Below are 49673 nucleotides of genomic sequence, written 5' to 3' on the forward strand. Positions count from 1 at the left end.
CCTGACCGTATTTCAAACGATCTTCGGTACCTGACCAGTTACTCGCGACATACCTTCCGGGAGTCGTCGCACAGCGAGGAAAATGGTCCGTAATAAAGACGGAGCGACGGTGAAAGCCGCTCGACGCGATCCACGGCACGACTTCACGCATGACCTGGGCACTGTTGTCCGTGGATGTCTGGTCACGGTGGAGGATGACGGTGGCGTCGAGGATTTCACCAGCGCCTGACCAGGCGTCAACCCGGACTGAAGATCTAAAACAGGCTCTAGAGCACGCCGTCCGCCAGGCCGGCCGTCAACGACAGCGGCTTGTCCAGGCCCGTGCGAAGTCAATCCAACGACGTCGCGTCAGATTCCTGCCTGCCAGCACATGCGGATTATTGGTTGGCCCCAGTAGAAGTGTCAAGAAATTGTCTCTCCGTGACGGTCCTGACACAACCATCCGCCGGATCGGTCATAATACCGTGAGGATGTCGCCGACGATGCGGGACTGCGCGGAGGCAGTCGCTTTTCTCCCGGAGAACCGGTCCGCCAACGGCGTGAATCTCAGGATCGACGGTGGTGAGCCGTTCGCCTGTTGGTCAGCTCGTGGACCAGCCGATCGCTCCGCTCGAGCTCGCTCAGCAGCCGCCACCGCAGCCGATGTCCCACCAGCCGCAGGACGCTCTCCGCATACGTCGCCCACCGGATCGGATGCGACAGCCTCAACGAACTCATCGCGGTCGCCGAAGCCGAACACGGACCGATCACCGACGAGGAGATCCAGGCCAGGCGGGACGCCCTGCTGCAGGCCCGGTAGCAGCAGGGTCCCTCCGAGATCGCGCGCTCTTCGGCTAACTAGAATATCTCGATACTGGAGATCTTCCATGGGCCGTTCTGGCGTTCCAGGATCAGCCCGATGTGCGCGGCGCCGACGTCGGACTGCCCCGTCGACGAGTTTTTTGCGGCCTGGTCAGCCAGTACCAGTACTTCGGCGCGGTCGCCGTTGAGCGCTGTCACACCAACCGAGCGGACAGTCGTGGTGACGGTGACGCTCTGCGCCGGAGCCTGCTGCTGCAGCAGCGGTCGATAGAGGCGTTCGTACTGGTCGGTCGCTCGTCCCGTCAGGGAATCCTTAGCGGCCTGCTCGGTGGCGGCAATGTTGCTCGGGTTGACTGTGAAGACCGTCTCCACAACCTTGCCGATATTCTCGATCATGGTTGTCGTGGCGGTGGAATCGACGAAGGCGTCGTTGGTCGACAAGGCATGATGGCCGGCCCTGTCCGCATGGATACTCAAAGCGATGGCTGCTGTGACCACGACCGCCAGGACGATCGTGAGTGCCACGAGAACCTGGAGACGGGCGAGAGTGGGAACAGCGGGCACGGCGGATTGCGCAGTCTCGTCGTCATCGGGAGATTCCGGCTCCTCGAGCGGGTCGCCGGTGGCGACCGCGGTGTCGTCGTCCGCCGTCGGTTTTCCGGTCGGCGGATCCACGGCGAGTAGATCGGAGCCCTCGCCGTCAGCGGACGCGTCGGGTGTGGCCGAGGTGTCCTTGGTCCCGTCGGCGATATCGGGGTCAGTGACATCGGGGTCGCTGCCGCGTCGTCGGTGAGAAGACCGCCGTTCCGGTGCGAGCGGACGTGTCGCGGTCTTGCCGGTCTTGGAACGGTGAACGGATGTCACAACAGCGTCCTCATGATCATAAATCGGCTCGGCGGTGTCATCTCCCTACCGGGACCGTCTGTATTGAGCTGAGCTTCCAACCCGAGGCCGTCCGTGTCACGTCGCCTGTGAGACGGGTGCGTTCGGTTGTCGCTGGTTGTCCGTCGGGAACCGAGCGGATCTCGATGACCACGATCACCTTGGCCGTGCCGGCGGAGTGATCGAACGTGTTGAGGCCGGACTGGATGAGTCGAGCGGTGTTGACGGTCTTGGCATCGGTGATCGTTTTGGTGATCTGTGCGCGCTCCTGCTGGACCTTGCCCTGGAGCGGGCTCGTCGAGGCGCTGGCCCAACCGTCCAGGTTCTCCTCTGCTCGTCGGTAGTCCACGGTGTTGAACGTGATCATGCCGTCCTGCCCGGCGGTCATCGCGGCATCGCGGTCGGCTGTGAACGCGGCGTTCGCGGCGGCGTCGGATCTCGTCGCGTCCCACCAACGCCAGCCCTGCCAGACGCATATGGCCAGACCGATGACGAGCAGGCCCGCGAGGAGTCGGCCCGCGACCAGGCGTACACGGGGATGACGTAACGGCCCGTCCGCACGGGAGGCGCGACGGGCGCGGCGTTGGCGGTGGGCGCGGTGGGTGCGGCCGGAAACCTGTGCCGGGTTCGCGCCGGTCTCAGGGAGGTCACTGGCTTGGTCCCACTGTTGGTCCCGCTCCTGCTGGACGGCGTTCTCGTCTCCAGCGTCCTGATCGTGACTTCCAGCGTCCTGATCGTGACCTCCAGCATCCTGGCCGTGGCCCTCAGTGTTCTCGTTGCCGGCAGCCTTCCGCGCAGTCAGTCGAAGCGCCATGACCGATGAAACCTCCTCCTTGGCCGGCGATCGTGCTCCCGATCGCATCGACCTGTTCAGCCGGCGTCATTTCGACGTCGCATCTTCGCATGCCGGAGTCACTGTCCGTCCAGGGACGGCGGATCCTGAAAGTAGCCGGTCCGCACGTTCACGGAATCTCCCTTGTGGAGAAGTTCTGCCCTTCGAAGGGGTGACTGCCGACGATGCGCGAGGAGCCGGAGGGCGGAGTCCACTTCGGGCTTGGACACCGGTGGGTGTCGAAGGGCCTTCGTGTGATCGAAAGCCTGGCTGCCTGTCCGGAATACCCCCGTCGGGTAGCCGTTTTCCTCCCGGGGGATGAGGATGGACATGTGTTCTCGCTCTATCGTCGAATATCACGATCTCCAGGGGCGGCATGACCTGACTCCCACCTCGTCATCGCTGTCATTCCACTACTGGCAGCGATGATCAGAGTTTCGGGTCACGATCGGCGCCGCCGCCGGTTCCGTTCTTCCGATCGAGGGATTCCAAAGAGTACTCGGTGTATCTGTGGGCCTTCATCGCGGTGGAACGGAAGGGACGGGGAGCATGCCCACAGCTCCGATAAGCCATCCCCTCAACGCGATGACGCAGACCATTCTCACGATCCCCTGGCATGCGGGCCGCCGTCACCTCCTTCGACATCCCCCAGCCGGTCTGGGTGTACAGCGGCTATGTGACCCGCTACGGTGCCGTCGCGGTATCCGTCGTCCGGCAGATCAACCGCGGGATGTCACGGAGGGCTCTCTACGCGTGGACGGGCAGTGGAGTTCCTGGCCTCGTGCGCCTTCGAAATGATCGACAGCAACGGGGCGCGTACGAACACCGGGGACCATATGTGCTTCGCATCTTCGAGTACCCCCTCATCATCGGGGTTCTCGAGGCTGCGCAGGTGATCTGCTTCAGCGTGGCAGCAGCTCACCTGCGTCGGCGTGCGGTGGGTGCCGCGCCGTTTCTCGGCTTGTGCATCGTGTTTCCGTTTACCGGCCTGATTGCTTTTGGCTCCGTAGTGATCATTGTGTTTGTATTGGCTCTTGTTTGGTGTGCGGTGCGACTTCTCCCAGTGGCGCCACCCGTCTCGGCTGGCGTGAGTCACTCCGACGGGCAGGTGGACCGGTCGTTCGTGCACGCGGAAGCGTGGTGTCGTCCGGTAGAGCCGCCAGCCGTGACAACCTTACGAGTTTACGAGAGCCGTCTTTACGAAAGTCGTCGCCTGCCTCGACGCTGTTCACCTGGTACTTCGGGAAGGCGTGCCGTCGGGACAGCCGTCGGCGCGACGCGTCCGGGCCGCAGGGCCGAGCTTGCCTGCCCGGCAAGGTGGGTCACCACAGTCCCACCCCAACGGGTAGGTCATTTCCTCCCGGGGGATGTCGCGGCTGTGGTCGCCACTGGAATAGGTTCATGGCCCAATAAAGATCCAATCCATGTGGTGAATCTGACATGGTAAGGTTCCTCACTCCTGCGGGTGCTGAAAGCGATGGGAACCCCTTCGACGACGGCGCGGCGGGTCTGCGGACGTGGTATACCGCCAAGCTGATGCAGGGAGACAGATGACGCACCAGGTTGTGACCAGGCCCAGCCGCCACCGTCCACGTTCTCGTCCCACTGTCTCGAGTATTATGATCAAGCTCCCGCCGCTTTTTCAGCGGGTGGTCGTCGACGTCGGCCAGAGCGGGCAACTGCTCGTGCAGCTGGTGTCCACGGCGGTACGGCAACCGCGCGGGTACTGGGGAGAGACCCGCGACGAGATGTATGCGATGTTGCGCTTCTGTTGGTTATCCTGCACGCTCGCCGTCGGTGGATTCTGTTTTCTGATCGGCAACTACGCTTACAACATCCTCACGCTGCTCGGTGCGCAGAACCGTCTGGGGACCTTCTTCGTCTTCGCCAGCGCTCGCGAGATCTCCCCGTTCTGCACGGGTATGGCTGTGGCCGGGGTAATGGGCACCGCCATGACTGCCGACCTGGGGGCGCGGCGTATCCGTGAGGAACTCGACGCGCTGAAGGTCCTCGGTATCGATTCCATGCGTGTTCTGGTGCTTCCGCGGGTCATCGCTATCACCGTGATGACCGCCGCTTTCAATATTGTGGGTGTCGCTGTCGGCGTGGTCATGGCGATGATCTCCGCAACCGTGATCGGCGAGACCTCCGCGGGCTCCTTCTTCTCGGTCTTCCTGTCGAACGTGACGGTGCCTGAACTGATCGGCACGGTCGTAAAAACTATCCTGATCGGATTTTTCATCGGTATTGTGTGCGCGCAGAAGGGTCTCAACGTCCGAGGCGGCCCGGAAGGTGTCGGTCGCGCCGTCAACGAGGCTGTCGTGCTCTGCTTCGCGGCTGTGTGGGTCATCAACTTCGTGGCCAACGCAGTGATGCTCGGTCTCAATCCTGAGATGTTGGTCAACCGGTGAAGGAAGGTCCGGCTGTGACGGTGACCTCAGACAAGACGTCCGCGTCGGCGACGAAAACCGTGTCCGTCGGCGGTGGAGGTTCAGCCACGGACGCGTATGGCGGCGGTCAGTCGCTCCTTCCGGACCTCGGCGAGGCCGTCGTCTTCGCGGTTCGCGCGTTCCGTTATATCCCGAATGCTCGTCGTTACACGTCGGAGGTTTTCCGGCAAACCGGGATCATCATCCTGTCCAGCTCGGGGATCATCTGGTTCATGATGGCGATGCTTGCCGCGGAGATCTCGTTGGAGGGGCACTATCTGCTGCGCCAGCTCGGCGCGGGCGGATACACGGCCGTGTTCACCGCGGTATCGGACTACACCGTGGCGCCGGAAATGTGGGGCTGGATTCTGGCGGCCAAGGTCGGTTGTGGCCTGGTCGCCGAACTCGGCTCGATGCGGATCAGCGAGGAGATCGACGCGCTGGAAGTGATGGGCCTCGACTCGATGGCCTACCTGGTCAGCGCACGCCTGATCGCCGTCCTCATCGTCACCCCTTTCATGTTCATCGCCGGTACCGGAATCATGTACGTCGTCAACTACGTGCTCAATGTTCATGTGTTCCACAGCGTGACCCAGGGTGCCTATCTGTCCGTTTTCTGGACGTTCCTCACCCAGACGGACGTGCTGTTCTCACTCGTTGCCGGCGGCATCATGGGAACGATGATCGTACTGATCGGCTGCTATTACGGATACACGGCGAGCGGCGGCCCGGTCGGGGTGGGCAAGAACACGGCGAAGTCGATGGTGATCAATTTGATCATCGTTAGTGTCGTGGGCGCGATCTTTCAGCAATTGTTCTTCGGCGGCTTCACCCGTGCCCCCATCGGGAACTAGGCGTTCACCATGCAGAGGATGCCCCATACCCGCCCATCGTGGTCTCCCTTACGCACTCCCGGAAAGGAAGCCTCATGGCAGCAAGTAACGAGCTCGTAGACGACGCCGCAGAGAGCCGGTCGTCGACCGTCGGAGGCGCAGCGACCGCCGGCGGGCAGTACGCGGTGGCTGCGCCGGAACCGCGGCAGACCGTGCAGATCCGCGATGTCCACAAGTCGTTTGGCTCGTTCGACGTGCTGACCGGGCTCACACTGAACTTCGTTGACGACGCGATCACTACCGTTCTCGGGCCGTCGGGTACCGGCAAGAGCGTTCTCCTGAAGCATATCGTGGGCCTGCTCGAACCTGATCAGGGTGAGATCATTGTGTTCGGACAGAACATCTGGAATATCACCGAACGTGAACGACAGGAGATCCGCAAGAGATTCGGTGTACTATTCCAGGACGGCGCGCTGTTCGGATCGATGAACATTTTCGACAACGTCGCCTTTCCGCTCCGCAAGCATACGGACAAGCGTGAGTCGGAAATTCGCGAAATCGTGATGTCGAGGCTCGATGAGGTTGGTCTCACGCGGGCTGTCAGCAAGACTCCGGGCGAGGTTTCCGGTGGTATGAAGAAGCGTGCGGGTTTCGCCAGGGCGCTGGTCCTGAATCCCAGTGTGGTGATGTTCGACGAGCCGGACTCCGGGCTGGACCCGGTACGAACCAGTCTGCTCAACGACCTGATCCTCAAGGTGCACGCCGAGCATGGTGGCACCTACGTTCTGGTCACACACGACATCCGCACCGCGCGTAAGGTGAGCGACTACGTCGGAGTGCTCTGGAAGGGCAAGCTGATCCACTACGGCGAGACCGAGGAAGCATTCAACTCCGACATGCCGTTCGTGCGCCAGTTTCTGTCGGGTTCATCCGCGGGACCGCTGGGGATGGACTGATCATGCTTCGACGGAGATTATTAATCGTGGCCCTGGTGGTCGCTGCGCTCGGGGCTTACGTGCTGATGGATTCAGACAGCTACGAGGTCAAGTTAGTGATGCCCTCGGCGGCCCAGCTCGCCGACGGATCGCCGGTCTGGGTCAACGGCGCCAAGGCGGGTTCGGTGCAGTCCCTGGAGGTCAAGGACGGCAAGGCCCTCGTCACCGTCTCCCTCACCGGTGACTACGCGCCTCTGCACGACGGCACGACCTCACGGGTCGAGTGGAACTCCGCGCTCGGCGAACGCATGTTGACGCTGTATCCGGGACCGGGGGAGAACGCGACGATCCCCAAGAACGGCCTCGTCAAGGGCCAGTCCCTCCAGATCGAGGTCGATCAGGTGCTCGCCGCGCTCGACCAGCCGACCCGCGACAAGCTCACCTCGCTCCTGAAGGAACTGAACCAGACGGTGGATGGTCGGGAACCGGATCTCGCCGCGACGCTCAAGAGCGCTGGATCGAGCGTGCAGGCGCTGGGTGAGGTCCTGCAGGCGGTCGGACGCGACGGTCCGGCGATCCGTTCGCTGGTCACCCAGCTCCAGCAGATGGTCTCGGTGGGCGCTGATCATCGCCGGGACATTGCCGCGGTGGTCGGTGACCTGACCAGTCTCACCGGCGCGGTCGCCGGCCAGCAGCAGCAGCTTTCCGACAGCCTCCAGGAACTGCCGTCGACGTTGCAGACCGCGAAGGGCACCCTGGACCGGGTTCCCGCGGCGGGGGAGCCGATCATCGCCTTGCTGCAGGATCTCAAGCCCGCCACCGGCAGGTTGCCGTCGATTGCCAGGAATCTCAGTCCGGTGCTGACGGAGCTGCGTCCCGCTGTCGCCGACCTGCGTCCGACGCTGGGGTCGGCCCAGGCGCTGCTGCGGGAGACGCCCGGGTTGATCGACGTTGCCCACGGCGTCGTCCCGCCCGCTACGCAGTTCGTGCGCAGCATCCAGCCTGCCGTCTCCTTTCTCCGCCCCTACACGCCCGAAGGAATTGGGATGTTGCATAACTGGGGGCAGGCCTTCGCGCCCTACGACGGGGAGGGACACGTCTGGGCGGGCCTGCTCGCGCCGGGTACCAACATGATCGACGAGAGTCTCGTGCAGCCACCCGGGTCGCGGCGTGATCCCGAGCCGTACCCTGGCCAGCCGGTCGGACAGCCGTGGGTTGATGCGACCGGAAGCGGGATGCGATGAGCACCAGTCGTTTTGGCCGTAAGCGGATTCTCGTCATCGCAGCGGTGCTCGTCGTCGCCGCGACGGCAGGCGGTGTCGCGATGGCCTCGGACAACGACGACGTCGTCGTGACCGCGGTGTTCGCCGACGCCAGTCCCCTCGTCGCAGGCAACGTGGTCAAGTCGGCGGGTGTGGAGGTCGGCACGGTCAAGTCCATCGCGCTGGAAGGCGGCCGCGCCAAGGTGCGGATGGCCTTGGACCGCAGCGTGCTGCCCCTGCACAACGACGTCCGCGCGACCATCACCACCCAGGACCTGCTCGGCGAGCGGTTCATCCGGCTGGAACGCGGGTCGCCGTCGGCGCCGGTGCTGCCCGAGCCCGCGGTCATCGCGCAGACCCAGACCAACCGTGTCGTGGACCTGCAGGACGTGCTCAACGCCGTGGACACGCCGACCGCGACAGCCCTCGGCGCGCTGCTGACCACGGGTGGTGAGGGCCTGAAGGGGCAAGGGAAGCAGGCCGCCGGCGCGATCGCCGCGCTGGAACCCGCGATGACGCAGGCCCGCGACCTCGCCGCGATCCTCGACGAGCAGAACGCGTTGCTGACCAAGCTGGTGGACAACGCCCAGCCGGTGGCGAGCGCGCTCGCCACCGACGACGGCCGCAGCCTGGATCGGCTGGTCGGTTCGGCCACCGACACCCTCGCCACCGTGGCGGCCAGCCGCAAGGCCCTGCAGGACTCCCTGGTGCGTCTGCCCGGGACCATGGCCAGCGCCCGCGCCACCCTCGCGGAGCTGTCCGGCGTCGCCGATCCGGCGACCCGTACCCTGGCGTCGTTGCGTCCGGTCACCGACGACCTGACCGACATCACCGGTGAACTGCACCGTTTTGCCGACGCGGCTGATCCTGCTCTGGCGTCTTTGCCGCCGGTCCTCGACCGCGCCAACACGCTGCTGGACGAGGCCGCACCGTTGGTGAAGGCGCTGCGCCCGGCCACCCCGGACCTGGAAGGGGTGTCGGTCGCGGCCCGGACCCTGTCGGAGCAGGCGTTGAGCCTGCGGCTGACCGACCTCATGGAGTTCGTCAAGGGGTGGTCCATGGCCACCAGCGACTACGACGCCATCAGCCACTACTTCAAGGCCATGGTGCCGCTGTCGCCGAAACCACTGGGGCAGGCCGTCGGCGGGATCGTTCCCGGGCTGCCCGACGTACCGATCCCCAGCCTGCCGCTGCCCGCGCCGCCGGAGCTTCCGCTTCCCGGCAAGACGGCCGCGTCGACAACGCCCGCTGGAAGCGGGCAGACCAACGCGTCGCCTTCCACCCGAGGCGGCGCCTCCTCAGCTCCGGCACCCGGCGGCAGCGCTACCGGGCTGACCGAGCGACAGGAGAACTCCATGCTCGAGCAACTGCTTGGGGGGTTGCTGTAGCCATGACAACGCCGGAGATCCGCGCGAGGTCGCGTTCCTTCCGCGCAGGCGTCATCGTGTTCGCCATCCTGGCGGTGGTCCTGTACCTGACGTTCAAGGCGCAGACCGGACTGCCGTTCGCGCCGACGACGGCGGTGCGTGCGTCGATCGGCGACGTCCACTCGCTGCGCGTCAACGACGACGTCCGCCAGATGAGCAAGCGCGTCGGTCGGGTCAGCAATATCGAGTACGCCAACGGCACCGCGCTCGTGACCATGGAGCTCGACGGCAACGTCGACATGTACCGGGACGCGCATGCCGAAATCTGGGACGTGTCGGCGTTGGCCACCAAGTTCGTCGAGCTGGATCCGGGCAGCAGGGGATCGGGCAAACTCGGCGACCGACCCATCGAAGCAACCCGCAACGTGAACTCGGCGGACCTGTACCAGCTGCTCGACGTCCTGGACCAGCCGACCCGGGACGCGGCTACCAGGACGATCCGTGAGCTCGGCGGGGGGACAGCGGGCCACAGCAACGATCTCCAGGACCTGCTCAGGACCGCGCCCGATCTCCTCGACGACATCGGCACCGTGTCGCAGGCGCTCGCGTCCGACCAGACAGATCTGCCCACTCTGCTCCAGGACGTCGACCGGCTGGCGGGCAGGCTCCACGGTAGGCAGCAGGAGATCGCCTCGCTTGTCGGTCAGTCCGACGAGACGTTGCGGGCGGTGTCGGTGGACGCGGGCAAGCCGCTCGCCGGCACCCTCGACCGGCTGCCAGCCACACTGGACACGGCCAAGCACGCGCTGGACTCGCTGAACGGACCGCTGGCCGACACCGCGTCGGCCATGGAGTCACTGGAGCCCGGAGCAACCGCGCTCGCCCAGTCCGAATCCGACGTCCGCGGCCTCCTTGTGGATGGTGTCCCGGTCGCGGGGAAGGTGCCGGGCGTGGCCGAACAGGCCATCCCCGCGGTCGAGGACCTCACCCACACGGTCGCGGACGCCAGGCCGCTGGCGCCGCCGCTGCGACAGGCGATCGGTGACCTCCTCACCCCGTTGCGGATCCTGGCACCGTATGCGCCCGAGATCGGACAGTTCTTTGTCCGCGGCCACAGCTTCGTGTCCGAGGGGCCTGTTCCGGGCGTTCGCTACGCCCGGCTCAGTGTCAACCCCGGCTTGACCACCGTCACCAACGGCCTGCTGCCCTCCGGGAACTATTACCAGAACCAGTATCCCCGGCCCGGTGAGGCGTCGAAGGATCGCGCGCAGGGACTGCCGCCAGGCATCCCACTGGTAGGGGGCACCCGATGACCGTTCTGCGACACCGGCGGCTGGCAGGCATTGCCCGCCGTGGAAAGCTGACATCGAGCAGGACTCTCGGTGTGTTGGTGCTGCTCACGCTGATCCTGGTCGGCGTCGCGGCGTTCAACCGTAACCGCATCACGGTCACGCTCAGCTCCGGCGATACGATCAAGGCTGAGTTCGCGAGGGCTTACAAGCTTGAGCCCTACAGGAGCGTTGTCAAAGTCGCCGGCGTGAAGGTCGGTGAGGTCACCGGTGTGGACATCACCGAGCGCCACACCTCCGTCGTGTCGATGAAGGTAGACGACGGGATCCTGGGGAAGCTCGGGGAGCAGCCTTCGGCAGCCGTGCGGCCGACATTGCTGGTTGGCGGTTTGTACTACGTCGAACTCTCACACGGTGGTGCGGGTAGCGCTTTCGACGCCGACCACCCGATTCCGCTCGAACGTACGACCACCCCGGTCGAACTCGACCACGTCCTCACGGCCTTGACCCCCGACGCGCAGAAGGCGATGCAGAACACCGTCGGGCAACTGGACGCCACACTGCAGCACGGTGGGCGGCAGGAACTTCGGGAACTCCTGAACGACGCGCCGGGGAGCCTGGGTCCCGCCGGTGTGGTGTTGGACGCCGCACGCGGCACCCGACCCGAGACCGACCTGACCGGGCTTGTGACCGGCCTCCAGCAGACGGCGTCGGCACTCACCAGTAAGGAGGGCCAACTGGCGTCGATCATCGACTCGCTGACCACGACCTCGGCGGCGCTTGCCGACGAGCGTCGTCCGCTCGCCCAGGCGGTGGCGACCGGACCGGAGACGCTGCGCACCACCAGGGCGGGCCTTGCCGACCTTGACGGCACCCTGCAGCGACTCACCACCACCGCCCAGGCGTTCCGGCCGGCGGCGCGTCAGCTCGATCCGTTGCTGGCCCAGCTCGACCCGGTGCTGGAGCGCACGCTGCCGGTGGTGAGCGATCTACGGATCCTCCTGCAGGACGCCCGTCCGCTGGTGGACCGGCTCATGCCCACCGCGCAGAACGCCACCGGAGTACTGACCGACGTGCGCGGCCCCGTGCTTGACCGGCTCAACGGCCCGATCAAGGACATGGTGCTGTCGCCGTGGCACGGCACCGGCATGTACCAGGGCGGCGGCAACGACCACCTGTTCTACCAGGAGACCGGCTACCTGCTCTCCCACTTCGACGAGGTCTGGAAGTTCCACGACAGCAACGGCGCGGCGGGGCGGCTCATGGCCGGTGTCGGGATGAACATCCCCGGCGGGTCCGCGACGCTGATGCCGTTGGAGGAGTACCTGGAATCCCTCGGTCTGCAACAGCCCGTAGGTCCGCAGGAGGGAACCCGCCAGGGCGCTCCCGGTCTGATCCCGCCGCCCGCGGCGGGAACCAAGGCAGGCGGGCTCGGCCCGCTGCTGCCTGCGCTGAACCTTCCGCTGGTGTCGGGGAGTTCTCGATGAGCATGTCACTGAGCCGTCGTTGGGAGCGAGTCCGGACGGTACCGGGCCTCGGCCGTGACGTCATTGCGCTGACCGTGCTCGTCGTGTTGGGCATCGTGGCGGCTGTCGTCATCCAGTCCAACCTCACGCCGACGCCCCCGTGGGCCAAAAAGTCGATCGTGAAAGCCGAGTTCGCATCGGTGCCCGGGGTGAACCCGGAGAGTTCGAACCTGGTCACGATCGCGGGCGTGCGGGTCGGGAAGATCGAAGGCTGGGAGGTGACCAAGCGCGGGACGGCCGTTCTCACCATGCAGGTCGAGCCTGATCACACCGTCTACGACAACGCCCGCGCGGTGCTGCGCCCGAAGAACGCGCTCAACGAGATGTCGGTGGAGATCAACCCCGGTGGGCCGCCGGGCAACCCGTTGCCGGCGAAAGGCATCATCCCGCTGAGCCAGACCACCCGGCCGCTCCAGGCCGACGAGGTGCTCAACCATCTCGACGAACGCGCGCAGCTGGCCCTGACCGACATGCTCGTCGAGTCCGACATCGCGTTGGCACGCTCCTCCGAGCAGCTGCCCGGCGGGCTGGCGGCGACGGACGGCACCCTGACCCAGCTGCAGCCGGTGGTCGAGGCGCTGCAGACACGCCGGGAGAAGATCAGCCAGCTCGTCACCGCGCTGTCGCAGATCTCCACGGCGGTCGGCGGAAACGATGAGCGGGTCGCCCAGCTCGCGACGGCGACCCAGCAGACGCTCAGCACGCTGGCGAGCAACGACGGCGCGCTGCGGGACAGTCTCGCGCAGCTTCCCGGGCTGACCGACCAGCTCCGGGACACGCTGACCAGCACCCAGGAGCTGACCAAGCAGCTCAACCCGACGCTGGACAACCTCGACCGCGCCTCCGGCGACCTGCCGCAGACGCTGGAACGGCTGGAAAGCACCGTCAGCAAGCTCGGCGCGACGGTCGACGCGGCGAAGCCTGTGATCAGCAAAGCCCGGCCGGTGGTCGCCGACCTGCGCCCGATGGTGAACGACATCGACGACTCCCTGGTGAACCTCAGGCCGGTCACCCGTAACCTCGACCGCGACACGCAGACGGTGATGTCTTACCTCACCGACATCAAGGCGTTCGTGTACAACACCTCGTCGGTGTTCGGCGCGGGCGACGCGCAGGGCGGCATCATCCGCGGGCACTTGATCGTGCCTCTCCCCGGTGCCGGAGTGTTGCCGAAGCAGCCACCGAACGGCTATTTCCCGGGAGCGGAGAACGGTCTGCCCCCCGCGTCCCAGAGAGGCAACTGATGAGACGCATGCTGACCGGGTCACTGGGCCGGCTGGTGACCGTCCTGGTGTTCCTCGGCGGGAGCTTCGCGATCGTGCTCTACCTGTCCACCGGTGCCGGTGTGCGGATACCGGTGATCAACAGTGGCGAGTACACCGCCGTCGCTGTGCTGGAGGATGTCGACAACCTGGTGACGGCGAGCCGTGTCCAGATCGCGGGCGTGCATGTCGGCCAGGTGCGCACGGTCACCCGGCAGGCCGACGGGATGCGGGTCGAGTTCGCGTTGAACGAGAAGGTTGCCCCGCTCCACCAAGGGGTGACCGTGCGGCTGGGAGAGCGTTCCCTCGTCGGGGAGAGCTACCTGGACATCACCGACGGCCACGGTAACGAGCTGTCCTCCGGCGCCACCATCCCCGGTGACGGGGTGAAACCGAGCGTGCAGTTGCGCGACGTGCTGGCCAGCCTGGACACGGACACCCGCGAGGAACTGGGCAGCCTGCTCCGGTCGTTGGGAGAGGGGACCGAAGGTACCCAGCAGGACGTGTCCGCGGCCCTGGCCGGGTTGGGAAACCTCGGCCGGGAGGGGCACACCGCCCTGGACGCCATCGCGGCCCAGTCCGACGATCTCAAGGCGTTGGCACAGCAGACGTCCACGGTGCTGCAGGCCCTCGACACCGGCCAGGGGCAGATCGCCGCCCTGGTGGGGAACGCGAACCGGCTGACCGAGGCGACCGCAGGCCAGCGGAAGGCGATCGAGGACGTGCTGCGCCAGGCGCCCGGCGTGCTCGACAGCGCCAAGACAGCCTCGGGCACCCTGACGAAGCTCGCCGGGGCGTTGGCTCCGGTCGCCTCCGATCTGAAGGCCGCGTCGCCGTTGCTCACCTCGGCGTTGCAGGAGCTGCCCGCAACATCGGCTGATCTGCGCGGGCTGCTCGCCCCGCTGTCAGGAACGCTCGATCTGGCACCCGACACACTCACCCGCGTGCCCACGCTGGGTGGTGACGTACGCGGCGCCATTCCTCCGGTGCAGACGATGCTCCGGGATGTCAACCCGATGCTGTCCTACATCAAACCCTACGGGCCCGAACTGGCGGCCTTCTTCGCCAACTTCAACGCGATTCTCCAGTACACCGATGAATCCGGAGCCCATTTCGTCAGACTGGCGCCCCTGGTCAACGAAAAATCCGTGCAGACACCCGTGCCGTTTGATGTGCTGACCTACACCAACCCGTATCCGGCACCCGGCACGGGCGCGAAACCCGGACCTTTCACTGGGCCGTACCCGCGGGTGGAGCAAGACCGCGGATGAGGTTTCGCAGACCTGCCTTCCGGCGTCCGGCGTCGCGGTGGATCCGTTCACTGCGGCTGCCGGGCGCTCGGTGGCGCCCGTCCGCGGGGTGGCGCACAGCCGTGCGGTGGCGCCCGTCCGCGCGGCAGTGCGCCGGGTTCGCCGTCCTGGTGGTTGTGGCGCTAGCGGCGGGCATGGGGCTCACCCGGGTCCGCTCGGACACCACGACGACATCCTTCCTGCCCGCCGGGGATCCGGCGCAGCGCGCGTTGCAGGAGTCCGCGCGTTCCTTCGGCGGTGACCCGATCGTCATCCTCGCGGAGTCGGCCAACGCCCGTGAGCTGCTCGGCACCGACGAGATCCCCAAGCTGCTGGGGTTGGAGGGGAATCTCGCGCAGCTGCCCGACGTGGCCGTGGTCTACGGCCCGGGGACCGTGCTGAACCAGATCGCGGGTTCGGCGCAGAACCTGCTCGCGACCGTGTCCGGCAAGCGTGACGCCCTGCGGGCCACGGCCGAAGAGCAGGCGCGTGCCGACGGTCGTTCCGACGCCCAGGTCACCGAAGCGGGCGATGCGGCGGTCGCGGAGTTCGACCTGCGGTACGGCAGCCTGCTCGTGCGTGGTCTGCCCGCCGGTCTGCCCACGATGCGCAATCCGGCTTTCGTCAACGCGGTGGTGTTCGAGCAGGGGGGCGCTCCCCGGCAGCAGTGGCGGTTCGTCGTGCCGGCACCGAACGCCGTCGCCATCCTCGTCCGTCCCCGGGAAGGCCTGGACCAGGCGGGAACCGAGCGGTTGGTCGCCGCCGCGCGCAGGATCGCGGAAACCGCCGGGCTGCGGACGACACGGCTGACCGTCACCGGCATGCCCGCGGTCGCCGCCGATCTCGGTGGGCAGGTACGGCGCGAGATCCCCCTGCTCGGCGCGCTGGCCCTCGGGTTGATCGCCGCGTGCTACGTGCTGCTGCCCTGGGTGCGGCGCAGACGCCACCGGCTGCTGCCCCTGGTCGCGACACTCGGCGCGACAGTGCTCACGCTCGCGGCCCTCGGGTGGCTGGGGCGTCCGCTCTCGCTCGGGGTCGTCGCGTTCCTTCCCATCCTCGTCGGGATCGGCAGCGACTTTCCCGCCTACCTGATCCGGGGAGCCGAACCGCGGCGCGTGCTCGTGGCGGCACTGGCCAGCGCCGCGGGTTTTGCCTCCCTGGGGCTGTCGCCGGTGCCGTTCGTCCGAGACCTCGGATTCGCGCTTGCGGCCGGTGTCCTGGTGGCCGTCGGGCTGGCGGTCCTGTTCCGGTACCGGGTCGTGACCACCGAGGTCGAGCAACCACCGGCGGACGACGAGCCGGTGCCGACGATGTCGAGAGCACGCCGGATCGGCGTGCTGATCGTGCTTGTCGCTGTCGCGGGACTGGGCTGGTCGGCGCTTGCGTCTCTCGATGTCGAAGCCCGGCCGGACCGGCTCGCCCAGGGCGTGCCCGCGCTGGCTGACGCGCAGCACGCCGAGGACGTGCTCGGATCGGCAGGTGAAGTCCAGATCCTGGTCAGCGGGGTGAACGTGGTGACGCCGGAGGCGTTGGCCTGGATGCGACAGGCCGAGGACGCCACCATCCGGCGTTTCGGCGGCGACCTGCATCCCATCGTGAGCCTTCCCGACCTGTTGGCCTTCCTGGGATCCTCGCCGACACCCGACCAGATCACGGCCGGGCTCGAGCAGCTCCCGCACTACCTCGGCGCCGCCGTCGTGCGCGACGACGCCCGGCAGGCGGTGATCAGTTTCGGTGTCGAGCTCCAGGACGTCGCGGAGCAGAAGATCCTGCTGGACGATGTGCGTGCCTCGTTGCCCCCGCCGCCGGCGGGGCTGCGTGCCGACCTGGTGGGGCTGCCGGTGGTGGCCGCCCGCGGATACGAGCTGGTGTCCGGGGACCGGTACCCGGCGAGTCTGATCGGGATCGCGGCGGCGGGGCTGGTGCTCCTGGTGGGCTTGCCGCGCCGTTCCGACGCCGTGCGCGCCGTGCTGGCCGCGGTGCTGGCCACCGGGTGGGGACTGGCCGGGGCGTGGGTGTGCGGCGTCGCACTCACCCCGCTGACCGTCACACTGGGTTCGCTGGCCACCGCCACCGCCTGCGAGTTCAGCGTGCTGCTCGGTCAGGGGTACACACGTCGGTCGCCGCGGCTGCGCCGGTCGGTGGGTGTGGCGGCGGCGGCCGCGTCCACCGGCTATCTGGCGTTGGCGGCGTCGAGTCTGTCGCTCATCCGGCAGTTCGGTATCTTTCTGGCGGCCACGGTCGGCCTGTCGCTGCTGGCGGCGTTTGTCGTCGTCCGGTTGTTCCCTACCCGCCCGGTGCGTGCGCCGCGGGCCGACGGTGCGCTCAGCGTGACGAGGCCGGGTGGCGCGCTGAGCGCAGCGAGGACGGAGGCGAAGGTGTGAAGGTCACGTTACCGGGCCTACCGGGCCTGCCGGGCCGGTTATGGGCCCGCATCGTCCTGGCGGTGCTGATACCGCTGGTCATCGCCGGGCTCGCGTTCCTCATCGTGCCGTTGGTGGTCGGGCTGCCCGGCGACGCCGCTTTCCGCGTCGACGGCACCGTGGTGACCAAGGACCAGCTGCACAACCGGGTCAAGGTCCTCGGTGCTCTCTACGGGATTCGTGAGCCCGTCGGAGGCACGGAACTGGAGCAGTTCCGCCGTGACGTCGCCAAGGCCGTCGCGGTCGGGATGATATTGGACAACGCCGCCGCCGACCATCAGATCGTGATCGCGGACAAGTCGGCCCGCGACACCCTCAACAAGATGATCGACGAGCAGATGGGGTCGGACGGGCAGCGTGCCTTCACCGACCTGCTGGGCAAGCTGGGCGTGTCCGAGAACGACGTCCTCGACGAGATCAAGCGTCAGCAGCGCACGGCACGGCTCTTCCAGGACGTGACCGGCCCGACGGCCGGGACCGTCGCTGACGACCAGCTGCCCGCGTACTACGACAGTCACAAAGCGGACTTCCTGGTTCCCGAGCAGCGACACCTGCGCAACACCGTGGTCGCCACCAAGGAGCAGGCGGACCAGGTGGTGCAGCGTGCCAGCTCCGGGACGGACTTCGCCGCCCTCGTGAACGAGACGTCGCTGGACGAGGCGACCCGGAGCAAACAGGGCGATCTGGGGCTTGTTGCCGCCCCGCAGCTGGAGTCCGAGTACGCCAAGGCCGCGTTCGCGGCTGCTGTGGGCTCGGTGTTCGGTCCGGTGCAGACCCGCTTCGGGTGGAACGTCGGCCAGGTCGTCGAGAGCAAACCAGCTGTCCAGCCGCCCTACGAGCAGGTCAAGGATCAGGTACGTGACGCGCTTCGCTCCGAGCGCGCGCTCGCGGTATGGCGGAAGTGGCTCGCCGAACGGATCAAAGCGGCGGACGTGGAGTACGCCGACGACTACCGGCCCGCGGATCCCGACGCGCCGCCACCCGACGATTCCGCGGCGGTTCCGCAGCCGGGCGCGAACGGCGTGCAACCACCGTCATTGTCCATTTCACCGTCGTCCATTTCACCGTCGTCCGTTCCGCCGTCACGATGACCGCCGCGATACTGCAGTTGGTGTTCGCTGCCGCGTTTTTCGGAATCGGCCGGTGGGGACGTCGACATGCCGCTGAACTCGTGCCGACATCCCTGTCAGCGGAGGGGCAGGCGAAAAAGGAGCGGTCATTGCGTCGGGGCGCGTGGTCCTGTCAGATCATCGCGGTGTTCTTCGTCCTGCTCGGCGTGGTCGGGCCGATCCTTTCCATCTGACCAGGGGGCAAAGGCGGCGTGATCATTTTTTATGTTTTCGCGCCGCCGGCAGCCGGTCAGTTCTCCTGCAGCCCCGCCACAATGGTCCGCCGGGCCTCGTCGGCCATTGTGTAGGGCACATACAGAGTGAAACGGTCGATCAGGCCGTCGAAACGGCGCCGGATATCCTTCGCGACCGCAGCCGGTTCGCCGACCACCGCGAACGTGTGCAGCACGGTGTCGTCCACGAGCTCGGTCATGACGTCCCAGTCGTTCTGCTTGGACAGCCGGTGGAGCTCTGTGTGCAGGTCACCCCAGCCGTGCAGCTCCAGGACGCCGCGGTAGGCCGGCGTGGCCCCGTAGAAGGCGATGCGATTACGTACCGTCCGCACTGCTTCGTCGTAGCTTTTCTCGTCGAGCCCGGTGGCCACCAGTCCCGTGTAGGACAGCGTGAACTGCTCCCGCTTCTTTCCGTTTTCATGGAGGACCGACTCCACGTTGGGGAGCGTGACCTCCTGCAGGTAGCGTTCCGTGGTGAACGCATGCACCAGCATTCCGTCGGCGACTTCCGCGGCAACCGAGGTCATCTTCGCTCCGACCGCGGCGATCAGAACCGGCGGCGGGCCGTAGGGGTTGGGGCCGGGATTGAACGTCGGCGTCATCAACGTGTGCTGGTATATGTCACCGCGGAAGTCAAGAGGTTCCCCGTGGTGCCAGTTACGCCATATTGCCCGCATGGCCAGGACGAACTCCCGCATCCGGTCGGCCGGTGCGGACCACGGCATGCTGAAACGGCGCTGAATATGTGGTTTGATCTGAGAGCCCAGACCTAGTACGAACCGGCCGGAACTGAATGCTTGAAGATCGTTCGCTGTTGACGCCATGGTCATCGGGTTACGGGCGAACGCCACGGCTATGGCCGTCCCGACCTGTAGCCGCGGCGAGCGGTCCGCAGCCAGGAGCAGTGGCAGAAACGGGTCGCGGCCGATCTCGGTCGTCCATACCCCGTCGTAGCCGATCTGCTCAGCCTCCGTGATCTGAGCCGAGATGCCAGCGATGTCCGCACCGCTGGTCCCGTCTATAGATCCACCGATGTGTCCGTCAACCAGCACTGCCAGCTCCTTCTGATCGTCACGGTGGCGGTTCGTGTCTGCTACCGGGGTCGACTCGCCCCGCGCAGGTCGGATGCCGTGCCTTGACGACCCGGTGGCGCATGGGTGGGCCCGCCGGTCGCGAACGCCGGTGAGGATCATCGTTTCTCCTGGCCGGCCGCCCGATACGGGAAGCCGACCAGCGCTGTACCAAGCAGAAGAGCGATGCCGGGATCAAGGCGCGATCGACGTACGACCGATCGTGGAGAATTGACTCCGACGGCGAGAAGTAAATCAGGAGTAACTTAATGGGTCAACAACTCCCATCCCTTCAGCGGCCTGCGACGGTGCCGGTCCACGGGCTCGGACTCCGGCTGAGGACTCCGGTTGAGGGCGTTGCCGTCGGATCGTGCTTTGTCCGCCGGCCTCGGCAGGGGAGCTTGGGTGAGATCCGCATCCGAACGGGACGGCAGGGGGAGCAGACGGTGAGTGAGCGTGGTGGCAGAGGAACGATCACGAGGACTCCGCGCCCACGCGACCGCAGAGCTCAGATCATCACTGCGGCCAGTGACCTGTTCTATCGATTCGGTTATCACAACGTGGGTACCGAGGACATCGCCAGCGCGGTCGGGATCACCGCCGGCGCGCTCTATCGACATTTCCGCAGCAAGGAAGAGCTGCTGGCGTGCACGCTGACCGACAGTTTCGAGCTGGCGGCGGCCGTCGTCGATCGGCATCGCTGCGGTCAGCTCACGGCCATGGTGCAGGACCTGGCTGAAACCGCGGGCAGGCGGCGTGATCTCGGAGTGTTGTGGAGTCGGGAGACCCGCCATCTCAGCGACGAGCAGCGGCAGCGAATGCGGGAGAGGTTCTTCGCCTTCCTGTCGGGCTTTGTCACCGCCATGAACGACACGCGCGACGAGCTGAGCCGAGATGACGCCGAGCTGCTGGCATGGTGTGCACTCGCCGTGCTCACCAGCCCTTCCTACCACCGGGTCTCGGCCCCGCCGGAGGCGATGGTCGCGCTGCTTCGCAGGATGGCCCTGTCGGTGTGTACCGCCGACATCGCCGGCGCCGCGTCCGAGGTCCCGGGTACGGATCCCGGCGCTGCTGAGACGGGCCTGTCACCCCGGGTGCGTCGTGAGGCGCTGCTGGTGGCCGCGGCCCGGTTGTTCAGCAGCCGTGGCTATCAGACGGTGACCATGGAGGAGGTCGGCGCCGAGGTCGGGGTGACCAGCACCGGCGTCTACCGGCATTTCGCCACAAAGGCCGACCTGCTGACGGCGATCGTCGCGCGCGCGGCCGAGCCCCTGCAGCTGGGAATGTCCCGAGCGCTGTCGACTGCCACGACCGCCTTGGACGGACTGGAGAACGCGGTGGTGGCTTACATCGACTTCGCGATGGCACATACTGATCTCGTCAACGTGCTGGTCGCCGAGGTTATGAACCTACCGTATCCGAATCGTCACAGAATTCGTAAGACGCAGCACGATTACGTCGCGGAATGGGTGTCCCTGATGGAGGTCACGCACCCGGAGCTGGACCGGTCCGCGGCGCTTTTTCGTATCCACGCCGTGCTGATGGTGGTCAACGACGTGGCACGCACGGCCCATCTGCGAAAACAGCCAGGGGTAACGGATAAGTTGCAGCTGGTTGCCGCTCGCATCCTGCACGGCTGATATCCGGCCGGCGACATCTGCCGGCCTGCCTACGCCGGCTGGAAGCCCTGACGACGGGAGCCTCGACGAAAGGGCCTTGTCAAAGGACCTTGACGAGGTGACTTGACGACGTGACCTGAATCACCTACGGTTTGTCCCGAAGTAAATTCTGCAACACATGGACCTGGGCTCTGGGGCTGTGGCTGACTTTGCCAGAGGGGGCGACGGACGTCGGGGGGCGCTGTCGTCGCGATCGGTCACACTTCGGATGTGGAGGACAAGGGACAGTGGCGTCACCATATTCCACTACTACATTGGCACAGGCAGACCTCCGGGTTCGGCAGGGGCTGCTGGTCTCGGCATTACATGTGGCGGTGGATGCGGCTCCGGCCGAGCCCGGCAGCCGGTTGGCCTCGGCTCTTGCGGCCAGGCTCGAGCGGATTGACGGCGAATCCATCGGCACGGAACTCCAGGCGGGGCACTCCGCCCGGGCCTGTGACCTCCTTGCCGAGCTCAGTGCCGTGCAGACCGATCTGCGCGAGCGCACGTTGGGAATGCCGTTCCAAGCACTGAGCCGAATCCGCGAGGAGCTCGCTCGGGTGCGCCGGGCAACGACCTCCGCGGAGGTCATCGCGTCCGCTCCGGCCGCCTTGTGCGCGGCCTGTGGATTCGACCGGGCGATGATTTCCAGCCTGCGCGGTTCGACCTGGCTGCCGGCTACGCTGCATGTCGAGGTCGACACTGACAGTGCGGTCAACGCGGCGTTTCGGGACTTCATCCAGGACTTGAGGATTGCGTTGACGTCCTCGATGCCCGAAGCCGAACTCGTCCGCCGGAAGGCGCCGGCGCTGATCCAGAACGCGCAGTCCGAGACCCGAGCCTTCCGTCCACTGATCGAGGTGTCCCAGACGCGAGAGTATGTCGTCGCGCCGATCATCGCGGGTGGTTCGGTCGTCGGCTACCTACACGCGGACACATATTCGTCGGGGCGTCGCCTGACCGGTGACGACCGCGACCGCATCCAGATCTTCGCCGACGGCCTCGGCCTGATCCTCGAGCGCACGGTGCTTCTCGAACGCCTTGCACTGCAGCGCGAGCGGATCGGGAAGGCGTTCTACGCCGCCCGAACGATGACCGAGGGGCTCAGCGCCGCCCCGGTCCAGCTCGTGCGGCAGAACATTCCGGCTACGGAATCCAGGCCGCCGGTGTCGCTGCCGTCCATGCTCGCGGCCTCGGCGCCCCGTCTCCCGGACGGGCTCACCCCACGGGAGCGGGAGGTGCTCGCTCTGCTGGCCAGCGGAGCGACCAACGCACAGATCGCCGATCGCCTGACCGTTTCCGAAACTACGGTGAAATCACACGTGAAGCACATCCTGCGCAAGTTGCACGCGTCGAACCGAGCCGAGGCGATCGCCCGGTACCTGTACCTCGCGCGCAGTCAGGACCGCGCGTTATGACCGCGGCGGCCCCTGACCGCAAACCCAGCATGTTTGCGACGCCTGCCGGCGACCGAGGTTGGCGACGGCGTGGACGTGATCTCGCCGCTCGCATCGAATTCATGCATTGTGAGGTTCGTGCTGCCCTCCACGTGGAGCCGACGGCATCCATTGTTCCCGATGGCCTGTCGACGTCGGCCGAGGTCGTCTCCACCCTGACCGGGCACTGCATCGACCGGTTACGAGTCGTCACCGGTCCAGTCAGCGAGGCCGGCCTACACCTGTACCGTCTCATCCTGGATCTACAGGAACTCGCTTTCGACCTCTACCAGTACGACCTGAACCTGCGCACACGGCGGTTCGCCGACTGCGCCGCCGGACTGCAGCGTCTGCGAGGGCTGCCGAGCTCGACTGACCTGCTGGATCAAGTGTGCGAAGAACTGGTACATCGCTGCGGGTTCGGTCGCGCGGTGCTCTCGCGGGTGGAGAACGGCGTCTGGCGTCCGTGGATGGCCTACTTCAGCAACGGTGACGAGTTCGAGTCATGGTTTGCGCGCTGGGTCGACCAGCCGATTCCACTCGAGGGCCTGACGCCCGAGACCAGGCTGCTGACCGAGTGCCAGCCCACGGTCGTGTACGACACCGCGAGCACGAACGTCCACCGGTCGATCATCGTGGAGTCCGGGCACTCCAAGTCCTATGTCGTGGCCCCGGTGATGCGTGGGACGGACGTCGTCGGTTTCCTGCACGCGGATCACCATCCGTCGTCGCGTCGCGTCGACGATGTTGACCGGGACGTTCTCTGGATGTTCGCCGAGGGCTTCAGCCACGTCTATGAACGAGCCGTGTTGATGGAGCGTCTCCGTACTCAGCGCAACCACGTCCGCGAGATCCTCTCCTCGGCGGTCCAGATGATGAACGAGTTCTGTGACGCGGGCATCGATCTCTCGCGGCATGCGGACACCGGAGCCATGCCTGGCAACGGTGTCCTCCCCGCCCCGATTGCCGCCGCGCACACCGGCGGCGATCTCACCGCGCGGGAATCGGAGGTCCTGGAGCTGATGGTGGCGGGTGCTACGAACAGCGCCATCGCGGAAACGCTCGTCATCGCCGAGGAGACCGTGAAGTCACATGTGAAACACATTCTGCGCAAGCTCGGCGCGGTGAACCGGTCCCAGGCGATCGCGGGATCCCTCGGGATGACCATGCGTGAGGTCAATGCCTGAATCGCGAGTCATGATCGTGGTGAGTGCGGCGCCGATCCTCACCAGATAGCCGATTTTCACCGGATGGTGACGGCGAACCTCTGTGGTGACCGCGGCTGAAACAAGTCGCGGTCACCACAGACAGAGCGCTGTAGTCGGTACAGCGGTCGTCAGTGCAGCGCTCGCCGGTTGAGGTCCACCTCTACGGAGCGCCGAGCAGGCCCAGTTCGGACCGGCCGAGCAGGTCGTAGGCCTGGTCGGTCGTCAGTGGGTGGAACGGTCCGCCACGGGCGTCCCGGTAGAGCCGCTCCAGGACGTGCCCGCGCCGGAAGGCCGAGCCGCCGACCAGACGGAGCGCGGCGTCCGTCACCTTGATCGCCGTCTCGGTCGCGGCGACCTTGGTGACGTCGACGAACGCCGCCCGCGCGATCGGGTCCCACTCGGCGTCACGGCCCTCGATGAGGATCCGGGCGGTCGTCTCCAGCGCCCGGGCCGCCGTCTCCGTCTCCAGCAGAATCTTGCCAAGCCCGTACTGGATGTAGCCGATCCCCTTCAGGGCGACGTCCTTGCCCTCCTGCGTCGCACCGAGGGACTTCTTCTTGAGGATCTCCCGGGTCTCGGTGTAGGCCTTCTCCGCGAGGCCGAGGTAGACACCGGAGAAGCTCAGCGACGCCCACTCGAACTCGCCGAAGAGGCCGTTGCGGAAGTTGCCGCCGTACGACGAGGCCTGCACGTGGACCTTGTCGAAGACGAGCGTGTGGGTGCCGGTCGCGCGCATCCCCAGGGTGTCCCAGGTCTCGATGATGCTGATCCCGGGCGTGTCGATCGGTATGACGAAGACGGACTCGCGGGCCGCGTGCTCCTGGAAGTCCTCGGGCAGCTCTCCGGAGGGGTCGGTGACGGTGGCGTTGAAGGCGACGATGTCGGCCCCCAGGCAGAGGGTGGCCCAGGTCTTCTTGCCGCTGATGTGCCAGCCGCCCTCACCGTCGGGGACCGCCACGGTGTCGGCGAGGCCGGTCAGCCCGGCCCGGTCCTCGCTGAAGGGCCCACAGACGATCTTGCGCTCGTTGACGACCTCGGAGAAGACCCGCTCGCGGGTCTCCTCGTCCAGTAGGCCACGGAAGATACCGATCATGGTCTGGTGCATGTTGAACGCCAGCGCGATGGCCGGGTCGCCCTTGGCGAGCTCCCTGGACACCAAGGTAGTGGTCCAGATGTCGGCGCCGAGGCCGCCGTACTTCTTCGGGACGGCCAGGGCGGGCAGGCCGCTCTCCTTGTAGAGCGGCACGAGCTCGGTCGGAAAGCGGTTCTCGGCATCAGCCCGTGGTCCGGCCTCAGCGAAATGCTTCGCCAGCGAACGGGCTATCTGTATCACCTCGGCCTGCTCGGCCGGGGTTATTTCCACGTCGTGCTTCCCCATACCGCAACTCACTCCCAACCATCGACGACCATGTGCTCGTAAACCTAATCGCGACGCCTCCCGTCGGAATCTCCCCACAGGAGAGATTCTGCCCTTCGATGGGGTGACACAACTCTGGGAACGGCCGCTTGCCAGGGAGATTCCGGCGGCGTGTCACAAGCGTGCTGTCCATGGACGCACTCGGTCCGCGACCGTGGCTTCTCATCGTTACGAGGGCACGGCAAGCCGGTCACCGTCGACCGGCGGGGGATCTTCCGTGGCCGGACTACGCGGCGGCGCGTGCCGCGCTGGCCTGCCGGTTCACCCGAAGGGGCACCGTCTTTACCCCCGGAGGATGAGGCGGCATCTTCAAACTGGTTCTACGGTTGGTTCACCTACCTACCCGCCGACCGGATCGGCAGCGTCTTTCCCAGGTTTCCTGGGGAGGCCGCGGGTGCGTGCGAAAACCATGATCGTGTATCCTTCGGCCCGCTGGTACTCCAGAAGGAGGGGTGACCAGATGTCTTCTCAGCGGTTCGCCGTGTTATCGCTGAAGGCGTTTGGTGAAAGCGCGGTGAAAGCGCACAGCCGGTACGTTGACCAGACAACGGTATCGGGATCCAGTGCTACCGACCGGTGGGAAGCCGTTCAGTACCTCCGGGCAGACCTTCCACGGCTACGACTCCGACGGCCGGATCAGGCGGGAGCTGACGTACTGGGACGCGGCCGCCCCGCTGCACGCCCCGGGCCTGCCGGTGTCGATTCACCGCGGCGTCACCGGCCCGGTGCTCACGGGTGTGATGGTCGCCTGACTCCCAATCAGGCCAACCAGGAGCGAAACGGAGTACATCGATGAGCCGGGCCGCCGAACACGCCGAGCGTTGGACGCAGGCGATCACGAGCGACACCGACGTGGCGATCACTTTGTACACGGACGACGTCGGGTACGAGGACCATCAGGATGCCGACCAGGTTCCTGACACGGCCCCCAGCAAGGCCGACCTCCGGGAGCAGCTTGCTCCGTACGCGAACAAGGATGCCGACAACGGTATGGGAATTCATCGTTTCGAGGTGCTCGAAGCGATCGAAACCACCGGGGGCAACGGGTCGCAAGCCGTCACGATCCTGTGGTGCTGGACCGGTGAGCATCTTGCCGGGTACCAGGGTGTGCCTACCGAGGGCAAAAAGCTCACCACCCGGGGACAAACCTGGCACCACTTCGATGCCGACGGCAGAATCGACCGTGAGCTGACCAACTGGAACGACACACCGGTATTCCAGCAGCTCGGGTTGCCAGTCCGCACCCCGCGCCACTGGGAGAAGGACGTCGATCCCGGTTCGTTGGACTGAACAGGCGGACCGGAGTCGGCGCCGCTGCGCCAATCGTGGGAGGTACCGGTGGCATTACCCCAAGCATGGCATCAACGACTGAGACTTCCGGCGGTGGCGGCGCCGATGACCGACGTGTCGGGCCCCGATCTTGTGATCGCCGCCGCTGTGCACGGCATCATCGGTACTTTTCCTACCCATAACGCGAAAAGTACTGACGAGTTGGACGCATGGCTGTCACACATTGCCGCGGCAACGAAGCGTACTGACTCCGTGTCCTCGCCCGTTGCCCCGGTGGGCGCGAATCTCGTCGTGCACCGATCCAACGCACGGCTGTCCGGCGACCTGGACTGCCTGCTGCGGCATCGCCCCGAGATCGTCATTACCAGCGTGGGGTCTCCCGCGGCAGTGATCGGGCCGTTGCACGATGCCGGCATCCTGGTGCTGGCCGACGTGGCGAGCCTGCGCCACGCCCACAAAGCGATCGAGTCCGGTGTGGACGGCCTGGTGCTGCTGTCCGCCGGTGCCGGCGGACAGACCGGGTGGGCCAATCCGGTCTCCTTCGTACGGGCTCTGCGCAACGACTACGACGGGATCCTGGTTCTGGCCGGCGGCATCAGCGACGGTCATGGTGTCCTGGCCGCTCGGGCCGCCGGTGCCGACCTGGCCTATCTCGGTACTCGATTCATCGCCACAACCGAGAGCCTGGCCTCTGCGGAGTATCGGCAAGCGGTGGTCGAGGCCACGCTCGACGATATCGTATCTTCGGTGCAGGTCAGCGGCCTGTCGGCCAACGTGCTCAGAAGTTGGCTCGAGGCCCACGGCGTGACGCAGGCTCCGCCCACCGGCCTCGACGGCAACACTCATACCGGCTTCGCCCAGGACCGGCTGCTTGCCCAGCCCAACGTTTGGGCGGCTGGCCACTCGGTGTCCGGAATCGACGCGGTTTTCGACATCTCGGTGTTGGCGGAACGGCTTGCGCACGAATACCAACAGGCCCAGGACTTGCTTCTACAAGCCCCGGTGAACGGCATTTCCAGAAGGTGGAGGTAGACCACTCATGTGGGGCACGCTGCCAGAGGTCTTCGATCGGGCCTGTCTGTACTACGCGAATTCGACGGCGATCGTCGATGGCGATCGCCGGCTGACCTACCGGCAGATGCAGACGTGGGCCAACCGGGTTGCTCACGGGCTCGGCACGTTAGGGGTCACCAAGGGGGAGAGGGTCGGCCTGCTCCTGCCCAACGTCTTGGAGTTCATCCCGACCCAGCACGGCATCTGGAAGGCCGCAGCGGTACTGGTACAGCTGCCGACCCGGGCTGCCGCCGCCGGTCATCGGGCCAATCTGAAGCAGACCGCGGCGACCACGCTTATATATCATGCACAGTTCGACGCGATTATCGCCGAGGTGGTCACCGGGTTGCCCGACCTGCGGCGGGTCATTCGACTCGACGACGGACGTGGGCCCGCGGACACGACTGTTCCCGGTATTCTCGACTATGCGACGCACTTCGGCTCTCAACCGGACACACCCCCCTCGGTGGCTATTTCAGAGGATGACGAGGCATATGTGCTCTTCACCTCCGGAAGTACCGGAGAGCCGAAGGGTGTGATCAATTCTCACTTTACGTGGGCGCATTACAGCATCACCGCCGGCCTGGAGATCGGCGACATCCGGCCGGGTGAGGTTTTTGCCCACGGCGCTCCGTTGACCCATTACACCCAGATTTTCGTGATGCCGACCTTTCTGCGCGGCGGCACGAATGTGATGTTGCCGGGGCTGGACGTCAGTACTCTCCTCGAGAAGATCGAGAAGGAGAAGGTGACGGCCACGGCCGTGGTCCCGACGATCGTCTATCTGTTGCTCGATCACCCTGATCGGGCGAAGTTCGACCTCTCGTCGCTCAAGACCATGATCTACGCGGGTGCCCCGATCGCTCCCGAACGTCTCCGTGAGGCACTCGATATATTCGGCCCGATCTTCATTCAGGCCTATGCCGGTACCGAACCGGGGTACGTGTCGTGCCTGCGGAAAGAGGACCACCGGGTGGACACCGAGGAAGGTGTCAAGCGGTTGGCGTCGGCCGGCCGGCCGCTGCCGTATGTGAAGCTGACCATTCAGGACGAGCAGGACCGGCCGCTGCCAGTCGGCGAGCCGGGCGAGATCTGCTCCCAGCAACTCGGACAGATGCTCACCTACGTCGACTCCTCGCGCAACGCGGAGGCGCTGCGCGGCGGCTGGGTCCACACCGGCGACATCGGCTTTGTCGACGACGACGGGTTTCTTTACATCGTGGACCGCAAGAAGGACCTGGTGGTAAGCGGCGGCTTCAACGTCTTCCCGCGGCAGGTGGAGGACGTGCTGCTGACCCATCCGGCGGTGGCTCAGGCGGCTGTTTTCGGTGTACCGCACGAGAAATGGGGCGAAGCCGTATTCGCCGTCGTGGTCACCAAGCCCGACCAGCGTGTCGGCGAGGACGAGCTGATCATCCACGTCAAACATCAGCTGGGCAGCGTACCCGCGCCCAAGTCGATAGTGTTCACCGACCAGCTGCCGGTCAATCCGGCTGGAAAGGTTGACAAGAAGACGATTCGCGCGCCCTACTGGGCCGGCCGCACCCGCCAGATCGGATAGCTCCACCGAACGCCGGTCGCCACCTTCCTGGCAGCGTGTGAACGCCAGCCCGATCGGCCTGCGAGATGAGGAAGAACCCCGAACCATGGGAATGACGATGAGTTCTCATAGTTGTACTGGCCATGCCGGCCCAAGCCTGTCCGAACGGTCTGCGCCGGTGGTTCCCCTCGTGGACTCCACCCACTTCCGTGATGTCCTCTCACGCTTCGCAAGCGGGATTGTCGTCGTGACGGCGATAGCGGGAGACCAGCCGGTCGGCCTGACCTGCCAGTCGTTCACGTCGCTGTCCCTGGAACCGCCGATGGTTCTGTTCTGCCCGGCCAAGTCGTCCACGTCCTGGCCGGCGGTGGCAGCGGCGGGAAACCTGTGCATCAACATCCTCAGCGAAGGGCAGGACGAGGTCAGCAACGGGTTCGCGCGAAGCGGTGCGGACAAGTTCGCCGGAGTCGACTGGACACTGCTGCCCAACGGCTCGCCGGCGCTGGACAGCGCTGCCGCCCACATCGGCGCAAAGGTTGCCGTGATCCACGACGGTGGCGACCACCATATCGTCACCTGTCTTGTGGAGTCCCTGCAGGCACGTGAGGAGCGCAATCCGCTCCTCTATTATCGAAGCAGGTATCGGCACCTCCGAGCGCTGGACTGAGAGCGCCCGTACCGGTCAGCCGTCATTGAAGGTCAGCTGTGTCCAAAGGAGGACAAGATGTCTGTACCGCACTACCAGTTATTCATCGCCGGAGAATGGGTTGATTCCGCGGAGAAGTACGAGATCCGCAGCCCCGCGACGGACGAGCTGGTGGCAACCGTCGCCAAGGGCGGGACGGATGACGTCGATCGTGCGGTTGCCGCGGCCAAGGCCGCGCACGAGGCGGGGCAGTGGCGGCGTACTCCTCCGGAGGAGCGCTCTGCGCTGTTGCACACGGTCGCCGATCGTCTCGAGGAGCGGCTGGAGGAGCTCGCGGCTCTCCAGACCCGCGAGAACGGCGCGACGATCCGCGTCACCGGAGCCCTGCATCTCGGCCTGTCGATCGGCCAGCTCCGGTATATCGCCGACCTCGCGAAGTCCTACGAGTTCGAAAAGCCCGGACCCGAGATCGGACCGATCCCGGCCGCGGGTATTCTGCGCCGCGAACCGCTCGGGGTGGTAGCCGCGATCGTGCCGTGGAACATTCCGCTTCTGGTCATCGTCTGGAAGATCGCTCCGGCGCTCGCCGCGGGCAACACCGTCGTGCTCAAGCCCGACGAGCACTCGCCCTTGGTGGCCCTCGAACTGGCCAAGGAGTTCGAGGCCGCCGGCCTGCCCAAGGGCGTGCTCAACGTCATCACCGGTGACGGCGACCCGGTGGGTGCCTATCTCAGCGGGCACCCGGACGTCCGCAAGGTGGCGTTCACCGGTTCGACCGAAGTCGGCAAGAGCATCCTGAGTAAGTCCGCCGAGACGGTCAAGCGGGTGACGCTGGAGCTGGGCGGTAAGGGGCCGAACATCGTTCTTGATGACGCGGACCTGCCGCTGGCCGTCGATGGAGCGCTGTTCGCGGCCCTGGCCAACAACGGGCAGGCATGTGAGGCGGGAACCAGGCTTCTTGTGCCGAGCACCCTGAAGGACGAGTTCCTCGCCAGGCTGGTGGAGCGGGCGAAGACCCTCAAGCTCGGAAACCCGTTGGATCTTGCGACCGACGTCGGCCCGGTGATCAGCACGGGGCAGCGGGACCGCATCCTGGGCTACATCGAGTCGGCCCGGGCTGAGGGCGCTACCATCGCCCTGGGTGGCGGGGTACCACAAGGACCCGAGTTCGCCGCTGGGAACTGGGTGGAGCCCACCATCGTCACGGACGTCACCAACGACCAGCGCATCGCCCGGGAAGAGGTCTTCGGCCCGGTACTGACCGTCCTGACGTATGACTCTGTGGACGAGGCGGTCAAGATTGCCAACGACACGAACTACGGACTGTCAGCCGGGGTGTGGGGACGGGACGAGTCGCGCGCCGTGGACGTGGCCCGGCAACTGGATGCCGGCATGGTCTATGTGAACGACTGGCATGTCATCAACCCGGCCTATCCGTTCGGCGGAACCAAGCAGAGTGGCCTGGGACGCGAAGGCGGCCCCGACGCACTCGACGCCTACACCGAGCTGAAGTACATCTCGGTCGATCGCTCCGGCGGGCTCGAGAACCGGGCGGCGTTCGCCCTGGTGCTGGGAACGCCGCCCACAAGCTGACGTGGCCTGAGAGTCCGGCGTCGACACGCCGGACTCGAACCCGCCCAGTGCAGACCGTCATGAATGGTCGCCTTTGCCGGCGACATCCCAGGAAGGGTATGTGACCTTGTCAGCCGAGGCGTACATCTACGAGGCAATTCGAACCCCTCGCGGGAAGGGAAAGAAAGGGGCGCTGTACGGGACGAAGCCTCTGGATCTCGTGGTGGGTCTCATCGACGAGGTACGGACGAGACTTCCGCAGCTGGACCCGGCGTATATCGATGACGTGGTCCTGGGAGTCGTCTCCCCGATCGGGGACCAGGGAGGCGACATCGCAAAGGCGGTGGCGATCGCCTCCGGACTGCCGGACACGGTGGGCGGGATACAGGTCAACCGTTTCTGCGCCTCGGGCCTGGAAGCGACCAATATCGCGGCGCAGAAGGTGCGCTCCGGCTGGGACCGGCTGGTCCTCGCCGGTGGCGTCGAGTCGATGTCGCGGGTGTCGATACTCTCCGACGGCGGGCCGTTGTTCAACGACCCGACCACGACCTATGACCACTACTTCGCCCCGCAGGGAATCGGCGCCGACCTCATCGCCACGATCGAGGGTTTCAGCCGCGAGGACGTGGATGCGTACGCCGTACGTTCGCAGGAAAAGGCCGACACGGCCTGGCGGAACGGCTACTTCGCGCGATCGGTGGTGCCGGTCAAGGACATCAACGGAGTCGTGATCCTGGATCACGACGAGCATCGTCGGCCTGGTTCGACAGTGGAGTCCCTCGGCGCGTTGAAGGCGTCTTTCGAAGGCCTCGGCAGGTCGGGCGGATTCGACGCCGTCGCGCTTCAGAAATACCACGAGGTCGAAAAAATCAACCATGTCCACACCGGAGGAAACTCCTCGGGCATCGTCGACGGCGCGGCACTCGTCCTTGTCGGCGGGGAGCAGGCGGGCAAGGATCTCGGCCTCACGCCACGCGGCAGAGTCGTCGCCACGGCGATCAGCGGGGCCGATCCGACCATCATGCTGACCGGGCCGAAACCGGCGACGGAAAAGGTGCTCGCCAGCGCCGGGCTGACGCTGGACGACATCGATCTCTTCGAACTCAACGAGGCGTTCGCGTCGGTGGTGCTCAAGTGGACAAGGGATCTGAAGATCCCCGAGGAAAACGTGAACGTCAACGGAGGAGCGATTGCGATGGGGCATCCGCTCGGCGCCACCGGTGCGATGTTGGTCTCCACGATGCTCGACGAACTCGAGCGCAGGGATCAGCGTCGGGCACTCATCACGCTGTGCATCGGCGGCGGTATGGGCGTGGCCACGATCATCGAGCGCGTGTGAACATCTCGACGGATGCGGGTGGATCGACTATGGCGTACACAGAGACCATCCATTGGGCGCATGACTCCGACGGCGTCGTCGTGCTGACCCTGGATGATCCGCAAGCTTCGGCGAACACCCTCAGCCGGGACTTCGTCGAATCGCTGCAGGGGACCGTCGACAGGCTTGAGCGAGAGAAGGAGACGATCACCGGTGTCGTCCTCACGTCGGCGAAGAAGACCTTTTTCGCCGGCGGCAACCTGAACGAGCTGAAGGCGCTTCGCAAGGAGGACGCTCCGGAGTTCACAGCACATCTGAACCGGATCAAAGGGCTGCTGCGCTCCTTGGAGACCATCGGCAGACCTGTCGTGGCCGCCATCAACGGCGCTGCTCTCGGTGGCGGTCTCGAACTCGCGCTCGCCACCCACCATCGGATCGCCGCCGATGTTGCGGGGAACCAGATCGGTCTGCCGGAGGTCGGGCTCGGGCTACTGCCCGGGTGCGGCGGGGTGGTGCGGACCGTGCGCAGCCTCGGCGTCGTCGACGCCCTCGGGAAGGTGCTGCTGTCCGGAACCCGTTTCAGCCCCGCTGACGCCCTCGAGCTCGGGCTGATCGACGAAATCGTGGCAACCGTGCCCGAGTTGATCACTCGTGCCAAGTCGTGGATTCAACAGAATCCCCAGGCACGTCAGCCGTGGGATGCCAAGGACTACCAGATACCCGGCGGGACACCGGCTTCCCCTTCCCTGGCGTCGGTCCTACCCAGCCTGACGGCCAAGCTGCGTGCTCAGTTGGGCGGCGCACCGCTGGAGGCACCGCGGGCCATAGTCGCCGCCGCCGTGGAGGGCGCGCAGGTCGATCTCGACACGGCGTCGCTGATCGAGACCCGGTATCTGATCCACCTGGCCACCGGTCAGGTGGCCAAGAATCTGATCCAGGCGTTCTTCTTCGACACTCAACAAATCAAGGCCGGTGGTAGCAGGCCGGCTGGGTTCGAACGGTTCCAGGCGACGAAGGTCGGTGTTCTCGGGGCCGGGATGATGGGCGCGGGCATTGCCTATGCGGCGGCGAAGGCCGGAATCCCAGTGGTCCTGAAGGATGTCAGCCTTGCCAACGCCCAGCGGGGCAAGGCCGTCGCCGAGAAAATCGTGGCCAGGGCGCTGTCCAAGGGGAAGACCTCCGAGGCGGAGGCTGCTGCGCTGCTCGGCCGGATCCAGCCGACGGAGGATCCGGCCCGCTTCGACGGAGTCGACTTCGTCGTCGAAGCGGTCTTCGAAAGCGTTGAGCTGAAACACAAGGTCTTCGGCGAGATCGAGGAGATCGTCGATCCGGACGCGGTACTCGGCTCGAATACCTCGACCCTGCCGATCACCCTGCTGGCGCAGGGAGTCCAGCGGCCGGAGGACTTCATCGGCATCCACTTCTTCTCGCCGGTCGACAAGATGTCTCTCGTCGAGATCATCAAGGGTGGACGCACCTCGGATCGAACTCTCGCCAAAGTCTTCGACTTCGTGCAGCAGATCCGTAAGACTCCCATCGTTGTGAACGACAGCCGCGGGTTCTTCACGAGCCGGGTCATCATTGCGTTCCTCAACGAGGCGGTTGCGGCTGTGGGTGACGGTATCGCACCCGCCAGCATCGAGCAGGCCGCGCTACAGGCCGGCTATCCCGCCGGCGCGCTGCAGCTTCTCGACGAGCTGACGCTGACGCTGCCGAGAAAGATTCGCCAGGAGACCAGATCGGCGGTGGAGGCTGCCGGCGGCGTCTGGAAGGCGCACGCAGCGGACGAGGTCATCGACCGGATGATCGACGAGTTCGGGCGCACAGGTCGTTCCGGCGGCTCCGGATTCTATGAGTATGACGAATCGGGCCGTCGGCAGAGGCTGTGGCCGGGTTTGCGCGAGGCGTTCAGGGTGCCGGGCCGCACGATCCCGTTCGACGATCTCAAGGAGAGATTGTTGTTCGCTGAGACGATCGAGGCCGTACGCGCACTGGACGAGGGAGTCATCGAGTCGGTAGCCGATGCCAACATTGGCTCGTTGTTCGGCATCGGCTTCCCCTCGTGGACCGGTGGCGTCTTCCAGTACATCAACCAATACGAGGGGGGACCGGCTGGATTCGTGGCGCGGGCGCATGAGCTGGCCGAGCGTTACGGCGAACGGTTCAGCCCGCCGGACTCCCTGGAGCGTGCGGCGGCCACGGGCACGTTGTACGTGTAATGGACAGACGCCGTGATGCTCTTCACGGCGGATCCATGCCCTTCATGCTTTTTGTGGCGCGGCCGGAGGCCTTGAGGAAACCTGCCTGGTCGAAGGCCGTGCGATCATGCTTTTTGTCGCGCGGCCGGAGGCCTTGAGGAAACCTAGGCTGGGAGGGAGTGAATGTCGGTGTCTGTGGGGCTGAGCGCCGGGCCGGGTCTGGTTGACGACGGCCGGCTGGCCGATGCTGGTGACCAGGCGGGCCAGCCTGATCCGAAGGTGCGGGTGAGGGCGCAGAAGCGGTCGTTCAGCGCCGATTACAAGCTGGCGATCTTGGCGGAGTACGAGGCGGCGACGTCACCGGGTGCGAAAGGTGCTATCCTCCGCCGAGAGCGGCTGTACGCGGCGCATATCGCGTTGTGGCGCCGGGCCCGGGACGCCGGCGCCTTGGCAGAGTTGTCAAGGCCGATCGGCCGGCCGCCGGCGGATGCCCGTGACACCGAACTCGCTGAGCTGCGCGCGAAGAACGGGCGGTTGGAGAGAGAGCTGGCGAAGGCCCAGCTCGTGATCGATGTCCAGGGAAAACTGCACGCGCTCTTGGAAACGTTGTCCGGGAGCGCGCCCGCGGACAACGGCGTGCCGGTCTCCTCGAGGAGACCGAGCGGGTGATGGAGGATGCGATGGTCGTGCTGGTACCGGAGATCGGTGTGGCGGCGGCGTGTGCCGCGGTCGGCCGGTCCCGGTCCACGTATTACCGGCAGCATCGAAGAAGCTCGTATCCTTCACAACTTCTGTCCCGAAAAGGTTGCCCGGTTGTGGCGGTTGATGGGTCCGTGGCCTATAAGGCATGATCGCTCCTCCTTTGGTTCGCTAGTCAATGAATAATCACTTGGAGACGGTGTGGAGTTCGGTGAGGACGCGGAGCTGCAAGCTCTGCGGGAGACGGTCGCGGCGATCTCCAAACCGTTCGGCGGCGCTTACTACACCGAGCACTCGGAAGCCAGGAAGCCGACCAGCGAGGTGTGGGCGGCTCTCGCCGAAGCGGGCTTCATCGGCGTGAATCTCCCGGAGGAGTATGGCGGCGGAGGCGGTGGCATCGTCGAACTCGCCGCCGTCTGCGAGGAGAGCGCAGCCCAGGGGTGTCCACTGCTGCTCCTGCTCGTCTCGTCGGCGATCTCAGGAGAGGTGATCTCCCGCTTCGGCAATGAGGAGCAGAAGCAACGCTGGTTGCCGGGCCTCGCCTCCGGCGCCCACAAGATCGTCTTTGCGATCACCGAGCCCGACGCCGGCTCGAACACCCACAAGATCGCGACACGGGCTGTCCGGGACGGCGACGACTGGCTCCTCACCGGCCAGAAGTACTACATCTCCGGCTTCGACGAGGCTGCCACCGTGCTGGTGGTGGCCCGTACCGGCACCGACGAGGCCACCGGCAAGGCACGCCTGTCGCTGTTCGTCGTGCCAACTGACGCGCCCGGCCTGACCACCCACCCGCTGCCGGTGGCGGTGCAGGTTCCCGAACGGCAGTTCACGCTCTTCTTCGACAACGCCCGAGTCGCCTCCAGCGCGCTCATCGGCGAGGAGGGGGACGGGTTCCGGCAGGTCTTCCACGGCCTGAACCCGGAGCGGATCACCGGCGCCGCGCTGTGTGTCGGCATAGCCCGGTACGCGCTGGGCAAGGCTGTCGACTACGCGCGCAACCGACAGGTGTGGGAACATCCGATCGGCGCGTACCAAGGGATTTCGCATCCACTGGCGAAAGCAAAAATCGAAACTTCTCTCGCCGCGTTGATGACGCAGAAGGCCGCATGGGCACATGATCATGGTTTGCCCGCGGGCGAACCCTCGAACATGGCCAAGTACGCCGCCGCGGAGGCCGCGCTCGCAGCCGTGGACCAGGCTATTCAGACCCACGGCGGCAACGGGATGGCTGTCGAGTACGGCCTGGTGCCGTTGTGGGGACTGGCCCGTGTGCTGCGCATCGCGCCGCTCAACCGGGAGATGATCCTCAATTACGTCGCGCAGCACAGCCTCGGCCTTCCTCGGTCGTACTGAGGGGATACATATGACGATCACCGCTACACACCCCAGGGCAGTCGAAGGCACACCTTTGAGATCCCGTCTCGACACGACGTCGGATCTGTACCGCACCAACCGTAAAGCCCAGTTGAAGAACCTGGCCGAACTCGACGAGCAGCTCGAGCTCGCGCGGGCGGGAGGCGGGCAACGTTACCGGCAGCGCCACCATGAAAGGGGCCGGCTGCTGGTGCGCGAACGGATCGAGCTGTTGCTCGATCGCGACGCACCATTCCTGGAGCTGTCCACGCTGGCCGCATGGGGAAGTGAGTTCACCGTCGGGGCGAGCGTCGTCTCCGGCATCGGGGTGGTCTCCGGTGTCGAGGTACTGGTTCTCGGACATGATCCGACCGTGCGCGGCGGCGCGATGAACCCCTACTCGCTGAAAAAGACGCTCCGCGCTCTGGAGATCGCCCGGCGCAATCGCCTGCCTGTGGTGAATCTCGTCGAGTCCGGTGGTGCCGACCTGCCGAGCCAGGCCGACCTGTTCGTCCAGGCTGGAAAGATCTTCCATGACCTGTCCGAACTCTCGGCGATGGGCATCCCCACCATCGCGCTCGTATTCGGTAACTCCACAGCGGGCGGCGCATACGTACCAGGTATGTGTGATTACACGGTACTTGTGGATCAACAGGCCAAAGTGTTTCTCGGGGGCCCGCCGCTGGTCAAGATGGCGACCGGCGAGGAGTCGAACGACGAAGACCTCGGAGGCGCCGCGATGCACGCTCGCGTCTCAGGGCTGGCCGACCATTTCGCCGTCGACGAGCAGGACGCAATCCGCATCGGCCGGCGCATCCTGTCCGAGATCAACTGGCGGAAGAGCGGTCCCGGTCCGAGCCTGCCGGCTGATTCGCCCCTTTACGATTCCGAAGAGCTGCTCGGGATCGCGCCAGCGGACTTCCGGGTTCCGTTCGACCCGCGTGAGGTTCTTGCCCGGGTTGTCGACGGCTCCCGGTTCGGCGAGTACAAACCCGACTACGGCACGAGCATCGTGACCGGCTGGGCCTCCATCCACGGCTTCCCGGTCGGGGTGCTGGCCAACGCCAACGGCGTCCTTTTCAGCGAGGAGGCCAAGAAGGCGTCGGAGTTCATTCAGCTGGCCAACCAGGCGGACACGCCGTTGGTATTCCTGCAGAACACCACCGGGTACATGGTCGGTGCGGTCTACGAGCAGGGCGGCATCATCAAGGACGGCGCCAAGATGATTAACGCCGTCACCAACAGCACTGTGCCGCATCTGACCATCAACATGGCCGCGTCGTTCGGCGCAGGCAACTACGGCATGTCCGGTCGGGCGTACGACCCGCGGCTGATGTTCGCCTGGGTGGGAGCCAAGTGCGCCGTCATGGGTGCCACCCAGCTCGCCGGTGTGTTGTCGATCGTCGGCAAGGCCGCGGCCGAGGCGGCCGGCCGGCCGTTCGACCAGGACGCAGATGATCAACGTCGGGAGGCGGTCGAACGCCAGATCAGCGCCGAGTCGCACTCGTTCTTCATGAGCGGCAAGCTGTACGACGACGGTGTCCTCGACCCCCGCGACACCCGCACGGTGCTCGGTATCGCTCTGTCTGCCGCTCATTCGGGCCCGATCGAGGGGCGCCGCGGTTACGGCGTCTTCAGGATGTGAGTCTTGTGGTCACGAAGCTGTTGATTGCTAACCGCGGTGAGATCGCCTCGAGGATCATCCGCACCGCCCATGACATGGACATCGCCACGGTCGCGGTCTACTCCGACCCGGACACCGATGCCCCGTTCGCCAGCGAGGCCGACGAGGCGATCCGGCTGCCCGGGGCGACACCGACCGAGACATACCTCAGGGGCGACCTGGTGATCGCCGCCGCGCAGCGCGCGGGGGCCGACGCGATCCACCCCGGCTATGGTTTCCTGTCGGAGAACGCCGATTTCGCCAGGGCCTGTGCCGACGCGGGCATCGTGTTCGTCGGACCGCCTCCGGAAGCCATCGAGGCGATGGGGTCGAAGACCAGGGCGAAGGAGCTGATGGACAAGGCCGGGGTGCCCGTCCTGCCCGGATTGGTCATCGACTCCGAGCTTCTCTCCGACAGCGACCAGCTCTCTCAGGCCGCGGCGGACCTGGCGTTCCCGCTGCTGGTCAAGGCCGCCTACGGCGGTGGCGGACGCGGCATGCGGATCGTCCGCCAGGTCGGTGAGCTCGCGGAGGCGGTCGCCGGCGCGCAACGCGAGGCGGCCTCGGCATTCGGGAACGCGACCGTGTTCCTGGAGCACTATGTCGAGCGCCCCCGTCACATCGAGGTGCAGATCTTTGCCGACCGGCACGGCAACGCGGTGCATCTGTTCGAGCGGGAGTGTTCCATCCAGCGGCGCTACCAGAAGATCATCGAGGAGGCTCCTTCGGTCGCCGTCGATGACGAGCTGCGCGACCGCCTCGGCTCGGCCGCGGTCGCGGCCGCCAACGCGATCGGCTATGTCGGCGCCGGGACGGTGGAGTTCGTACTCGACCAGCACGGACAGTTCTTCTTCCTCGAGGTGAACACGCGGCTGCAGGTCGAGCATCCGGTCACCGAGCAGATAACCGGCCTCGATCTCGTCCGCGCCCAGCTCCTCGTGGCCGAGGGAGCGCCTCTGCCCGACGACCTGCGCCGGGCGCGCATCACCGGCCATGCCATCGAGGCCCGGCTGTACGCCGAGGACGTCCCGGCCGGGTTCCTGCCTGCGACCGGGACGGTGCACCGTTTCGAGGTTCCGGCGCTGGAGGGGATCCGCGTCGACAGCGGGATCGCCGACGGATCGGTGATCGGCGTCCACTACGACCCGATGCTTGCCAAGATCATCGCTCATGGTCCGACCCGTGGCGACGCGATTCGTCGCCTCGCCCGGGCTCTTGCCCGGACCCGTGTCGACGGCGTGACCACCAACCGTGAGCTTCTGGTGGCCATTCTGCGGGAGGAGGAGTTCCGCGCCGGCGCTATCGACACGGGCTATCTCAGCCGGCACGACCCGGTGACGATGGGTTCGCCCGTCCTCTCCGAGGACGTCCTCGCGACCCACCTGCTGGTGGCCACACTCACGGCCGCCGCGCAGCGCCGGGCGAACGGAGTGCTTCCGACGCTGCCGTCCGGGTGGCGCAATGTTCCGACCGAGCCCCAGCGCAACGTGCTGGAGGTGTCCGGCCGGCCGATCGAGGTCCTGTACCGCCAGCACGGTGATCGCGTCGATGCCAGCGTGGACGGCCGCGCGGTGGAGGCACTGGTCCACCACATCGGCTCCGAGCGGTCCGACGTCACCGTCGGCGGCGTTCGCTCGACCATTCACGTGACCCGCAGCGGGACGGTTTTCCATCTCGACGGCCGCGGCGGCTCTACCGTGGCACGGGAGGTTCCACGGTTCGTCGAACCAGGCGCGAGCGTCGCGGCGGGTTCGTTGATCGCACCCATGCCGGGCACGGTCGTTCGGGTCGCCGTGGAGGAGGGCGAGGCTGTTACCGCGGGCGACGTGGTGCTGGTACTGGAAGCGATGAAAATGGAGCATACGGTAACCGCACCCCAGGACGGCGTGGTGGTGGAGATCAACGCGCGCCAGGGCCAGACCGTCGACGGCGGCTACGTTCTGGCTGTGCTCGCCGCTGGCGAGCAGTCATGACAGCACCGGTCACCTACGTCCTGGACGGACCGGTGGCGTGGCTGACCATCGACCGACCGGACACGCGCAATGTGCTGTCGGCCGATGTCAGGCAGGGCCTGAGCGACGGTATCGCCAGGTTCAACGCTGACGACGCGGCGGCTGTCCTCGTGCTCACCGGTGCGGGGGATCGGGCGTTCTGCGCTGGTGGCGACCTGAAGGAAATGGCCGACGGCGCCCTGCGGGTACCCCCACCGGACTACGTGCCGCAGATCGGCCGGAACATCCACGTCGGCAAACCCGTGATTGCCGCGGTCAACGGTGTGGCATACGCCGGTGGTTTCCTGCTGACGCAGTGCTGCGACCTCGTGATCGCCGCCGACGGCGCCAAGTTCGCGATCACCGAGGTCAAGGTCGGCCGTGGTGCACCGTGGGCCGCACCCCTTCCCTACCTGCTGCCACCGCGCATCGCCATGCAGATGCTGATAACCGGTGACCCGCTGTCCGCGCAGCGCGCCTACGACCTCGGTCTGGTCAACGAGGTCGTAGGCGGCGAGTTCCTGCGTCCCCGGGCGCAGGAACTCGCCGAAAGGATCGCGGCCAACGCCCCGCTGTCGGTCCGTGCCGCCAAGCAGACCGTCGGCCTGCTCGCCCAGCTGCCGTTGTCCGAGGCCTACGACGAGGCGGAGCGGATCTGGGAGCCGGTCTACCTCAGCCAGGACGCGCAAGAAGGACCCCGGGCGTTCAGCGAGAAGCGCACGCCGGTCTGGACCGGGCGCTGATGGCGGCCGATGTACGGTCACTGCTGGCTGACCTGGCCGCCGAGACCGAGGAGCTGACAGCCCTCCTGCGTGGCCTTGACGAACCCGGCTGGCGGACGCCGACGCCGGCCGCCGGCTGGGACATCAGCGACCAGGTCAGCCACCTGGCGTATTTCGACGACGTGACAACGCTCGCCGCGACCGACCCGGAGCGCTTCGACGTCGAGGCGAAGAAGCTGACCGATCTCGGTGACGACTTCGCCGCGCACGTCGCCCGCTGGTACCGGGACCGCTCCGGCAGCGAGCTGCTCGGATGGTTCGAACAGGCGCGGGGCACGCTGCTGGAAACACTGGCCTCGGTCGAGGCCGGGACGAAGCTGCGCTGGTTCGGTCCTCCGATGAGCGTCTCGAGTTCTGCCACCGCCCGCCTCATGGAGACCTGGGCGCATGGGCAGGACGTCGCCGACGCCCTGGGGGTGCAACGCCGGCCGAGTGCCCGGCTCCGCCACATCGCGCACCTGGGTGTCGCGACGGTCGGTTGGAGTTTCGTCGTCCGACAGCTCCCCCCGCCCGACAGGCCGATCCGGATCAGTCTCACCGCCCCCGATGGCTCGCGCTGGCAATGGGGGCCTGAGGATGCGGCCGATGCTGTCACCGGTCCGGCTCTCGACTTCTGTCTGCTCGTCACCCAGCGCCGCCACCACGCGGACCTCGACCTACAGGCCACCGGAGCCGCCGCGACCCGCTTCCTCGAGATCGCCCAGGTCTTCGCCGGGCCGCCGGGTGCCGGTCGTCCTCGGAACGGAGAACACCCATGACCGCACCGGTAGCACAGCGGCGTCCGATACGCATCGCCAACTGCTCGGGCTTCTACGGAGACCGTATCGATGCCGCGAAGCACATGGTCGACGGCGGTCCGATCGACGTGCTGACCGGCGACTACCTCGCCGAGCTCACGATGCTGATCCTGTGGAAGGCCCGGCAACGCGACTCCGAAGCCGGGTACGCCCGCACGTTTCTCACCCAGCTCGAACAAGTACTCGGCACCTGTCTGGACCGCGGCATCAGGATCGTCACCAATGCCGGCGGTCTCAATCCTCAAGGCCTGGCCGAGAAGGTGGCCAAGGTCGCCGCAAGTCTCGGTCTGTCTCCCCACGTCGCCTATGTCACCGGTGACAACCTCGTGGACCGGATCGGAGCGCTGCAGGCGGCCGGCGAACCGTTCGAGAACCTCGACACCGGACGCAAGCTCGCCGAGCTGGGCGTGGAGCCGGTGACCGCCAACGCCTATCTCGGTGGATGGGGCATCGCCGCCGCGCTGGAGTCGGGAGCCGACATCGTCGTGACGCCTCGGGTGACCGACGCCTCTCTCGTGCTCGGCCCCGCGGCCTGGTGGCACCGTTGGGAGCGGACCTACTGGGACCAGCTCGCGGGAGCGGTCGCGGCGGGTCATGTGATCGAATGCGGTCCGCAGGCATGCGGCGGCAACTACTCCTTCCTTTCGGAGATCACCGACCGGCGGTATCCGGGGTTCCCCATCGCGGAGGTGGCCGCCGACGGCAGCAGCGTCATCACCAAGCATGCCGACACCGGTGGCCTGGTCTCGATCGGCACGGTTACGGCTCAACTGCTCTACGAGATCGCGGGACCCGCGTACGCCAACCCCGACGTCATCGCCCATTTCGACACCGTCGAGCTGTCGCAGGAAGGTCCGGACCGGGTGCTGCTGCGCGGCACCCGGGGCAGCGCCCCGTCGGACCGGCTGAAGGTCGCCGTGAACTACCTCGGCGGATACCGCAACACGATGACCCTGGTCATCACCGGCCTCGACATCGAGGAGAAGGCCGCGTGGGCCCGCCAGGAACTGTTCGACCTGCTCGGCGGCGAAGCGGCCTTCGACGCCGTCGACGTGCAACTACTGCGATTCGATCATGAAAATGCCGATGTCAACGCGCTGGCGACCGCGCATCTGCGGATCACGGTCAAGGACCGTGATCGTGTGCGCGTCGGCCGGGCGTTCTCGGACGCGACCATGGCTCTCCCCCTGGGGGGCTACGCCGGTTTCCACACCACGACACCACCCACCAGCGAAAGCGCGTACGGCGTCTACTGGCCCACGCTCGTCAGCCGAGACATCGTCACCCAGCGTGTCGTGCTCGGTGACGGCTCTGAGCTCGTCATCCCGCACAGTCCGTCGGAGCCGGAGACGAGGTGGCCCGAATCCGCATCCTGGCAGACCTCGCATCCCACCGCAGGGGATCTCGCCGGCACGACCGCCCGTCCCGCGGACACGAGCGAAAGGGTGCGTGTCCCGCTCGGACGTCTGGTCGGCGCACGCTCCGGGGACAAAGGCGGTAACGCGAATGTGGGTATCTGGGCTCGTGACGATGCCACCTACGGCTGGCTCGTCGCCGAGCTGACCGCGGAGAAGCTCGTCGACCTGGTACCGGAAGCCTCCGGACTGGTGGTGCACAGATACGAGCTGGCAAATCTACGTGCCCTGAACTTCGTCATCGTCGGGTTGCTGGGAGAAGGAGTCGCCTCGGCGACACGCCCCGATCCGCAGGCGAAGGGCCTCGCCGAGTATGTACGTTCGCGCCACATCGACATACCTGTCGATCTCGTTCGGTAGAAACGATCTCGTTCGGTGGGAACTCGCCGGGAACATGGAACGACGCGTCCATCGCGATGTTCTCCGCGGTGCCGGTGAGCTCGTCCACCGTCTCGCAGCGGACGGCGACCAGTAGCGCGTGGCAGGTCGGCCACCGCGCCGACAGCGGGTGCCGGAGCCAGCCCCGGCGTGCTGAGGAGCACGCCGGGGCTGTCCTGCGTTACACGTCACTTCAACGTGCAAGAAATTGAGTGCGAAAAACGACTGCCGTCACGACCGTATGTTTCCTCGGTCTCATGATTCGACGATCTTCGATGAAACGGTCGACGACGGCCGGTTCCGCAGCGTGCGATCAGAAGGGGCAGGGTGTGGAACTGCGTCCGCTGCTCGTCGACGGCTGCGTCACGGTTCGCCCTGGCGGCCCCGCGGACGTCACCGTGTTACGAATGATCCTCGCCGAGGAGTCGGTGGCCTGCTGGTGGGGGGAACCCGCGTCCGCCGAGGAGGTGACGGCCGACCTGCTCGGTGACAGCGGCACGGTCCTGCTGGTGATCGAGGTGGCCGGTCAGGTCGCCGGTGGTGTCCAGTACGCCGAGGAGAACGACCCACAGTACCGTCACGCGAGCATCGACATCTATCTCAGCGGCCGGTTCCAGGGCCGGGGTGTGGGGACGACGGCGGTCGGGCTGGTGGCCCGTTTCCTGTGCGGGCGGCGGAGGCACCATCGGCTCACGATCGACCCGGCCGCGGCCAACACCCGGGCCGTTCGCTGCTATGAGAAGGCCGGTTTCCGTCCCGTCGGCGTCATGCGCCGCTACGAACGCGGACCGGACGGTCTTTTCCGCGACGGGCTCCTCATGGACCTGCTCCGCGAGGATCTGATCGCGGAAAGTGAAGGCATGTCCTCTCCTGCGTGAAGCTCGGTAACGGCCGCCGGATCGGCCCCATCGGCATGTCCTAGGAGAAGGACGAGGTGACGATGGCGGTGGAGCAGGCCGATGTCGACGCTGGTCACAGCGACGGATAGACCTCCGAGAACTTCCGTGGGATAGTGCCGCAGCTTCAGCTTACGCCGGGTCTTCCGCAGCGCACCGCGGTCCGGCGCCGCCAGGATCGGGTGATGATCATCCTGCACACCCTGCCACCGGCCGGGCAGCGCGAGATCGTGTCGAGCCTGACGCCCGAGGGGCGGGCTCGTTGATCACGGTATGCTAGCGGAAGTCGTCCTGGCCTGCCCCGCCGTACTCCTCGGGGGCGGCCAGGCCCAGTAGCCCCTGCGTGCCGGCGGTGGTCCACACCGTCCGGTCGATGAGGTGCTCCTCGTCCCAGCGTTGCTGGTGCGGGGTGACCTCGCGGGCGACGAACTCCCAAGCGACGGCCCGGAAGTCCTCGTGGTCCTGGTCGTAGAGCGTGCGCTCCACAGCGGAACTCCTCGGTCGGGGTATCAAGATCGTACTTACCGATCGCTAGAAATATAGGGCTGACAGGCTGAAGGGTCAATAGCCCTGTGGCAGGAAAGATTCTCCCTGGTTCTTGGCTGTGATCGTGAATTTGATCATTGGACGCGCTCATTCCGGCTGATCGCGGGATTGCACCCGCTGCTTGACGCACAAGGCTGCCGGAGCCTACCGTCCCTGTTTAGCGATCGATAAATAAGCGATCGTCGCTGTGAGGGGGATGGCGGTGGCGGACGGAATCCCGGGGGAGCGGGCCGACGGCCACGCCGGTCCCGTCCCGGCTTGGCGAGCGCAACGCCGGGCCGCTGCTGACGCCCCACCGGTGAAAGGACCGCAGATGAACGACGCCGTGATCATCGATGTGGTACGTACCGCGTCCGGTAAGGGCAAGCCGGGGGGCGCGCTGTCCTCCGTCCACCCGGTGGACCTGCTCGCGGGCGTGCTCCAGGCGCTCATCGAACGCACCGGCCTCGACCCAGCGCTGGTCGATGACGTGATCGGTGGCTGTGTCTCGCAGGCCGGCGAGCAGGCATTCAACATCACCCGTACCGCGCTGCTCGCCGCCGGGCTGCCCGAGTCCGTACCCGCCACCACCGTCGACCGCCAGTGCGGCTCCAGCCAGCAAGCGGTGCACTTCGCCGCGCAGGGCGTGCTCGCGGGCGCCTACGACGTCGTCATCGCCTGCGGTGTGGAGTCGATGAGCCGGGTACCGATGGGGTACACCGCGCAGGGGCAGGACACCGCCGGGGTGTTGCTGGGCCGGCGTTACCCCGAGGGCCTGATCCCGCAGGGGGTGTCCGCCGAGCTGATCGCCGCCCGGTGGAAGCTGGACCGCCAGGAGCTGGACACCTTCTCGGCCCGTTCCCACCAGCTGGCCGCGGCCACCGCCGCCGCCGCCGGTGGTTTCGACCGGGAGATCGTTGCCGTGGGCGACCACCGGGTGGACGAGACCGTACGCCCCGGTACCACGGTGGAGGGACTGGCCGCGCTGAAGCCGGCCTTCACCGGCGTCCCCGCGGCCGGGCGTTTCCTGGAGATCGGCTGGCACATCACGCCCGGCAACTCCTCCCCGTTCACCGACGGCGCCTCGGCCGCCCTCATCGTCAGTGCCCCCACCGCGCAGCGCCTGGGGCTGCGTCCCCGGGCCCGGTTCCACTCCTTCGCCGTCACCGGCTCGGACCCGGTACTGATGCTCACCGGTGTCATCCCGGCCACGCAGAAGGTCCTGGCCCGCGCCGGGCTTTCCATCGACGACATCGACGCGTACGAGGTCAACGAGGCGTTCGCTCCCGTGCCCCTGGTGTGGCAGCAGGAGCTGGCCGCCGACCCGGACAAGCTCAACCCCCGCGGTGGCGCGATCGCGCTCGGCCACCCCTCGGTGCCTCCGGCACCCGGCTGCTGACCACCCTGGTCAACCAGCTGGAGGCGACCGGCGGCCGGTACGGGCTGCAGACCATGTGCGAGGGCGGCGGCATGGCCAACGCCACCATCATCGAACGCATCTAGTTGATCCAACACATCAGGCCACCAAGGAAAGATCGTATTCTGTGGGAGGAAAGTACCGTGAACATCGAAGGCAGCGTCGCGTTCATCACCGGTGGGGCCTCCGGCCTGGGCCTGGCCACCGCACAGCGGCTGCTCGACGCCGGGGCCTCGGTGGCCCTGGTGGACCTGCCGTCGTCCGACGGTGCGGCGGTGGCCGCCAAGCTCGGTGACCGCGCCGTGTTCGCTCCCACCGACGTCACCAGCGAGCGGGACGTCGCCGCGGCCCTCGACACGGCCGGGCGGCTCGGGGACGTCCGCATCGCCGTGAACTGCGCCGGTGTCGGTACCCCGGGCCGGGTGCTGGGCAAGGACGGCCCGCTCTCGCTCGAGCTGTTCGCCCGTGTGGTCCAGGTCAACCTGATCGGCACCTTCAACGTCATCCGTCTGGCGGCCGAGCGGATAAGCGGCAACGAGCCCGTCGACGGCGACCGCGGGGTCATCGTCAACACCGCGTCGGTGGCCGCGTACGACGGCCAGATCGGGCAGGCCGCGTACGCCGCGTCCAAGGGCGGTGTCGTCGGTCTCACCCTGCCCGTGGCCCGTGACCTGGCCGGCCGGCAGATCAGGGTGGTCACCATCGCTCCCGGTCTGTTCGAGACCCCGATGCTGGCCTCGCTCCCGGAGGAGGCCCGCAAGTCCCTGGGAATCCAGGTGCCGCATCCCAGCCGGCTCGGCCGTCCCGAGGAGTACGCCGCCCTCGTCCAGCACATCGTCGAGAACCCCATGCTCAACGGTGAGGTCATCCGCCTGGACGGCGCCATCCGCATGGCCCCCCGATGATTTCCCCGATGATGCGTTGAGGAGTCCCGCGTGAGCACGGCACCGGAGCCGCAGGCCGGTGCTGTCCAGCGGTGGCGCGAGTACCCACCGCTGGACCTGCACCCCGTACTCGTGCATGCCATGGAGGCGTTCAACGAGCACGGCTACCACGGCACGTCGGTGCGCGACATCGCCCGCCGGGTCGGGGTCACCGTCCCGGCGCTGTACTACCACTACGAGAACAAGCAGGCCCTGCTCGTCACCCTGCTCGAGACCTCCATGCGTGATGTCCTCGACCACTGCCGGGCCGCGGTGGCCGAGGCCGGTGACGACCCGGTCGCCCGCTTCTCGGCCATGATCGAGTGCATCGTGCTCTTCATGGCCAACCGTCGCGGCCTTGCCTTCCTCGACACCGAGATCCGCAGTCTCGAGCCGGAAAACCGGGCCCGGTACGTCGCCCTGCGTGACTATCTCGAGTACATGCTGCTCGACACCGTCGAAGCGGGCATCGCCCAGGGCCACTTCACCACCCCCATCCCGGCCGATGCCAGCCGGGCGGTCCTGACCATGTGCCAGGGCGTGTCCAACTGGTACTCCTCGGACGGGCCCCTGTCGCCCGAGGCGATCGCCGAGCGTTACGTCCTGCTCTGCCTCGGCACGGTCGGCCATACCGGTAGCCCCAGCCTGGGCCGGGCAGCCAGCGCACAGCGTAGCCGTCCGCGGGCGGGTACAGGCGCCCGCAGCGCTTCTTCATGATCCAGAAAGGCGCAGGGACACCCCAGGAGCCGGGGTGTCCCTGCGCCCACATACCCTTCGAACAGCACACGAAGCAGGATCGACGTGGTCCCGATCCCCATGAAGTAAATTCCGATCAGTCCTACCCTGAACAGGGCTACGGCGAGCAGGACGGCATCCCTTCGGCCGGCTGAATTCGGCTCCTGATCAGTGGCGTTCGTCGTCGACTGTGATGCCGGACGCCGCAAAAAGCATCATCGCCACGTCCATGAGCTGCTCCGTACCGATGACCGCACCGGTCAGCGACTCGGTTCCTTTCAACTCCCGCAGTCTGGACCCGTGCAGACGGACATCGCCCGCCAGGGACGACGTGGAGAGATCCGCCGAAGAAACGTCGCTGTCGTGGATGCGCAGATTGGTGATGCTGGCACCGTACAGATCGAGCTCGCGAAGGTCGCTCTCCCGGAATTCCAGGAACCTGCCCTCGACCATGCGCAGGTTCACGACGTCCATTTTGCAGTTGCTGAACAGGACGTCCGCGAGCCTCGCGCCACCGAAGACCATGCCGCTCAGCCGGCACCTGTGAAACTCGACAGCATTCATTTTGCTGCCATGCAGGATCACTCCGGACAGATCACAGCCGTCGAAGACGACGTTACGACAGTGCAGGCGCCTGAAGGTCCGGCCGGTAAGCCGGGCAGACCGCAAGAGGGAGTTCGTCAGTTCGACGTCGACAAGAGGCTCCGCGGGAGTCGGCTGCCGCCCGTCCGCGGGGGACTCCACCAGGACGCCGTCCAGAAATGTTTCGCTGGAGATATCGCCATCGAACAGAACCAGCTCTTCGGGCAGACGGACCGCATGGCGCTCCCTGCGCGCTTCCCTGCGACCACCGCCGGACTGTACAGGCACGACCGGAAGTCTACCGCCGGCGGCTCGACCGATCTTTTTCAACCTCGAGCTCGCCCGGGGACGATGATTCCTCGCTGGCGCAAGAGAAAGGCTGCCTGCCGCAAGAGAAAGACAGCGCAGGGTAGGAGCCCGTTCACGGCAGGGTCGGCCGCTCGCCGAAGTCGGACGGCCCGCCCGTGAAGGCTGACTGTCCTCGGCCCAGGGCTTGTGCTGCCCGTCGGCCGTACGCCGGGCCCCCGGTATTTCGATCACGCGGTATTTCGATCAGCATTGGGTGTTGTGAATGGCTGGCTTCCTACCGCATACTTCTACAATGACCCGTGCTCCATCTCACACTGACGAAAAGAC

General features: G+C 66.4%; 40 protein-coding genes and 2 pseudogenes. 36 read left to right on the plus strand and 6 right to left on the minus strand.

The genetic code is table 11. The features are described 5' to 3' along the window. The first annotated feature begins 577 nt into the window (after nucleotides 1-577). Entirely contained in the window at nucleotides 578-799 is a 222-nt protein-coding gene (locus CV1CTNOD_RS11085; protein ID WP_131786031.1) for a CopG family transcriptional regulator, read from the plus strand. Nucleotides 800-837: 38 nt separating this feature from the next. Here the strand turns inward: CV1CTNOD_RS11085 and CV1CTNOD_RS11090 are convergent, their stop codons facing one another. Both CV1CTNOD_RS11090 and CV1CTNOD_RS11095 read right to left on the minus strand, forming a co-directional pair. Next, nucleotides 838-1665: a hypothetical protein gene (locus tag CV1CTNOD_RS11090; protein ID WP_131786032.1), complete on the minus strand. Its 828-nt coding sequence runs from the start codon at nucleotides 1663-1665 to the stop codon at nucleotides 838-840. Nucleotides 1666-1702: 37 nt separating this feature from the next. After that, the gene (locus CV1CTNOD_RS11095; protein ID WP_131786033.1) at nucleotides 1703-2497 is read right to left on the minus strand and encodes a hypothetical protein; all 795 of its coding nucleotides are present in this window, start codon (nucleotides 2495-2497) and stop codon (nucleotides 1703-1705) included. Between the two features lie 1637 nt (nucleotides 2498-4134). Here CV1CTNOD_RS11095 and CV1CTNOD_RS11100 point away from each other — a divergent pair. The 12 genes from CV1CTNOD_RS11100 to CV1CTNOD_RS11155 all read left to right on the plus strand — a co-directional run bounded on the left by CV1CTNOD_RS11100 (nucleotide 4135) and on the right by CV1CTNOD_RS11155 (nucleotide 18433). Beyond that, on the plus strand, nucleotides 4135-4926 hold the full coding sequence (locus tag CV1CTNOD_RS11100) for an MlaE family ABC transporter permease (protein ID WP_242606590.1): 792 nt from the start codon (nucleotides 4135-4137) through the stop codon (nucleotides 4924-4926). A 14-nt stretch (nucleotides 4927-4940) separates the two neighbouring features. Beyond that, complete coding sequence (locus CV1CTNOD_RS11105) at nucleotides 4941-5798, plus strand: ABC transporter permease (protein WP_131786035.1); 858 nt, start codon at nucleotides 4941-4943, stop codon at nucleotides 5796-5798. A gap of 164 nt (nucleotides 5799-5962) precedes the next feature. Further along, a complete protein-coding gene (locus CV1CTNOD_RS11110; RefSeq protein WP_207386351.1) occupies nucleotides 5963-6733 on the plus strand; it encodes an ABC transporter ATP-binding protein in 771 nt (256 codons plus the stop codon). Between the two features lie 65 nt (nucleotides 6734-6798). Further along, nucleotides 6799-7956: an MlaD family protein gene (locus tag CV1CTNOD_RS11115; protein ID WP_347402921.1), complete on the plus strand. Its 1158-nt coding sequence runs from the start codon at nucleotides 6799-6801 to the stop codon at nucleotides 7954-7956. Continuing rightward, complete coding sequence (locus CV1CTNOD_RS11120) at nucleotides 7953-9362, plus strand: MlaD family protein (protein WP_207386352.1); 1410 nt, start codon at nucleotides 7953-7955, stop codon at nucleotides 9360-9362. The genes CV1CTNOD_RS11115 and CV1CTNOD_RS11120 overlap by 4 nt, the downstream gene beginning before the upstream one ends. 2 nt (nucleotides 9363-9364) lie before the next feature. Next, nucleotides 9365-10654 carry an MlaD family protein gene (locus tag CV1CTNOD_RS11125; protein ID WP_131786038.1) on the plus strand — a complete coding sequence of 430 codons (1290 nt, stop codon included), beginning with the start codon at nucleotides 9365-9367 and terminating at the stop codon, nucleotides 10652-10654. Then, the gene (locus tag CV1CTNOD_RS11130; protein WP_131786039.1) at nucleotides 10651-12117 is read left to right on the plus strand and encodes an MlaD family protein; all 1467 of its coding nucleotides are present in this window, start codon (nucleotides 10651-10653) and stop codon (nucleotides 12115-12117) included. The genes CV1CTNOD_RS11125 and CV1CTNOD_RS11130 overlap by 4 nt, the downstream gene beginning before the upstream one ends. Beyond that, nucleotides 12114-13400 (plus strand): MlaD family protein, encoded by a 1287-nt coding sequence (locus tag CV1CTNOD_RS11135; protein WP_131786040.1) that lies wholly within the window; start codon nucleotides 12114-12116, stop codon nucleotides 13398-13400. Before CV1CTNOD_RS11130 ends, CV1CTNOD_RS11135 begins: the two co-directional genes overlap by 4 nt. Then, nucleotides 13400-14689 (plus strand): MlaD family protein, encoded by a 1290-nt coding sequence (locus CV1CTNOD_RS11140; protein ID WP_131786041.1) that lies wholly within the window; start codon nucleotides 13400-13402, stop codon nucleotides 14687-14689. Before CV1CTNOD_RS11135 ends, CV1CTNOD_RS11140 begins: the two co-directional genes overlap by 1 nt. A gap of 101 nt (nucleotides 14690-14790) precedes the next feature. After that, entirely contained in the window at nucleotides 14791-17091 is a 2301-nt protein-coding gene (locus CV1CTNOD_RS11145; RefSeq protein ID WP_131786042.1) for an RND transporter, read from the plus strand. After that, entirely contained in the window at nucleotides 17088-18221 is a 1134-nt protein-coding gene (locus CV1CTNOD_RS11150) for a peptidylprolyl isomerase (RefSeq protein ID WP_131786043.1), read from the plus strand. Before CV1CTNOD_RS11145 ends, CV1CTNOD_RS11150 begins: the two co-directional genes overlap by 4 nt. Then, entirely contained in the window at nucleotides 18218-18433 is a 216-nt protein-coding gene (locus tag CV1CTNOD_RS11155) for a hypothetical protein (RefSeq protein WP_131786044.1), read from the plus strand. Before CV1CTNOD_RS11150 ends, CV1CTNOD_RS11155 begins: the two co-directional genes overlap by 4 nt. Nucleotides 18434-18489: 56 nt before the next feature. Here CV1CTNOD_RS11155 and CV1CTNOD_RS11160 read toward each other — a convergent pair whose 3' ends face one another. Beyond that, nucleotides 18490-19524 carry a TIGR03617 family F420-dependent LLM class oxidoreductase gene (locus tag CV1CTNOD_RS11160; protein WP_131786045.1) on the minus strand — a complete coding sequence of 345 codons (1035 nt, stop codon included), beginning with the start codon at nucleotides 19522-19524 and terminating at the stop codon, nucleotides 18490-18492. 464 nt (nucleotides 19525-19988) lie between these two features. Here CV1CTNOD_RS11160 and CV1CTNOD_RS11165 point away from each other — a divergent pair, with 464 nt between their 5' ends. The 3 genes from CV1CTNOD_RS11165 (at nucleotide 19989) to CV1CTNOD_RS11175 (ending at nucleotide 23823) form a co-directional block, all read left to right on the plus strand. After that, a complete protein-coding gene (locus tag CV1CTNOD_RS11165; RefSeq protein WP_131786046.1) occupies nucleotides 19989-21182 on the plus strand; it encodes a TetR/AcrR family transcriptional regulator in 1194 nt (397 codons plus the stop codon). A gap of 266 nt (nucleotides 21183-21448) precedes the next feature. Beyond that, nucleotides 21449-22618, plus strand: coding sequence for a helix-turn-helix transcriptional regulator (locus CV1CTNOD_RS11170; RefSeq protein WP_131786047.1), 1170 nt, complete (start codon nucleotides 21449-21451; stop codon nucleotides 22616-22618). Continuing rightward, nucleotides 22615-23823, plus strand: coding sequence for a helix-turn-helix transcriptional regulator (locus tag CV1CTNOD_RS11175; protein WP_131786048.1), 1209 nt, complete (start codon nucleotides 22615-22617; stop codon nucleotides 23821-23823). Before CV1CTNOD_RS11170 ends, CV1CTNOD_RS11175 begins: the two co-directional genes overlap by 4 nt. 181 nt (nucleotides 23824-24004) lie before the next feature. On the opposite strand, the gene CV1CTNOD_RS11180 is transcribed toward CV1CTNOD_RS11175, so the two are convergent. Continuing rightward, entirely contained in the window at nucleotides 24005-25222 is a 1218-nt protein-coding gene (locus CV1CTNOD_RS11180; RefSeq protein ID WP_131786049.1) for an acyl-CoA dehydrogenase family protein, read from the minus strand. Nucleotides 25223-25797: 575 nt separating this feature from the next. Between CV1CTNOD_RS11180 and CV1CTNOD_RS11185 the strand changes: the two genes are divergently transcribed. The 17 genes and pseudogenes from CV1CTNOD_RS11185 to CV1CTNOD_RS28255 form a co-directional block, all read left to right on the plus strand. Then, entirely contained in the window at nucleotides 25798-26013 is a 216-nt protein-coding gene (locus CV1CTNOD_RS11185) for a hypothetical protein (protein ID WP_131786050.1), read from the plus strand. A gap of 40 nt (nucleotides 26014-26053) precedes the next feature. Continuing rightward, nucleotides 26054-26551: a ketosteroid isomerase-related protein gene (locus CV1CTNOD_RS11190; protein WP_131786051.1), complete on the plus strand. Its 498-nt coding sequence runs from the start codon at nucleotides 26054-26056 to the stop codon at nucleotides 26549-26551. Between the two features lie 105 nt (nucleotides 26552-26656). Further along, nucleotides 26657-27583 (plus strand): nitronate monooxygenase, encoded by a 927-nt coding sequence (locus CV1CTNOD_RS11195; RefSeq protein WP_242606594.1) that lies wholly within the window; start codon nucleotides 26657-26659, stop codon nucleotides 27581-27583. Between the two features lie 7 nt (nucleotides 27584-27590). Then, nucleotides 27591-29165 carry an AMP-binding protein gene (locus tag CV1CTNOD_RS11200; RefSeq protein WP_131786053.1) on the plus strand — a complete coding sequence of 525 codons (1575 nt, stop codon included), beginning with the start codon at nucleotides 27591-27593 and terminating at the stop codon, nucleotides 29163-29165. 157 nt (nucleotides 29166-29322) lie between these two features. Beyond that, nucleotides 29323-29811, plus strand: a complete 489-nt coding sequence (locus CV1CTNOD_RS11205) for a flavin reductase family protein (protein ID WP_242606595.1) — start codon at nucleotides 29323-29325, stop codon at nucleotides 29809-29811. Between the two features lie 57 nt (nucleotides 29812-29868). Further along, nucleotides 29869-31383 (plus strand): aldehyde dehydrogenase family protein, encoded by a 1515-nt coding sequence (locus CV1CTNOD_RS11210; protein WP_131786055.1) that lies wholly within the window; start codon nucleotides 29869-29871, stop codon nucleotides 31381-31383. A gap of 106 nt (nucleotides 31384-31489) precedes the next feature. Further along, the gene (locus CV1CTNOD_RS11215; protein WP_131766722.1) at nucleotides 31490-32701 is read left to right on the plus strand and encodes an acetyl-CoA C-acetyltransferase; all 1212 of its coding nucleotides are present in this window, start codon (nucleotides 31490-31492) and stop codon (nucleotides 32699-32701) included. 29 nt (nucleotides 32702-32730) lie between these two features. Next, on the plus strand, nucleotides 32731-34899 hold the full coding sequence (locus CV1CTNOD_RS11220; protein ID WP_131786056.1) for a 3-hydroxyacyl-CoA dehydrogenase NAD-binding domain-containing protein: 2169 nt from the start codon (nucleotides 32731-32733) through the stop codon (nucleotides 34897-34899). A 162-nt stretch (nucleotides 34900-35061) separates the two neighbouring features. Then, nucleotides 35062-35547: a hypothetical protein gene (locus CV1CTNOD_RS11225; protein WP_207386353.1), complete on the plus strand. Its 486-nt coding sequence runs from the start codon at nucleotides 35062-35064 to the stop codon at nucleotides 35545-35547. Nucleotides 35548-35778: 231 nt separating this feature from the next. Further along, nucleotides 35779-36933: an acyl-CoA dehydrogenase family protein gene (locus tag CV1CTNOD_RS11230; RefSeq protein WP_131786058.1), complete on the plus strand. Its 1155-nt coding sequence runs from the start codon at nucleotides 35779-35781 to the stop codon at nucleotides 36931-36933. Nucleotides 36934-36943: 10 nt separating this feature from the next. Continuing rightward, a complete protein-coding gene (locus CV1CTNOD_RS11235; protein WP_131786059.1) occupies nucleotides 36944-38578 on the plus strand; it encodes an acyl-CoA carboxylase subunit beta in 1635 nt (544 codons plus the stop codon). Between the two features lie 5 nt (nucleotides 38579-38583). Then, the gene (locus CV1CTNOD_RS11240; protein ID WP_131786060.1) at nucleotides 38584-40569 is read left to right on the plus strand and encodes a biotin carboxylase N-terminal domain-containing protein; all 1986 of its coding nucleotides are present in this window, start codon (nucleotides 38584-38586) and stop codon (nucleotides 40567-40569) included. After that, a complete protein-coding gene (locus CV1CTNOD_RS11245) occupies nucleotides 40566-41330 on the plus strand; it encodes an enoyl-CoA hydratase-related protein (RefSeq protein ID WP_131786061.1) in 765 nt (254 codons plus the stop codon). Before CV1CTNOD_RS11240 ends, CV1CTNOD_RS11245 begins: the two co-directional genes overlap by 4 nt. After that, a complete protein-coding gene (locus CV1CTNOD_RS11250; protein WP_131786062.1) occupies nucleotides 41330-42127 on the plus strand; it encodes a TIGR03084 family metal-binding protein in 798 nt (265 codons plus the stop codon). The genes CV1CTNOD_RS11245 and CV1CTNOD_RS11250 overlap by 1 nt, the downstream gene beginning before the upstream one ends. After that, nucleotides 42124-43941, plus strand: a complete 1818-nt coding sequence (locus CV1CTNOD_RS11255; RefSeq protein ID WP_131786063.1) for an acyclic terpene utilization AtuA family protein — start codon at nucleotides 42124-42126, stop codon at nucleotides 43939-43941. The genes CV1CTNOD_RS11250 and CV1CTNOD_RS11255 overlap by 4 nt, the downstream gene beginning before the upstream one ends. 362 nt (nucleotides 43942-44303) lie before the next feature. Next, the gene (locus tag CV1CTNOD_RS11260) at nucleotides 44304-44837 is read left to right on the plus strand and encodes a GNAT family N-acetyltransferase (protein WP_431607099.1); all 534 of its coding nucleotides are present in this window, start codon (nucleotides 44304-44306) and stop codon (nucleotides 44835-44837) included. 8 nt (nucleotides 44838-44845) lie between these two features. Further along, nucleotides 44846-45121: pseudogene (locus CV1CTNOD_RS28255) on the plus strand (ABC transporter ATP-binding protein); the annotation flags it as partial. A gap of 10 nt (nucleotides 45122-45131) precedes the next feature. Here CV1CTNOD_RS28255 and CV1CTNOD_RS11265 read toward each other — a convergent pair. Further along, the gene (locus CV1CTNOD_RS11265; RefSeq protein ID WP_131786064.1) at nucleotides 45132-45341 is read right to left on the minus strand and encodes an acyl-CoA dehydrogenase family protein; all 210 of its coding nucleotides are present in this window, start codon (nucleotides 45339-45341) and stop codon (nucleotides 45132-45134) included. A 373-nt stretch (nucleotides 45342-45714) separates the two neighbouring features. Between CV1CTNOD_RS11265 and CV1CTNOD_RS11270 the strand changes: the two are divergent. From CV1CTNOD_RS11270 to CV1CTNOD_RS11280, 3 genes and pseudogenes are all read left to right on the plus strand, one after another. After that, nucleotides 45715-46883, plus strand: a pseudogene (locus CV1CTNOD_RS11270) (thiolase family protein). Nucleotides 46884-46940: 57 nt separating this feature from the next. Beyond that, nucleotides 46941-47702: a 3-hydroxyacyl-CoA dehydrogenase gene (locus tag CV1CTNOD_RS11275; protein WP_131786065.1), complete on the plus strand. Its 762-nt coding sequence runs from the start codon at nucleotides 46941-46943 to the stop codon at nucleotides 47700-47702. Nucleotides 47703-47732: 30 nt separating this feature from the next. Next, on the plus strand, nucleotides 47733-48437 hold the full coding sequence (locus CV1CTNOD_RS11280) for a TetR/AcrR family transcriptional regulator (protein WP_207386354.1): 705 nt from the start codon (nucleotides 47733-47735) through the stop codon (nucleotides 48435-48437). A gap of 186 nt (nucleotides 48438-48623) precedes the next feature. Here CV1CTNOD_RS11280 and CV1CTNOD_RS11285 read toward each other — a convergent pair whose 3' ends face one another. Continuing rightward, nucleotides 48624-49325 (minus strand): pentapeptide repeat-containing protein, encoded by a 702-nt coding sequence (locus tag CV1CTNOD_RS11285; RefSeq protein ID WP_165485449.1) that lies wholly within the window; start codon nucleotides 49323-49325, stop codon nucleotides 48624-48626. Between the last annotated feature and the right edge of the window lie 348 nt (nucleotides 49326-49673).

This window comes from Protofrankia symbiont of Coriaria ruscifolia, assembly GCF_900634745.1.
In the GTDB taxonomy this organism is placed as follows: domain Bacteria; phylum Actinomycetota; class Actinomycetes; order Frankiales; family Frankiaceae; genus Protofrankia; species Protofrankia californiensis.

What these genes read in the sequence shown, in the direction of transcription:
- CV1CTNOD_RS11095 (WP_131786033.1), bottom strand. Translation starts at nt 2,497, where the DNA reads ATGGCGCTTCGACTGACTGCGCGGAAGGCTGCCGGCAACGAGAACACT.
- CV1CTNOD_RS11100 (WP_242606590.1), top strand. Translation starts at nt 4,135, where the DNA reads ATGATCAAGCTCCCGCCGCTTTTTCAGCGGGTGGTCGTCGACGTCGGC.
- CV1CTNOD_RS11115 (WP_347402921.1), top strand. Translation starts at nt 6,799, where the DNA reads ATGGATTCAGACAGCTACGAGGTCAAGTTAGTGATGCCCTCGGCGGCC.
- CV1CTNOD_RS11120 (WP_207386352.1), top strand. Translation starts at nt 7,953, where the DNA reads ATGAGCACCAGTCGTTTTGGCCGTAAGCGGATTCTCGTCATCGCAGCG.
- CV1CTNOD_RS11125 (WP_131786038.1), top strand. Translation starts at nt 9,365, where the DNA reads ATGACAACGCCGGAGATCCGCGCGAGGTCGCGTTCCTTCCGCGCAGGC.
- CV1CTNOD_RS11130 (WP_131786039.1), top strand. Translation starts at nt 10,651, where the DNA reads ATGACCGTTCTGCGACACCGGCGGCTGGCAGGCATTGCCCGCCGTGGA.
- CV1CTNOD_RS11135 (WP_131786040.1), top strand. Translation starts at nt 12,114, where the DNA reads ATGAGCATGTCACTGAGCCGTCGTTGGGAGCGAGTCCGGACGGTACCG.
- CV1CTNOD_RS11140 (WP_131786041.1), top strand. Translation starts at nt 13,400, where the DNA reads ATGAGACGCATGCTGACCGGGTCACTGGGCCGGCTGGTGACCGTCCTG.
- CV1CTNOD_RS11155 (WP_131786044.1), top strand. Translation starts at nt 18,218, where the DNA reads ATGACCGCCGCGATACTGCAGTTGGTGTTCGCTGCCGCGTTTTTCGGA.
- CV1CTNOD_RS11175 (WP_131786048.1), top strand. Translation starts at nt 22,615, where the DNA reads ATGACCGCGGCGGCCCCTGACCGCAAACCCAGCATGTTTGCGACGCCT.
- CV1CTNOD_RS11180 (WP_131786049.1), bottom strand. Translation starts at nt 25,222, where the DNA reads ATGGGGAAGCACGACGTGGAAATAACCCCGGCCGAGCAGGCCGAGGTG.
- CV1CTNOD_RS11190 (WP_131786051.1), top strand. Translation starts at nt 26,054, where the DNA reads ATGAGCCGGGCCGCCGAACACGCCGAGCGTTGGACGCAGGCGATCACG.
- CV1CTNOD_RS11195 (WP_242606594.1), top strand. Translation starts at nt 26,657, where the DNA reads ATGACCGACGTGTCGGGCCCCGATCTTGTGATCGCCGCCGCTGTGCAC.
- CV1CTNOD_RS11200 (WP_131786053.1), top strand. Translation starts at nt 27,591, where the DNA reads ATGTGGGGCACGCTGCCAGAGGTCTTCGATCGGGCCTGTCTGTACTAC.
- CV1CTNOD_RS11210 (WP_131786055.1), top strand. Translation starts at nt 29,869, where the DNA reads ATGTCTGTACCGCACTACCAGTTATTCATCGCCGGAGAATGGGTTGAT.
- CV1CTNOD_RS11220 (WP_131786056.1), top strand. Translation starts at nt 32,731, where the DNA reads ATGGCGTACACAGAGACCATCCATTGGGCGCATGACTCCGACGGCGTC.
- CV1CTNOD_RS11225 (WP_207386353.1), top strand. Translation starts at nt 35,062, where the DNA reads ATGTCGGTGTCTGTGGGGCTGAGCGCCGGGCCGGGTCTGGTTGACGAC.
- CV1CTNOD_RS11235 (WP_131786059.1), top strand. Translation starts at nt 36,944, where the DNA reads ATGACGATCACCGCTACACACCCCAGGGCAGTCGAAGGCACACCTTTG.
- CV1CTNOD_RS11245 (WP_131786061.1), top strand. Translation starts at nt 40,566, where the DNA reads ATGACAGCACCGGTCACCTACGTCCTGGACGGACCGGTGGCGTGGCTG.
- CV1CTNOD_RS11250 (WP_131786062.1), top strand. Translation starts at nt 41,330, where the DNA reads ATGGCGGCCGATGTACGGTCACTGCTGGCTGACCTGGCCGCCGAGACC.
- CV1CTNOD_RS11255 (WP_131786063.1), top strand. Translation starts at nt 42,124, where the DNA reads ATGACCGCACCGGTAGCACAGCGGCGTCCGATACGCATCGCCAACTGC.